Origin of the sequence: Nodosilinea sp. P-1105 (assembly GCF_012911975.1) — a bacterium.
Classification (GTDB): domain Bacteria; phylum Cyanobacteriota; class Cyanobacteriia; order Phormidesmidales; family Phormidesmidaceae; genus Nodosilinea.
In genome coordinates this window covers 1-46,793 of sequence record NZ_SMDQ01000045.1, presented here as the reverse complement: position 1 = coordinate 46,793, position 46,793 = coordinate 1, and the positions used below count along the sequence as shown (strand labels likewise).

Genomic DNA, 46,793 nt, shown 5'->3' with positions numbered 1-46,793 from the left:
TGACGTCGGCTATTCCTAGCGCTGTACTACCCGCCAAAATAGTTGTCGTCACCCGCCAAAGTAATTGTCATCTAATAGTTTTGCGGATTTCCACTGAGGGTTGCTACAGAGCCGATATTGGTGGCTCCGGCGATCGCCAGCAGGTAAGGAACCGGGTTGAGCTTCAGCGACCGAGTTAACTGTACTGTCAGAGGAGTGCTCACCAGCGCCAACGTGTCATTTAAGAAAAGTGCCGACAATATGCCTGTGCCCACGGTTAGCAACCCCAATAGGCCCAGGGGACTGCGCGTGAACCGTAGCAGGTACAGCAGTGCCAGCTTGAAGAACCCCGCATAGGACAGGTACGCATTGACCACCATCATGCTGAGTAAAAACACGATGGTATTAGCATCGATCGCCCGCCAGGCTTCATCCAGACTGAGGGTGCCTAGGGCGATCAACACCGCCGAGCTGACCAGCGCAATGGTGGCGCGATTCATCCGTAACCCAGGCACATAGCCGATCCCCAGAGCCAGATAGCTTACCCCCAAGACCGCGATTTGTATCCCCGTCAGCACATCGATCATCAGATGGTAATTTCCCGCTTTTGTACTTATCTCAGTAGCAATTATGCCTGTGTAGAAGACCTGACAGCGTCTACGCTGTGGCCCGTACCCCCTTATTAACAATGCCTAGATCAGATGCTGAAGGGTCGGCCACAAAAAATTGTCCTTGACACAAATCGGCATAACGTCCCTGTCGAGCAAGTAACGCTACATGGGTTCCCATTTCTACGATCTGCCCATGTTCTAGGACTACGATACAGTCAGCTTTTTGTACAGTGGATAGCCGATGGGCGATAACGAGGCAGGTGCGATCGCCGCCTGAGTTCGGCTCTCCATGCATCAGCCGATCTAGAGCTGCCTGAATCAGTGCCTCCGATTCGGTATCGAGGGACGAGGTAGCCTCGTCCAGGATCAGAAAGGCGGGATCTTTGACCAGGGCACGGGCGATCGCCAGGCGCTGTCGCTGGCCCCCAGACAGCTTTACTCCCCGTTCGCCAATCAGGGTGTCGTACCCCTGGGGCAGGGCCGTAATGAACTCGTGGGCATGGGCCGCCCGAGCGGCGACTTCGATGGTTTCGTCGGTGACGCCGGGTTTGCCATAGGCAATGTTGTCTCGCACGGTGCCGTAGATCAGCAGGGTTTCTTGGGAAACAATGCCCATCTGGCGACGGAGAGAATTAAAGGTCAGATCGCGTAAATCATAGCCATCCATCAAAATACGGCCCTTCTGGGGGTCATAGAATCGGGTGGCGAGACTGGCGATGGTGCTCTTGCCTGCCCCAGAGGGGCCAACCAGTGCCACCGTGGTGCCCGGCTGGATCTCTAGGCTGAACTGCTGGAGCACCGGCTGACCGGGGCTGTAGGCAAAGTCTACGGACTCAAACTTGAGGTTTCCCTGCACGGGGGGCAACTCCAGGGCGTCGGGTTTTTCCTGAATGTCGGGTTCGGTATCCAGCGTCTCAAACAGGCGCTCGCAGGCGGCAGCGGCCTTTTGTAGCGCGTGCATTAACTTGCTAAATTTTTTAGCGGGTTGGTTGACCTGGCCTAGATAGGCTAAAAACGCCGTCATTTCGCCAATGGTGAGCCGCCCCCGCATTACCTCCCAGGCGCCATAGACCAGCACAATCACATAACCCAGGTAGTTCATAAAATCAATCACCGGAGAAAACGCCGACCACAGCTTCACCACCCGCACGTTGGCCTCCAGGTTTTGCTGGTTGTAGTCAGAGAATCGATCGATTTCGTAGCCCTCGTTGGCGCAGGCTTTGATCACCTTCATATTAGTCAGGGTTTCTTGCAGGTGGTTGCTCACCTCAGCCCCCTGCTCCCGCGCCTGGCGGTAAGCCCCCCGCATGCGGGTGCCAAATAGCTGGGTCAGCCCCACCATTATGGGTAGGGTGGCCAAAATCATCAGGGTCAGCGACCAGTCGGCATAAAACAGGTAAGTAACGACCGCTGAGAAAGTCACGATCTCAGCAATCAGCTCAGCAGCGTCGGCGGTAATCAGGGTTTGCAGCGAATCGACATCCTGGGTGAGGCGGGCCATCAGTGCCCCGGTGCGCTGGTTCTCGAAGTAGCCCAGGGACAGTTTTTGCAAATGCTGGTACAGGTCATTGCGCAACTGGTAGATGGTGCGCTGCCCCACCAGGGCCAGGCTATAGCTTTTGAGGAAATTAAAGGTACCCAGGAGCAGGGCGATCGCTACAATGCTCAGCCCCACCCAAATCAGCAGATCAAACCGCTGGGCCGGAATCAAGGTATCGATCACATAGCGGGTGATCTGAGGAATCAGCACCTGCAAAAGCGACACCCCAACAATGCTGATAAACCCCATCACCAGCCCTCCCCGATGCTGAAACACATAGCCCAGCAGCCGTCCATAGAGCTGAAACACCGACGCCTCGGTCTGTAGCGTCACCGGGTCGCGCTCCGCTATCTTGCGAATCATGTTGGCTTGCATTAGTTCATCTTCTCCATACCTAAAGCGATCGCGCGATCGGGCTGCAAAACCCGCAGCAGGGCGGGGTAGGCTTCGCGGCCTTTGTTGTACACCTTGCCGATGTCGCCCATGGGCTTCGAGAGCAGATTGAGGTTAACGGCAAACAGGGCCAGATCGCCAGCGCGCACCTCTTCGGGCAGCAGGCCAATATCCCATAGGGAGGCGAGAAAAATCACCGCCAGCAGCCCGACCCAGGCCAGCAGGTCGATCAGCACCTCTGAGCCTTTCTTAAAAAACTCCAGTCGAATGGTGCGCTGAAAGAAGGTTTCCTGGTGGGCGAACAGCCGCAGGCGGTTAACTTCATCGGTGGAGGCGGCAATTTGCCCCTGGAGCCGCAGCATATCGAGGCTGAGGCGCTGAATCCAGTGGCCGAAGGCCAGCACAATCAGCACCGGGGGCAGGACGGCCAAGACCAGAGCGGGCAGCCATTCGGGGGCCAGGCTAAGCTGCCACACCAGCACAGAGACCACCCCGGCTACAATCTTCCAGGCGTCTTTGTAGAGAATATCCATGCCGCCCTTGGCCTGGTCGCAGTCGTAGAGCAGGCGGGCAATGTCCTGGGCTCCCCGTTCTTGGTGGCGGCGCTCTAGGTAGGTGCGCTGGAGGGCAATGATCAGACGCAGGTCATAGATTTTGTTGAGTACCTTATCGCCAAATTTAATCAGCCCCAGGCCCACTAGTACGCCGCCAAACACCAGTACGTAGCTAACCAGAGAGTCTTCTAGGGCGGTGCTGTCATCCTGGAGCTGGTTGACGAAGTTGCGGCCTAGCAAGGCCAGACTCGGCTCTAGGGAGACGCTGAGCACCGTGGAACCAATGGAAAGGCTGAGCCAGAGGGGGTGGCGCAGTAGTACCTGCACCATGTCTTTGAATAGAGACAAGAGCTGGCTCCATTGGGGGTGCTGTACCAGGCCCATAAAATTACCCATGAACACCTCCTTTGGGTAGGGGAGCCGCCTCAGGTTGAAGCACCCGCAGCACCGCCGGGTAGCTCTCTCGCCCTTTGTTGTAGACCTTGACGATTTCCCCTAAGGGCTTAGAAAGTAGATTCAGGTTGACGGCAAATAGGGCTAGATCTCCGGCGGTAATCTCCTGGGGCAAAATATTTAGATTGACCACCAACGCTAGGATGGCCAGCAGCAGGAGGCCAAACCAGGTGAGCAAATCCATCATCACCTCGGCTCCGGCCTTGAGGGCTTCGAGGCGCACGCCATAGCGAAAGAACGACTCCTGGTGGCGAAACAGCTGGAGCTGGCGATCGCGGCCTGTAGACCCGGCAATTTGTCCTTGCAAGCCCAAAATTTCCAGGCTGGCCTGCTGAATCCAGCGGCCAAACAGTAGCACCAGGGCCATGGGGGGCACCACCGTCAGCAGCAGGGCGGGCAGCCACTGGGGGGCCAGACTCAGCTGCCACACCACCACCGACAACGTTTGGGACACAATCTTCCAGGAGTCTTTATAGATAATGTCGAGGCCCCGTTTGGCTTGCTCGGTGTCATAGAGCAGCCGAGAGACATCTTCGGCCCCCCGAGATGCGCCCCGGCGCTCTAAATAGGCCCGCTGCAGCACAATAATCAGCCGACTTTCGTAGACCTTATTGAGAATTTGATTGCCGAACTTAATCACGGCCAAACCAGTAATCACCCCGCCAAACACCAGGGCATAATTCAAGAGCGAGCCTTGCAGGGCGGTGTCTTGCCCCTGTAAATCATCCACAAAGGATTTACCCATCCAGGCCAGGCTAGGCTCTAGGGCGGCGTGGACAATGGTGGAGGCAATGGAGAGCAGCAGCCACAGAGGCTGACTCAAAATCACCTGCATTACCTCCCGGCCTAAAACCAACCAGGGTTTTAGGCGGCGGCGCAGTCGTTGCCAACGGCGGGGCCAGATCATCGTAGTTTCCTAAAATTGCCAGGACAGGTTAAGGCCGATGATGCGATCGGCCCGCTGGAAGTCGGTTTGGGTGCTTTGCAGCACACCGTTTTCTAGCACCCGCCGAGGTCGGCTATTTTCAATGCCCAGCAGGTTCCGACCGTAGAGGGTCAGAGCTAGGGTGTCGATGGGGCGCCAGGTGAGGTAACCATCCAGGGTGCCCTCGGGTTCGACAAAGCGCTCTTGGAGAATGTCGCCACTCTGTTGGGTAAAGGCAATTTGAGGCACATAGCGGTAGTTGAGCCCAACGCTGAAGGCGTTGCTGGGCAAGGTGTAGTCGAACCCCAGGTTGAACAGGTAGGCGGGCTGTTCGTTGAAGGGGCGGGTTTCGCCGGTGGTGATGTCGTCTACCGCTGAGTTCAGCCAGGAGACATTGCCCAGCAAGGTTAATCCGGGTAGGCCGATGAAGTCTAGTTCGCTGCGGCCATCGAGTTCAACGCCGTAGGTACGGGCCGAACCAATGTTGACCGGACGCTGCAGGAACCGACCGCTGATTGGGTCTTGGCTGAGTTGACTTTCAATTAGGTTGTCGATGGTGCGCCAAAAACCGTTGAGGCCCAACAGGCCAGAGCCGTTGGCGATTTGTTGCTCGACGCCAATGTCAATGCCCCAGGCGGTTTGGGGGCGCAGGTCGGGGTTGCCCACCTGGTCGGGCTGGCCCAGATCACCCCGACCAGGTGGGCAAAGGGCACCAGGTCACCAAAGCTGGGTCGAGCCACCGTGCGCGCCACCCCAGCCCGCAGCACGGTATTGGGGGTGGCCTGAAAGCGGTAGCTGAGGGAGGGGTTAATCTGGGTGTTGCTCTGGCTGCCGCTGCGGTCGTCGCTGGCGATCGCGGTGGTATAGACCTGCTCTAGGCGCACCCCAGCCAGCAGGGTGTGGTTGGGGGCCAGGGTCCATTCGTCCTGGATAAAGGCATTGATCTGGGTTTCGTCGATGCCAAAGATGTTGTTGGGCACCGGCTCGTCGTTTTGAATGCGGTCGGCGTTGCGATCGCGAAAGCTGCCATTTACCCCCAGGGTGAGCCGGTGCTGGTCACTCACCTGCCAATCCAGCCGGGCACTGGCGATCCAGTCGGTTTCGGTGGTGCTGTCTCGCTGCTCTGTCCGAGATTCCTGAGGCGTGCCCACCGTACCGACCCCAGCATTGTTAAAATTGGTGTCCGTACGCACTTCCCGCTCTTCTTTGTTGGTTGTACTGTCCAGGCCTTGGACCAGCAGACCAACCTCTAGGGTGCTGTCGGCACCGAGTTCCCGCTGCCAGCGAGTTCCCACCCGCCAGTTAAGCACCCGGCTGTTTTCATCGTTTAGACGTATACGCTCTCGCTGGCGCTGGAGTGTGCCGTTGTTGCGAAAGGTGAACTGGGTAATATTGCGCTCCACATCCCGATACTCTTCGGTGGCCAGCAGCAGCCCTTCAAAATGCAAGGTGTCTTGGGGCGACACCTGCCACTCCAGGCGGGGGGAAAAGCTATAGTCAAAAAAGTCTTTGATGTCGTCTTCAACGTCGGTTTGGGTCAATACGCCATCGGCGTCCCGATCCTGCCGGTCTTTAAACTTGACCGAGCCCCGGCTGCCGATCGCTCCATTCAGCAAAAAGCTGAGGTTGCCATCGCGATCGCCGTAGAGAAACTCCAGGTTGCCGTAGGGACCCCGACTCTCTAGGGTGCTGCCGCCCACGTTAATTTGGCCCACTCGTTCCTGGGGCGATCGCAGCACCAAATTGACCGTACCACCAATGCCCGAGGCATCCTGGGCTGCGGTGGGGGTGCGGATAATTTCAACACTTTCAATCAGGTTAGTGGGGATAGTGTTGAGGGGCACCTGGCGATCGTTGCGATCGGGGGATAGGCGCTGGCCATCAATCAGCACCTGGGTAAAGCCGTTGGGCAACCCCCGCAAGCGAATGTCGCGGTTTTCGTCGAAGGGGCCACCAAAGGTGACACTGGGCTGCTGCCGCAGCACGTCGCCAATCATCGGAAATTGAAACCGCTCAATGGCATCGCGATCGAGGATCAACTGTTGGTTGGGGGATTCAAAGCGCAGTTGCTCAGGGCTCAACCCCTCCCCCGTAACCTGAATGCGCAGACCAGATCCATCCTCTGCAACTTGGGCGATGGACGCCCCGGCAGCACGTGTCTCTCTATCCTCAGGTACTAAATCAGTGGCCGCCGTGGATATGCCCTCAGTAGCCAGGGTTAAGGACGCCTCTGGCAGGGCGATCGCCTCTGGCTCCGCACTAACTGGGGCCACCAGGGCCAAACTAGCTACTCCTACACCCACTAACGTAATCATCAATTTCATCGTCATACCTCTATAGAAGACATCAACATCGGTGGTCTTCTCCTCTCGTGGAATGTTGGGGGGATGGGGCAAGGGAAAGACGGTAGACGGTAAAGGGTGCAAGGTTTACGGTGCACGGTGCACGGCCCGCACCGTAGACCGCAAACCGCAAACCGTAGACCGCAAACCGCAAACCGCAAACCGCATCTAAACCTGCTCTTTGACCCGAACCACCGCCGTATCAGGCGGCGTCAAACTACGGAAGTACAGTCCGCCCACGGTAGCCAAAAACAGGGCATAGGCCAGAACCTGAATGCCGTAGAGCCGCTCGCGGTAGCCAAACAGGGTTTTGAGCACAATGCCGGGAAACTGGCGATCGGGCAGCAGGTCGTGACCATTCCATACCAGCGGGCCGAGCAGACAGGATCTTCCGACTGACCAACATAGGCTGGCCATCTCAGGGTGCAGCTCGACCCAGGCCACCGCTGCCGCATCCAGATGGCGCAGGGCCGAAATCACCAGTCCCGCCACAATCAGCAGCAAAAATATGCCCATCACCTGAAAAAACCGCTTCAGGTCAATGCGCACGCCCCAGCGAAACAGCAGCAGGCCAATCAGCACCGCGCCGCCCAGCCCGGCCCCGGCCCCAGCAATGGGAATCCAGCCCTGCTGAAACTTGGCGGCCAAAAAAATGACGGTTTCAAAGCCTTCCCGCAACACAGCGGTGGCTACTAGGGTAAAGACCCCCCAGGCGGCGGCCCGGTTCTGGGTGAGGGCCGACTGTACAGTGCCCTCAATCTCAGCTTTGAGGGTGCGGGCCTGGCGGGTCATCCAAATGAGCATCCAGCTCAGCATGACGATCGCCACCACCCCAAGCCCCATTTCCAACAGCTGACGGCCCAACACCGCCTGGGGGCTAGAGCCTTGCCCTACCCGCTGAAGTAACCTTACCAACCCAATGCCTAAAATCACACTGCCCCCCAGGCCAGCACCAATGCCTAAATACACCGAAGACACCAGTTGGGGCTGCTTAGCCTGTCGCAAACAAGCCAACACAATTCCTACCACCAGGGCCGCTTCTACCCCCTCACGCAGGGTGACTAAAAATGTAGGAATGGCAGGACTCCAATCCATGACTTATCTCCTTAGGAAAATGGGAAACATACAAGGCAACCAGGCCCTAAGACCGGATGCTGTTAGAGCTATTCGCTGGTCCTTAGTGCTCTGCGACATCGCATGGTGAACTCTCCAATTTTTCAAGGTTTCTAGAGAGTTTGGCGGATGAATCTAACGAAAATCTAACAGGGGGCTGGTTAGGGGCAGGGCTAACTCAAAAAAGAGCATATTTTCAGCGGCACTGCAGGCTGTGATATCGCCGCCATGGGCTTGGGCAATTTGTTGGGCGATCGCTAGGCCCAGGCCATATCCTTCCTTAGACTGGGCCAAAGGATCGCGGTAAAACTGCTCAAACAGGTGGGGCAGCGAGTCTGGGGCTAGGGTACCGGTGTTGATCACTTGCATGTGTGCCCAGCCCCCCTGGGTCGCTAGAATAAGCTTGATTTTGCCACTGGCAGGGGTGTACTTGAGGGCGTTATCGGTCAAGTTCAACAGGGCCTGGTGCAGCAGATCCACATTGGCAGCCACCCAAACGGGCTGGTGCGGTAGCTCACAGGTCAAACCAATCCCTCGGTTCGCGGCTAGGGCTTCACAATCCCAGGCTAATTCCTGGATCAGCTCCCGCAAGTCTAAGGAACGGAGCTGATCTCGACTCAATTGTCCGGCCTGACGAGCTAAAAACAACAGATCGCTAACCATCTGGTCCATGGTTTTAATGATGGTGGCTACCCGCCCTAGCCGCCAGCGTTCGGTCGCCACCTCGTCGGTACCCAAGACCAGTTGTACATGGCTTAGGATCTGGGCTAAGGGGGTGCGAAGCTCGTGGGATGCATGACTGGTAAAGCGTTGTAGCCGCTGATGTGCCTGCTGCAATGGAGCCATAGCTAAGCCCCCCAGCCACCATCCCGCCAGGGCAATGGTCCCCAGGGCACAGGGCACCCCCAGGGTTAACCAAAACCGTTGCCGGGCTAGCTGCTGCTGCACTGGGGTTAATACAGCGGCCACCTGTAAGTAGCCAATTAAGGTGTCGTCCTGACGTACCGGTAGGGTAATCTGCCGATGCCGCAAGCTTGAATCAGTTGCTTCGTTGTCAATCTGGAGGGTTTCAAACCCCAGTCTCTGAACCTGGGGATGGGTGGGAGGGTGGCGGACGAAACGAACCAGGTTGCCCTGAGCATCGTACCAGCGAGCATAGGCAATGTCATGATCTAACGGCAGGGTATTGCTGCCCAGTACCGGGACATCGTCGAGCTTGATGCGCCGTTTGCCCCGGTGGATGCCGTAGTGAATGCCCGAGGCCATCATTCGAGCTTTACTTTCTAATTCGGCATCAAAGGCTAATAAATGATCGCGCGCACTCAGCCCATACATCGCTGCTGCAAAGAGTACCAAAATGCTGCCCATGGAGGCCGTGAACCCCCAGGCCAGCGTAAAGCGGCTACGGCCATAGAGATCTATCATTGCCGGCATTGCCGGGCCTCGATTAGGCGATATCCGGCTCCGTAGACCGTTTCAATCCACCCCTGTACACCAATACTTTGAAGTCGTTGCCGCAACCGCCGCACCTGCACCGTTACTGCGTTATGGCCCAGTTCTACCTCCCAGTTCCACAGGGCTTGCTCGATTTGATCACGACTGAGGATCTGACGGGGATGGCGGAGAAAGTACTCCAAGAGCTGTGCCTCACGGTTGGAGATCTGGCATTGCTGGCCTTGATAGCTAAGGGTTAGGGTGCCTAGATGCAACCGTAGATTTCCTAAGGATAGATAATCGTCCTGCCAATGACAGACCCGCCGCCCCAAGGCTCTCACCCGGGCCAACAGTTCTGGAAGATCAACCGGCTTAGTCACATAGTCATCTGCCCCGGCATCTAGCCCTGTCACTTTATCAGTGCTACTATCCCGTGCTGTCAGCATCAAAATCGGAGTTGTTTTGCCCCCACGACGATGCTGCTGGCATAGGCTCAGTCCACTGCCTTCGGGTAACATCCAGTCCAGCACTAGCAGGTCGTAGTTACGCTCCGACAGCAGCCAGGTCGCTGTAGCAAAGGTGTCGGCAGCGTCGACACTGTGACCCGCCCGTCCTAAGGCTGTATTGAGAATTTCTCTCAGCTCATGATTATCTTCAACGACTAGTATTTTCATTGCTATGCAGAATCAAAGCCCTCGTCTCAGAGAAAAGCAGGGAGAATCTAAGGATTATTATTTTATATTATTAGTTATCATTCTCGATAGAAGGCTTGTAATGATATCTCTATCCCCGCGACGGGTTCAAAGATTTGTCCGTTCTCTTGGCCTCAGTGCTCAGGTCCCAAGAGCCTTGAACCATCAGTTACAACGTCCTCAGGTCTACCGTTACCTGGCCCTAGGGTTACCGATTCCACTCGTTGCGCTAGTATTCTGGTTCGGGGGCCAGCTGCTGACTCAGCATTTACTGGGCTATGCCTATGAGCTAGATCACAGTCTAAATGCCGATACCCTGGCCAAAATTCAAGTGCAGGCGGCCGTACTCGCCCTTGAGGTTGAAATTAAGCCTCATGTAGATTTCACCCTGGTTAGGGCAAAAACCACAGATTCAGCTCTCAAGGTTCTGGAGTTAGAGTTTCCGACCACTGATATCTCTGAGATAGAAGCGGCGATCGCCCAAGAGCTGAGTCTCAGCCCTGACATAGTTCGGCAGTTGGCCCACTATCAGCTGGAGTAAATGCGCTGGCATCGAGGAAAAACGGGGGATTGGATGTGCTGATCCGAGATACTTCATGCTGGCAGTTTTAATCATCAGACCCAGGCCACAGTTAGCCTGACGTCGGTTGCATCGTTTGCGAGGTCATTGCCAGTTCCTATCGCCCTCGGTATTGTTTTGTGATCACTCCCTCGGTGGGTATGCCCTGCCTTCGGCCTACAGGATGGTAAGTCTTCTCTTAAGAATTATTACTCGATCGATTGATTTAGGTGGATCAGTCTGTCTTTGCTGCGCGAAGGGAACCCTAATCGGTACAATTCAGGCGGTGTTAGCCCGATGCCATCCACTGGGGTTAAAAACCCAAGGCGATGTGGGCTAACCTATTTCATCTGACCGAGTCGTTGATTGACCGCCATCGTCGTGTTGGCCCAAGGAGTGTACCGTTGAGCAAGTCGTCTACCTCTGCTGCTGCCACATCATTATCCACCCCCATTTTGGTTGGGGCTTGCATTGCCTGGGGCATCGTTACCCTGCTGTTTTTCTTGCTGTTCAGTTCTCCTGGGGACGATGGCACCCAGCCCACCTGGTTTTTAGCTGGCATCAACTTGCTAGAAATGGGAGCCTTTTTTCTGGCAGCGCTGTTGTGCTTTCGCAACTGGCGCAGTACTCAAATTGTCAGTGGCCGCAGCGTTTGGTTTTGGATTGGGGTGGGGCTGTTGCTCTACGCCATTGGCATTGCTTTATTCTTTATCTGGGGAACTGTTTGGGGGTTGGATCCCGCTGTTTCCCTGGGGGATTTCTTCTTCATTCTGAGTTATGTCTTTTTAGCGGTAGGCATGTTCAAAGCCGTGTTGCCCCGCCGCCTCAACCTAGATATTTCCCAGTGGCTGATTATTGTCGGTATTGGTTTGGCCGGAATCCTGCTCGCCATTTTCGTGAATTTGGGTGCCGCTGAAGCCGCCCCTGAACCAATAACTGGGGCCCTATCGAGCAACGTCTATCTCAGCCAGACTGACCCGGCTGTAGTACCAGAAGACCCGGCCCCCGATGTAGAGCAGCCGCCTGAACCGATTGTGGTGGCTGATGAGGTAACAGCACCCAGTTGGGTAATGGCCTTAGACCAGCGGCTAGAGCCTCTGTCCGATATTGTTGGCGTCCTGTATCTAATTGGGGATATGGTGCTGCTCGTGATTGCTGGTACTCTGCTGGTAGCGTTCTGGGGGGGGCGCTATTCCCAGTCCTGGAAGCTGATTGCGATCGCAGCGCTTTGCCTTTACGTGGCCGATATGTTCTTCGCCTACTCGGTTAACACCGACACCTACGTAGAAGGCCACCTGTGGGAGGTGTTTTGGACCTTTTCAGCGGTTTTCTTTGGCCTTGGAGCCGTGGTCGAACATTCCGTTTCTGTGAATTCTCGTCGGAGTTCCCGTCGTCGGAGGGGGTAAGGCGCTTTAAGATATTAAATGGCATTGTTGCGAGACCCACTGCATGGCACCGAAAAAGCTGACCGAGGCAGACAAAACGTCTATCTTGAGCCTATACCGCCAGCCCGAGGAAACCACCTCGACGCTGGCAGATCGCTATGGGGTTAGCAATAGCACCATTAGTCGGCTACTCAAAGCCAGTTTGCCAGAGGCAGAATACAGTGCCTTGATCCAGCAAAAACGAGGTGCTGGGGATAAGGGTGACAGTTCAGGGGGGCAGCCCAGTCAGGCGCAGCCTAAAGACAAAAAGTCCGCCAAGGCAAAATCTACCAAGCCAAAATCTACCAAGCCAAAATCTACCAAGCCAAAATCTACCAAGCGAGTCGATACCCCTCAGCCAGCCAGCCCAGCCCCAGAGCCTCAGGGGAGCGACTCTGATTCAATCGACCCGGTCGACAAGAAAGCTTCCCCTGTCCTGAAAAAGCAGGCGGCCGCAGCTCCTGAGGAAACAACGGAGAGTTCTACGGCAACAGCAGAAACCACGTCATCCCCATCAAATCGGCGGCGGCGATCGCGCTCGGCGACGGCCAAGGACGCCCAGGCAGAAGACGCCACCCAGTTGACCTTCCCCGAGACCGACCCAGCGACCACCGAGGAAACTCCGGCTGAATCATCCCCCCGTCCAGAACGCCCCATCTTGAAGTCAGCCTCGACCAAACGCGAGGAGGATGACACGCCAATAGATCCCGTCGATTCTGGCTGGGTCGATGACGATGGCCGCAGCCCAGTCCTGGATGACGACTACGATGATGACTACGATGATGACGAAGACGACACCGAAACCTGGGAGGGTGATGACACTGCTGCTACCCCCCACCTAGAGGCCCTAGAAATTAACCCCTTGACCACTCAGGTGCTCCCTTCCCTGTGCTACCTAGTGGTCGAGCGCTCCTCCTCTGAATTGGTGGCGTTACCCCTGCGCACCTTTGCCGATCTAGGCCAAATTCCTGAGGATGAAGGAGAATCCCGCACATTGCCCGTGTTTGACAATCATCGGGTTGCCCGGCGATTTTCCCGCCGTAACCAGCGGGTGATCAAGGTGCCTGATGGATCCCTGCTCCAGACCGCTAGTCCTTACTTACAGGCAAAAGGTATTACCCGCCTATTGATTGATGGACAGGTGTTTGCCTTAGAAAGTCAGAGCAACTAGTGGGTTGTCAAACCAGAGGTGACTGGTCAACAGGGTCTACGGTTCACGGTCTACGGTTCGCCTTAAACCACATACCGTAAATCGTGAACCCTAGTTCGCAGAACCCGCCATGATCAGAATAGATTGACTGAGCGATAGGGCTAGGATCGTGTTGACCGCTGCGATGCCCGATGTCATCGGGTATTCTTTGCAGGTTTCTCAGTAAGGTAATCTGAGCCCAGCCCAATTTTGTGGGGAAATCGCTAAGGGGAACAAACAATTTGGTAGCGTTGATGACGGCGGGGCTCTCATCCCCCTTGGAATCATGAATCAGCGAATGGGAGCAATGATCTATGACCGTATGTGAGTACAGACCTGGCCTGGAAGGCGTACCGGCCACCCAGTCAAGCATCAGCTTTGTGGATGGCCAGGCGGGCATCCTGGAATATCGCGGCATTAATATCGAAGAACTAGCCCAGCGCAGTACATTCCTAGAAACATCGTACCTATTGATTTGGGGAGGGCTACCCTCCAAGAGCGAACTGGCCGCCTTCGAGCATGAAATCCGCTATCATCGCCGCCTCAAGTATCGGATTCGGGACATGATGAAATGTTTTCCTGAAAGTGGCCATCCGATGGATGCGCTACAGGCCTGTGCAGCAGCCCTAGGTTTGTTCTATTCCCGTCGCGCCCTGGATAATCCAGTCTATATTCAGCAGGCCGTAGTGCGGCTGCTAGCCAAAATTCCCACCATGGTGGCCGCCTTTCAGCTGATGCGCAAAGGCAATGACCCCGTCCAGCCCCGGGATGATCTGGACTACGCCGCTAACTTTCTCTACATGTTAAACGAGCGGGAGCCCGATCCCCTGGCGGCTCGTATTTTTGATATTTGCCTCACCCTCCACGCTGAACACACCATTAACGCCTCCACTTTTTCAGCCATGGTGACCGCCTCTACCCTAACCGATCCCTATGCGGTGATCGCATCAGCGGTGGGCACCCTGGCTGGCCCCCTGCATGGTGGAGCTAACGAAGAGGTGATCGAGATGCTGCAACAGATTGGCTCGGTGGACAATGTCCGCCCCTTTGTGGAGCGGTGCATTGCCGAGAAGTCTAAAATTATGGGCTTTGGCCACCGGGTATACAAGGTGAAAGATCCCCGGGCCACCATTTTGCAGAAACTAGCTGAGCAGCTGTTTGAAAAATTTGGTCAGGATGAGTACTACGCCATTGCCTTAGAAATGGAGCAGGTGGTGTCTGAAAAGCTGGGCCATAAAGGGATTTACCCGAATGTCGACTTCTATTCCGGGCTGGTGTACCGCAAGCTAGGGATTCCTGTGGACCTGTTTACCCCTGTGTTTGCCATCTCCCGGGTGGCGGGTTGGTTGGCCCACTGGAAAGAGCAAATTGGCGAAAATCGCATCTTTAGGCCTACGCAAATTTACACAGGCCCCCGCAACCAAACCTACGTCGATATCGCCGATCGCCCCCAAATTTGGGACAAGCAGGGCTTTCAAATGGCCGTACCCTCCTGATGGGTCACACCCCCCTGGGCACTTATACGGAAAGGGGAGATCATAAGTCTAGTGACGATTTTCAGGAACTCCTGCCCCTCCAGTGTTTTACTGGGGGGCTTTTATTTGGGCCTGAAGTGGGAGCTTGAAGTAGGAGCCGCTCCAACAGTACCTAGATCATTGTTATGGTATCCGTTTTAACCTAGATGGGCAGTTCAATGGGCGATCGCGATCGGAATCTATCGCAAGTTTGCTGGGATACACCCTTTCCGCTCAGGACTTAGGTTAAAGTGAATAGCGATGCTGCGAAAGGCTGATAGATGAATCAAGGAATCGACCTACAGGGTAGCTTTATCAGGGCCATGGTTGACCTGGGGTTTTCCCCCGGCGTTGCCAAAACCCTCTGGTTGCCATTGCCCATGGGGGTAATTTTGGTGGCAGCCACCGTCAGTATTTTCGTCACCGTCTGGCTAGAGCGTAAAATTTCGGCCGCAGCGCAGCAGCGCATTGGCCCAGAGTATGCCGGCCCCTTAGGCACTCTGCAAGCCGCCGCTGACGGCATCAAGCTGATCTTTAAAGAAGACATCACCCCCGCCAAAGCCGATCCTTGGCTGTTCACCCTCGGTCCAGCGATTGTCGTTATCCCCGTGTTTCTGTCATTTCTGATTGTGCCTTTTGGCCAGAACATGGTGATCACCGACATTGGCGTCGGCATATTCCTCTGGATTGCCCTGTCCAGCATTGCCCCCATCGGCCTGTTGATGGCTGGCTACTCTTCCAACAACAAGTACTCGTTGTTAGGGGGGCTGCGGGCGGCGGCTCAATCGATTAGCTACGAGATCCCCATGGCTCTGGCGGTTCTGGCGGTGGTGTTGATGTCCAATAGTCTCAGCACCATTGACATTGTGAATCAGCAGTCTGGCTATGGCATCTTGGGATGGAATATTTGGCGGCAGCCCGCTGGCTTTTTAATTTTCTGGATCGCGGCCCTGGCTGAATGTGAGCGACTTCCCTTTGACTTGCCCGAAGCCGAAGAGGAACTCGTGGCAGGTTACCAGACCGAGTACACCGGCATGAAGTTTGGCCTGTTTTACGTGGGTTCCTATGTCAACCTTGTGCTATCAGCGCTAATTGTTTCTATCCTGTACTTAGGGGGTTGGGAGTTTCCGGTATCGGTGACCTGGATTTCGGGCCTGCTAGGCATCAGCGAAACGACCCCCTGGTTACAGGTGATCACAGCCGCGATTGGCATTATGATGACCGTCTTCAAGGCCTATGCCTTGGTGTTTATCGCCATCCTGCTGCGTTGGACGGTACCCCGGGTACGGATTGACCAACTGCTTGACTTCGGCTGGAAATTCCTGCTGCCTGTTTCATTGGTGAATCTACTGCTCACCGCTGCCCTCAAGCTTACCTTTCCCGTGGCCTTTGGCGGCTGACCCTCCCTGGTCGCGATCGCTTTCAACTACCCTAATGATTCTGTAGAACTCTGGAGGTTAACCCGATGCTGGGTTTTCTAAAACAAGTCGGCGACTATGCCAAAGAAAGCTTCCAGGCGGCTAAATACATTGGCCAGGGGCTATCGGTTACCTTCGACCATATGAGTCGTCGTCCAGTCACGGTTCAGTACCCCTACGAGAAGTTAATTCCCTCGGAGCGGTATCGGGGCCGGATTCACTTCGAATTTGACAAGTGTATTTCCTGTGAAGTCTGTGTGCGCGTCTGCCCGATCAACTTACCTGTGGTGGATTGGGAGTTTGACAAGGCCAGTAAGAAAAAGAACCTCAAGCACTACAGTATCGACTTTGGGGTCTGTATATTTTGTGGTAATTGTGTGGAATACTGCCCCACAAACTGCTTGTCGATGACAGAAGAGTATGAGCTAGCGTCTTACGATCGCCACGAACTAAATTATGACAACGTGGCTCTAGGCCGCTTACCCTACAAGGTCACCCAAGATCCGATGGTGACCCCCCTGCGGGAGCTAGCCTACTTACCCAAGGGTGTCCTGGATCCTCACGATCTACCGGCCAACTCTCGACGGGCTGGCCAGCTGCCCCAGGAAATTCTAGATGCCATGCCTCAGGAGCCCGAAGCGGCTGAGTCGAAAGAGGCAAAGGACTAGCTTGAAGGTGACGCTCAAACCGTGTCCTACTGAGTGGTGGGCATTGCCCACCCTACGAAAGCGAGGATCTGCTTGCTCGAAAATCACCTAAGGACTAATCTGAGTTGGTTCTGCCCGTTATTTAGATTGCACTGTTTGTGAACTAGGAGTCCAAGTTGTGACGTTATCGGAAGGGGTTCAGCTGGTTGCCTTCGGCTTGCTAGCGATCATGATGCTGGGAGGCGCCTTAGGGGTTGTCCTGCTTGAGAATATTGTTTATTCTGCCTTTTTGCTGGGGGGCGTGTTTCTCAGCATGTCTGGCATGTTCATTTTGCTCAATGCCGGATTCGTAGCTGCTGCCCAAGTACTGGTGTATGTAGGCGCAGTGAGCGTCCTAATTTTATTTGGGATCATGCTGGTAAATAAACAGCAACCTTTTTTGCCGGTTAAGTCCGCTTGGGTGGGTAAAGCCGCTACCGGAGCAGTCTGTGCCGGTTTGTTTGCCCTCCTAACGGCTACGGTATTCAAGACTTCCTGGGCCTTCTCCCCTGAAATGCCAGTGGGTGACCAGGCAATTGTGGAAATCGGCAAGCATTTCTTCACCGACTATCTATTAGCCTTCGAGCTAGCGTCGGTACTTCTGTTGATTGCCTTGATTGGGGCCATTGTCTTAGCCCGCCGCGAGCTGATCCCGGATACCCTACCCGGTGAAGATGAGTCAGAAGCTTTGCAATTGCCCGAGCGTCCCCGGCAGTTGGTCTCTTCAGTTGCCGCGAATACCTCAGATTCTGACGCATAGCCTTGGCACCGGCTATGCTGTAACGGCAGCCTGACTCCGACCCTTTGAGTGTTGCCCCTGGCTGACTCGCCACAGGCATCAGATTGATACCCGGTAGTTCTAGCTATTTTCCGGTTTGACCCATTAGCCCTGAATCCATCACCCCATGCAACTAGAGTATTTTTTACTAACCGCAGCGGCCCTCTTCTGTATTGGTGTCTATGGACTTGTCACCAGCCGTAATGTGATTCGGGTCCTGATGTCCATTGAGCTAATGCTGAATGCGGTCAACCTGAATCTCATGGCCTTCTCTAATTACCTAGACCCGGTGGGGGTCAATGGTCAGGTTTTTGCCGTGTTTGTAATTAGTATTGCCGCTGCCGAGTCGGCTGTGGGCTTGGCGATCGTTTTATCGATTTACCGCAACCGAGATACGGTAGATATGGAACAGTTCAATCTACTGAAGTGGTAGGGCTAATGTGCAGCTTAACCAAGTCATCATCGTCCATAAAGCCAGGAATCGCCTCAGTCAGCAGTGGGCTGAGACCTGTGCCCGTCAGTTAGAAACCCTGGGTATTAAGGTGTTACGTGGCCCCAGCGGCCCCAAGGACAACCCTTACCCTGTGTTTTTGGCCTCCGTTAGCCAGCCGATTGACCTGGCCGTGGTCTTTGGTGGCGATGGCACGGCCCTGACCGCAGCCCGCCACCTGGCTCCAGAAGGTATCCCCATTTTGGCGGTCAATATTGGGGGACATCTCGGGTTTTTGACCGAAAGTTCGGAGCAAATGGATGACACCGAGGCGGTGTGGCAGCGGTTGTTGAATGATCAATTCGCGGTGCAGCGGCGGATGATGCTGCAAGCTCAGATTTTTGAGGGCAACCGCATTAACCGAGAGCCTGTGAGTGATCCATTCATTGCCCTGAACGAGATGGCTGTGAAGCCCGCCTCGCCCGACCGCATGATCACCTCCATTCTCGAAATGGAAATCGATGGCGAGGTGGTGGATCAGTACCAGGGGGATGGGCTCTTAATCAGCACGCCCACTGGGTCTACGGGGTATACCGTGGCGGCGGGGGGGCCGATTATTCACCCCGGCATGGATGCGATTGTGGTCACGCCCATCTGTCCGTTGAGTCTGTCTAGCCGCCCGATTGTTTTGCCCCCGGGTTCGGTGGTGAGTGTGTGGCCCCTGGCAGACCCTGACCTGAGTACGAAGCTGTGGACCGACGGGATTATGGGTACCGCTATTTGGCCGGGGCAACGGGTGGATGTCAGCATTGCCGAACATATGACCCAGTTTATTATTTTGCGGCAAGATTACTCGTACTACGGCACCCTGCGCAATAAGCTCAACTGGGCCGGTACCCGGATTAGCTATGCTAATAATCATCGTAATTAAAAGGCATAGCGGTTGAACATCGATGTGATGGGTGGACTCACGCTAGTATTTGCTGCCTTAGGGGCGATTGGGGCTGTAGGGTTAGCATTCAAGGGATCATTCTCCTGGCTGACCGGAGGGCGATTGCTATTGAGTGTAGTCATCGGTTTAGGGGCAGTACCGCTATCTACCCTGTTTTGGTTACGGTGTTTGGCTCCTAAGACTTTACAGTCCCAGGAGGTCTTGGCCTATCTAAATCTGTATCTACCGTTATGGGTATGGATCGGTGGGATTACCGGAGCCTGGTCCATGGCTTTAGGCCGTAGCTCTTGTTCCTATAGAGTTCAGGCTGGCTGGATTCAGGCTCTCGCCTTAGGTGGTAGCTGTTTCCTGACAGGCCTAATTTCTTTGGGAGGGTTAGCGTTGCTAGGCCGTCCCATGTTTGGCGCAGTAGCGATCACCAGCGGTATACTCGGTCCTGGGCTGGTCCATGGGACCTTAGCTTGGGGCTTCAAGGAGAACATTTCCTAAGTTCGGCGATCGCGCTGAATGTCATAAATCGCCTTTTCCCAACACCACTGCTGACTGTGGTTGGGGTTGCGCAGTTGCACCTGTTCCACCAGTCGCTCGGCCACCGCTCGATTGCCCCCCACCAGGCGCAGCAGTTGACGCTGGGTCTGACTGCGCACCGACTGACTGGATCCGGTGGGGCTTAGCGATCGCGATCGCCAGCGTTTTGAGCCTTGATAGCGCCTGAGCCAGAAAAAAATACCGACAATCAGGGCGATCGCAAGTAGTAGCGCTAAATCCATTACACCGACTGGGCCGTATGACTCCCTAGAACAACACAACTCTATCTTCTGTTTTACCCAAAAAGCTGGGGGGCTAACAGCACGGACGACCGCCACAGAATGGCCGGTTTAATGACCGGTTTTCTGTTTTCGTTCTTTTATTTTCGTTCTTGAGCCATGCCTATGCCACCGCCTGCTGATAAAACTCCTTCATTTCGGCCTGCCACTGCTGCCGCGACGACTCCCAGGTGTAGAACATGTGGCCTCCCCTAAAGTGACGCAGGGTTAGGTTGGCGGCAATGGCCGGGTTGAGGTGCATCAAGTTGGCCAAGAAATTGGATGAAAAATAGGGCGTCACCAAGTCAAAAATACCGTGGGAAATGTACACCTGCATATGGGGGTTCAAGGTCATGCCAATCCGCAGATCATCTGCCGAGCCGACAAACCCCTGCTTAAAGGGACTGGTGTCGGCTAGAAACCGCCAGGCCCTAAACACGTCCATACTCAGCAGGTTGTAAGTTAAGGGAGTTTCAACCCCCAGGGTGGTGCGCAAATGGCTGTTGATCGCCCCGGTAAACAGCCGATCTAGCCCTTCCAGGGTGGGGTCTGTGCCTTCGCTTAGTAGCCGATCTGGGAAAGGGTCAATCGCCACCACTGAAGCATCGTAGAGACCCAGGATGCGTTCTTGATCCCGCAGGAGTTCGCGGGCAAAAATCGAGATATCAATCCGGCCCCGATGCCGTTGGACCACCTCCAGGGGCAACCCAACCAAGTCAGCCAGCTGACCATAGACCCGCTGGCGATCGGGCTCAGCCATCAGCGTCCCCATGGCCAAAAACGGCAGATAAGTCTCTCGGACAAACGTCTCCGCCTGGGCTGCCTGGGCCTCAGGAGAGGTGTCTTCAGCCAGTCGTCCGTGATGGGCCGCCGCCGCCGCCATGGAGGGTAGCGCTGTCGCCCAGCCACTGAGAGTGTAGTCGCTACCCCACAGCAACTCAAATTCCATCACCGGGGAAATTAAAATCGCACCACAGAGGCCAACACCATAATCCTGTTGTAGCTTGCGGGCCAGTTTCGCCACTCGAAAGCCGCCATAGCTCTCCCCAGCAATGAACACCGGGGACAACCAGCGGTGGTTACGGGACAGATAGCCCTGAATGAATTCCCCCAGGGCATTGAGATCCCGCTCCACCTCCCAAAATTTTTTCGCCTGCTCTGGGTCAGGCTTCTCCCCATTCTCGGCAGATTTATCCGTTTGATTACGGGTTTTCTCCCCTTTGTCTGATTTGTCCTGGTCTGATTTGTCCTGGTTAGGCTGGGTGCGGCTAAAGCCTGTGCCGAGAGGATCAATAAACACCAAATCAGTGAAACCCAGCCAGGTCTCACCGTTATCCACCACCGTGACTGGCGGCCTGGGTAGACTGCCGTCGGGGTTAAACGCCACTCGCTTAGGCCCTAAAGCCCCCATGTGCAGATAGGCAGAAGCCGCCCCAGGCCCGCCATTAAAGACAAAGGTAATTGGTCGCGTGGCTGGCTCCTGCCCAGAGACGGTGTAAGCCACATGAAAAAGCTGGGCAATGGGTTTATCGTTTTCGTAAAGGGGTTGCCATCCGGCGGTAGCGGTATAGGCCAGGTCTCCCTGGGGCGTACTTAAACTATGTTCAGTGGTTTGGCCGGGGCGAGGGAACGATGGTTGCGGAGTGTCTGGCATTGTGGAACATCTGGGACAGTATCTTTATCTTAGTGCCCTATTCCCAGCGCACCGCCTGGTCATCAGCATATGAAGTTTATGGAAACTGCCTTGAAGAGTTGTCCTGATTTTCAGGTTCAAGGTTTAGATTGGGTTAAGCCATGCGGCACAGTGTATTGTCTTAGGGTTTTGTCTTAGGGCTTATGGGTTCTCTACTCTCGCAGGTGTCTACTGCCTTTTCCAATGCCTACAGTGGTTGGATTCTGTGGAATCTGTTTTTGGCCTTTATTCCACTGCTGCTCAGTTTTTGGTTGTTTCGCCCCAAGGCCATTCCAAAACCAGGGTTATGGATCAGTTTGGTGGTGATGGCGGTGATTGGGGTTGTGGGCTTCTGGCCCAGAATACCTCGCACCGTGCGATCGCTGTCTAGCACCTTAGCCGACGCCGCCAACGGCAGTGGGGTGGCCCAACTCAGGCTGTTGGGCATCGTCGGTGTGATCGGCATGCTCTTAATCATCAGCGTATTAGTCATCAAAAATCCCCAGCTACCGAAAGGGTGGTTATGGTGGGTGGGCTTATTTGCCTTTATTGCTTTCTTGCCCAACGCCCCCTATGTGCTGACGGATATTGTTCATCTGATTCGCGGCATCAGCTCTGGGCGCATGCCCGCTTGGGTGATTGCCCTAGCCTTTGTCCCCGTTCACCTAACCGCTATTTTGCTGGGGTTCGAAGCCTACGTCATTTCCATTCTGAACCTGGGCCATTACCTAAAACAAATCGGGGCCAGAACGTTAATCTTGCCCGCAGAACTGGCGATTCATGCCCTGTCAGCCATAGGGATTTATCTAGGGCGCTTTCTCCGCTTTAACAGTTGGGATGTGGTAATTGAACCCACTAGCGTGTTAGTGGATACGCTAAATGTGCTAACCTCACGCCGTCCAGCAGCGGTGATCGTAGTCACATTTTTGGTCCTCACGGTGCTCTACTGGCTAATGAAACAGGTCACCCTGGGACTGAAGCTACGGATTGAGTATGCCCGTAAGGGTATAGATGCCTTTTCCTAAGTGGGTACATTTAAGTGGGCACATTAGCGTTATACCGGGTTCAACTCGGGACCTGAATGTTCCCCAGGCAAAACGCCAGGTCTGGACTCGGAGGTGGTTTAGATGATGAATGTTTATCCGTAAGCCCGATTAGCGCCTATGTCTTTAAAAGAAAGTGTGCAGCATTTCCAAACCCTGGTGGTATCATTTCACCCGGTGATTGTGATCGATACCCTCGAAGAAGAACGGGTACAGGGGTTGATTGGTGCCGCCTGCACTGACTTACAGATGGCTGTATTTGACTGGAGCATTGCTCAAGGGCTGATGCGATCGCCCGAAAGCCCCCAAAATCGCTGGCAAAATGAATACGCCCCCCCTGGGGCAAAACGGAGCCAGGCGCTGGATAAAACCACTGAGCCTCTGGATATGCTGCGCCATATCCAAGAGATCAGCTTTAAGGCGATTTACTGGCTGAAGGATTTCGCTCGCCACCTGAAAGATCCCGTGGTGGCTCGTCAGTTTCGGGAAGTGGCTAACCAGTTTTCCCACAACCGGTCCACCCTGGTGATTAGCGGTAGTGGCCACAGTTTGCCCCCTGAAGTGGCCCACGACAGTGTCTATTTTGATCTTAAACTGCCCCAGCCCGAGGAGTTGTATGGGGCGGTATCTGATGTGGTGCGTGCCCTCAAGGGACGGGTCAAAGTCGAGCTTACCCCCGAAGATATCCATGCCCTGGTTAAGGCCCTGCAAGGGATGACCCTGGCCCAAACCCGCAAAGTGGTCTCCTATGCCGCCCTCCACGATGGCAGACTAGGCCCTGAGGATGTGAAGCGAGTATTGGAGCGCAAGGCCCGGGTGATCCACGAGGAAGGCCTGTTAGACTACTTTCCCTCCGAAACCAACCTGGCTGAATTGGGAGGATTTGCCGGCCTCAAGCGCTGGCTCAACTGCGCTAAGGTTGGCTTTACCCCCCAGGCTCGTCAGTTTAACCTACCGGCCCCCAAGGGGATTTTGATTGTGGGCATCCAGGGGTGTGGCAAATCCCTAGCGGCTAAGACCATTGCCCGTCAATGGCAGCTGCCGTTGCTGAAGCTGGATGCCGGTCGGCTCTACGACAAGTACATTGGCGAGTCCGACAAGAATTTTCGCCGGGCCGTTACCCTGGCTGAAACCATGGCCCCCTGCATTCTGTGGATTGATGAAATTGAAAAAAGTATGGGCCAGTCCAGCAGCGATGCCGATGGAGGGCTGAGTCGGCGGTTATTTGGCTACTTCTTGACCTGGTTGCAGGAAAAATCCCACGAAATTTTTGTAGTGGCAACCGCCAATGACCTTTCTGCCATTCCCCCAGAACTGCTGCGCAAGGGCCGGTTTGACGAAATCTTTTTCGTCGACTTGCCCGAGGCCGATGAGCGAGAGAATATTTTGACGATTCACCTGGGGCGGCGTCAGCAGGGGCTAGCAGCCTACGATATGGCCGCCCTGGTGGCCGCCACCGAAGGGTTTAGTGGGGCAGAAATTGAGCAGGCGATTATTACCGCCCACTACCGGGCCTTGTACGAACGTCAACCGGCGAGTACAGCGTTACTGCTAGAGGAAATCAAACGGACAGTACCCTTGTCGATTACTCGCCGAGAAGACATTCAGCGGCTGCGGGCGGTAGCCCGCGAGCGGTTTGTGCCAGTGCGATGATTAGTTGCCGCTGACACCCCCTAGAGCAGCGTCAAGTCTTGAATTTAGGGTTAACAGATGTAGAAATTTGGTAGCGCCAAAGTCCGAAATCCCCTCCTTTGCAGGCCTGCGCTGAGCGTGTCGAAGTGGGTAGGGGTGGGTCAACGCAAGCCCGAAGGAACCCACCCCGCCCTCCGGGCACCCCTCCGTGGGAGGGGACGGTAAGTCCTGCTGTGCTGAGGCAACCTCTCGAAAGGACTCATGGTTCACGGTAAGCGGTTCAAGGGGAGCCGTGTACCGCTTACCGTAGACCGTGCACCACTAGCTTGACAGACCGCTAGAGGTGCTGTTCCAGCAATTCCGCGATCGCCCGATGTTCCACCGGGGGAGCCGTGGGAAATTCCTGGCGGGTATCGGTAATCAACCAATCGAGGGCAGCGGCCTTCATGTCGATGGACGTGCCAGACTTATCTACGCAGTAACGACCGAACACCAGCTTGTCCACCAAGCGCACCCCAGGGCCAATGCGAGAGTATTCAAAAATCACACTTTTATCGACAATCGCCCCACTACAGATGGCGCAGTTGTTGCCAATGGCGCTAGGGCCGATAATCGTGGCCCCATCTTCAATGTGGGTCATGCCGCCAATGTAGACCGGCCCTTCAATATGCACCTTGTCCCAGTTGGCTTTGACGTTCAGTCCGGCATAGACCCCCGGGCGAATCTCCTGGCCAGGAATATCCACCAGGTTGACGACCCCCGTCAACACGTCTTGGATGGCCCGCCAGTAGTCAGGTACCTTACCGATATCCACCCACTCAAACTCCATGGGAATGCCATAGAAAGGAGCATTGTTAGCCACCAGCCGGGGCAGCAGGTCACCACCGATGTCAAAAGAGACCCCTGACGGAATATAGTCAAACACCTCGGGTTCAAAGATATAAATGCCAGTGTTGATTTCGGTGCTCAGGGCTTCCTCCACGGCAGGCTTTTCCTGGAAAGACTTGACCCGCCCACTGTCGTCGGTGACCACAACCCCATAGCTGGGCACCTGCTTCAGCGGCACCGTTTTGGTGATGATGGTGGCGATAGACCCCTTCGCCTTGTGGCGGCGCACCGCCTCGGTCAGATCGAGATCAATCAAGGCGTCGCCGCAGAGCACCACAAACGTATCGTCAAAGAAGGGGTAAAAGTCTTGAATTTTGCGCATGCCACCGGCAGACCCCTTGGCATCGCCCAGTAATTCGCCAGTCTCGGTAATGCGGCCCTCGAAGGAATAGGCTAGTTCTACCCCAAAACGTTGGCCGTCCCGGAAATACCCTTCGATTTCGTTGGCCAGATGACTGACGTTGACCATGATCTGGTTAAACCCATGTTGGCGCAGAAGTTCTAGCAAAAACTCCATCACCGGCTTTTGCATGATTGGAATCATGGGCTTGGGGATGGTGTAGGTAATGGGGCGCACCCGGGTACCTTTACCGGCGGCCAAGATCATGGCTTTCATAACAACACTTTCCTTAACTAAGCGATGAAGATGAGTAGAAGTAGATACAAGTTTGAATAGCGGGGTATAGCGGGGAGACCCACTGGGAGCGAGTTATCAGGGCATATAACTCGACCATGCTAGCAAGGCTAGGGCGGGATGGCTGTAGCCAGGGTCTGGACTTCAACGAGTCCTTACATTCTTTGGTGGCGGATAAATCCAGCAAGTCGGGATCGCAGGGGGTGCTTCCGCTTCAAAGCCATAGTGCTCAGTCAGGTCTAATCGGGCAGCACAAAGGAGGATAGGGGATCTTCCTCGGCGGTCAGGGGCGATCGCTTCAAGTTGCGCACCTTTAGATCACGGTAAAACTGCTCCTGGGATAGCTCAACTTTGGATTGAGCTGACAGAAACAGCAACCCCCAAAAGATGCCCACTCGCTCATGCACCTGAGCCTCGTGGTCGGTGTCAAAGTGGTGGGCGGCTTTCAGTTCTGGGGGCTGAAATTTAGGCCACTCTTGCAGCAGTTCTTCAAAGTCTAGCCACACCAGTGCCGCTTCTAATTCGTCCCAATACTGGTCGAGAAAGGTTTCTAATGCGGCAGCAATTTCAGAGAGGTTTTCCTGGTGGGCCAGTTGGGCAATGGCACGCACCGCTTGCCGCTTTGCCTGGGGGCGGGCCCGGCGCGTACGGACCCGTGGCCCCTGCTCGGCCATCACCTCCGCCATGGTTTCCAGCTGCTGGATCAGTTCTTGCAGGGTAACTTTGCGGCGCTTGGGGGGCGTCGCCACCGCCCGGCGGTGTAGGTGACGCTCTAGGTTGCGCGGCAGGGGAGCCACCTCCAGCTCTTCCATCTCCCAGGGAAGGTCTTCTTCTAGATCTGCGGCCTCAGCTTCGACTTCAGCCCGCACCATGGTGTCGGCCTTCAATAGCACCAGCATGGAGGCATAGAGAAATGCCTGGCCTGACTCGGACAGATTCGCTTCGTAGGGGGTACGTCCCTGATGGGCCAGGGATTCGGCCTGGGCTTTCAGGCTGTGCAGGAAGCGATCGATCACGTCGATTACTTTGACATCCCAGGGGTCAATTTCCCCCCGTTCAGCCATGTCGATCAAAAAGGCGATCGCAGTTTGCGCTAAAGATGACGACATAGGCAGAGCCCTCCCAGGGTAGCCTCTAGTCTACTGGGCATAAGCCCCACTGGCATCCCCATCCTCAGTTTCTCGCTGGGCCGCTGGTAGTAACAGGCTTTGTTCCTCCAGTTCTACTCGGTAGCGCTGCACATCTTCTTCCAGTTGCTGAATCCGCAGTTCCCGCTGCTGCACTTGCTTACCCACCGAAAAGTAGCCCTGTACCTGAGCCCAGACACTAAATACCCAGGCAAACACAGCGCCAATGCCCATGGCCATAATCAGCTCGACACACAGGGGGGCTTCCACATCTAGCCCCGGGGCGATGTGAATAATCACCGGCTCAGTATTTTCAATGCCGAATAGCACCAGGGCCAGGGCAATCACAAAAATGACGACAAAGTTGATCTGTTTCATAGCGTTAGGCCTTTATTTGCTAGGTCGGCGCCCTGATCATCCCCTGCAGGAAAGCGGTTCCCGAGGTGACAGCCATGGCTTAGAGGCTTCCAGCTCGCCTCTGACCCAACTTTTGGGTCAGTTCGTCCCGCTCGGCTTGGTGCAGCCTACCTAGCGGGACGGTTCAATCGCTGGGAGACTCTAGGTTTATTTAACCAGGCCAACTTTAATTTTGGCCAAAGGTTTTTAAGTCAGGCTGGTGCCATTTTATGTCAGACAATACTAAGGGCTGGGAGGTTTGGGAGGCATAGGCCGAAACCGCCTGCCATAGCGCAGGCTGTAACCCAATAGGACCAGCACGGCAATACCGAGGCCGCCCAGGGCGACAGTATTCGGTAGCCAAAAGGTCACCTCTATATGATTTTGTTGCCCAGGTTGAACCATCCAGGTGGCCCCTTGGCGGTCCAGAGTTTGAGGGGCCACAGACCCTGGCAGCACCTCCCGGATGCCCCAGGGAACCTGCAACCGAAACCGGAGATCGGCCCAGGGGGCTATCTGGCGATCGCCATCGCCATTGGCGGGCAGAGAACGGAGATCAAGGTCATAGGTTAAGTGGATACGACTGGCCAGTAGCCAATCGGTTTGCTGGATGGTTAAGGCCAACGGTAACGAGCCAAGGCCGGGTAAGGTCAGGGCGGGTTGGTCTGCAACAGCATGATCTGGGGGAGCAGGGCGATCGCCCAGCAGTTGGCTATAGCGGTTGACCAGATCGGCTGGGGTACTGAAGGGGACCGTCAGGGCGATGGTTTGGGGGGCTCGCTGCAGCTGACCGCCCAGGGGGCGAATGCGATCGCGCAAATCCTCCAGCCAGGGTTGCCATGTCGGGTTCGCCAGGGCCGCCCCCCGTTGGTTGAGGTCAATCACCTGCCTGATCTGCCCATGGTGTTGATGGTCGAAGCTCAGGGTGAGGTCGTACTGCACACAGCCACTGAGCAAGAGGACGGAGAGGAGAACAGCGAGACGGAAGAGGGGGGTGAGAGGGGGGTGGGGCATGGGGGGTGGGGAGGTGGGGTGATGGGGTGGCGGGGTGATTTCTTTATACCAGATGGGTTGGAGCTTGGTGGTGAGGGGTTGGTTAGGGCTTTACCATGAGAAATACTCAACCAAATTCAAGTCGAGATCTGGAGTTTTGCCTGTGGGAACACTCCAGATCTCAAGCTGGACTTGGTAGCGGTGAAAACCATTAAGTCTTGCAGGATTACCCCAGTTGACAAGCGATCGTTTGCCATGAAGACAACTCAGCCTCCGGAGGCTCAGCTTTGGTACTCGGCTGAGGTCGACGATGTATTGGCCCAGCTAGAGAGCGACGCCGATGGCGGCCTAAGCCGTCAAACGGTGGCTGACCGTCAAACCCTATATGGCCCCAACCAGATCGAGACCGCTGAGGGGCGGCCCCCCTGGCAGATTTTGCTGGATCAGTTCACCAATATCATGCTGTTGATGCTGATTGCGGTGGCCATGGTATCGGCGGTGTTATCCCTAAGGCACCAGGAGTTCCCTCGGGATGCGATCGCCATTTTCGCCATTGTGATTCTCAACGGTGTGTTGGGCTATCTACAAGAGAGTCGGGCCGAAAAGGCTCTGGCGGCCCTGAAGCAGTTGGCGACGCCCACCGTGCGGGTGCAGCGGGATGGACACTCTCAAGATGTGCCAGCCCAGACCTTGGTACCCGGTGACATTATCCTGCTGGGGGCTGGGGACCAGGTACCCGCCGATGGTCGTCTGGTGGAGTCGGCCAACCTACAGGTGCGGGAGTCGGCCTTAACTGGCGAAGCCCAAGGGGTGAATAAGCAAGCGCAGATGGTGCTGGACCCAGAGACCCCCCTGGCCGATCGCAAAAATCTGGTGTTCCAAGGCACTGAGGTGGTCCAGGGGCGGGGGCGGGCGGTGGTGACCCACACTGGCATGGCCACAGAACTGGGTCGCATCGCCAACCTGTTGCAGTCGGTGGAAAACGACCCTACCCCACTGCAAAAGCGGATGGACCAACTGGGCCATGTACTGGTCAGCGGATCACTGACGTTGGTGGCGATTGTGGTGGTCAGTGGGGTGGCCGTGGGGGGCTGGGCTGCCTTTGAGCGACTGCTGGAAATTGCCCTGAGTATGGCAGTGGCGGTAGTACCGGAAGGGCTGCCAGCGGTGATCACGGTTACCCTGGCCATTGGCACCCAGCGCATGGTGCGCCGCAATGCCTTAATTCGTCGGCTGCCAGCGGTAGAGACCCTGGGCTCGGTGACCACGATTTGCTCCGACAAAACCGGCACCCTGACCCAAAACAAAATGGTGGTGCAGCAGCTCCGCTCCCCTGGGCAGTCTCTGCATGTGACTGGGGAGGGCTACTGCCCCGAGGGGGAGTTTTTGCACCAGGGCCAACCCATGGCCCCCAGGCAATCCCCTGAACTCACCCTGCTGTTGCTGGTAGGGCTACTGTGTAACGATGCCGTCCTGCAAAAGGAAGCCAGCCGATGGAGCGTTTTGGGGGATCCAACGGAAGGGGCTCTGGTGGTGATGGCCTGCAAGGGAGGGCTGGATCGTGATCATCTGGGCCATACCCTGAAGCGAGTGGCCGAGTTTCCGTTTTCCTCCGAGCGCAAGCGCATGAGTGTGGTGTTGCAGGGGCTCCACCCCACGGTAAGCGATCTGGCCTTACCAACGGATCTATGCCAGGCCCCCTACTGGCTACTGACCAAAGGCTCCCCAGAGCTGCTGCTCAGGCAATGCAGCGGATATTTAGCGGGGGATCAGGTGATGGCCCTGGGAGAGAAGGCGCGATCGCAGATCCTGGCTGACAACGCCGACATGGCCTCCCGGGGACTGCGAGTCCTCGGTTTTGCCTACCGTTCCCTAGAGACAATTCCGGCTGAAACCAACCCCGACGAGGCAGAACAGGGCCTGGTGTGGTTGGGCCTGGGGGGAATGATTGACGCCCTGCGCCCCGAGGTATATCAAGCGGTGCAGCGCTGCCGCGAAGCTGGCATTCGCCCGATGATGATTACTGGAGATCACCCCCTGACCGCCCTGGCGATCGCCCAGGATTTAGGGATTGCCGATGGCCAAACCAGCGTGGTTACGGGCACCGAGCTAGAGACTATGGCCCAGGTCAGCCTAGAAACAGTAGTCAAGCAAGCGAATGTCTATGCCCGGGTTTCGCCGGAACACAAGTTGCGGATTGTGCGAGCCTTGCAAAAGCACCACCAAATCGTGGCCATGACCGGGGACGGCGTCAACGATGCCCCGGCCCTGAAACAGGCAGAAATCGGCATCGCTATGGGCATCACAGGCACCGATGTCAGCAAAGAGGCCAGCGACATGGTGCTGCTGGATGACAACTTTGCCACCATCGTCGCTGCCACCGAAGAGGGACGGGTGGTCTACACTAACATCCGCCGGTTTGTGAAATACATCCTGGGCAGCAACATCGGCGAGCTGCTGACCATTGCCCTATCGCCGCTGATTTTGCCAATTTTGGACGTGCCCCTCACCCCCCTACAAATTCTGTGGATGAATCTGGTCACCGATGGCTTCCCGGCTTTGGCCCTGGCGGTCGAGCCGGCCGAACCAGACGTGATGCATCAGCCCCCCCACGACCCCCAGGAGAGCATTTTTGCCCGGGGATTAGGCGCCTATATGGTGCGGATTGGGCTGGTGTTTACGGTGATTTCGGTGACTATGATGGTTTGGGCCTTTTACGACGCTCAGCAAAGCGGTGACCCGGAACGCTGGAAGACCATGGTGTTTACCACCCTCTGTTTGGCCCAGATGGGCCACGCGATCGCCGTGCGATCCGACACCCGCCTAACCCTCAACTTATCCCCCTGGTCCAATCCGTTTGTGCTGGCGTCGGTGCTGCTGACCTTTGTCCTACAGCTGATGCTGATTTATGTAGCTCCCCTGCGCGACTTCTTCGGCACCCACTTGATTAGTGGCGAGGAACTGCTGATTTGTATGGGCTTTAGCACCCTACTGTTTGTCTGGGTCGAGTTGGAGAAGGTGTATCGGCGCATCAGGGTAAAGGGTTCAAGAGTAAGCTAGAACGCTATCTCGCCACGCAAAGGTGGGCCGGTCATTCTATGATCACCCTTTATCGTGCTTGGCATTGCATGGGATCAGGTAAATGACGTGAAACAGTTGACGATTGATCAAGCGCGGCTGCGGTTATTGCCCGATAGGGCCATCTACCTTGAAGATCTAGGGGCACTGCTGGTGTCCGATGTGCATTTGGGTAAAGCCGAGACCTTTCAGCGCCATGGCTTTCCCGTTCCGAGTCAGGTGAATCAGGCCACTCTAGACCGCCTGCAACACCTGTGTCGTCAGGTGCAGGCCGACTCCCTCTGGATTTTGGGGGATCTGGTTCACAGTCAGGCGGGGCTCACCGATGGGGTGATTGACCAGTGGCTGCGGTTTTTGGCCGCGACCCAGGTCACGGCGCACCTAATTGTGGGCAATCACGATCGCCCCCTGAACGACAGCCTCAGCCAGCTCTCCCTCACCTGTTGGGTGGAGGCCGTGGCAATGGATACGGTGCTGTTGAGCCACGAGCCCGTTCCTAACCCCGATCAGCTCAACATCTGTGGCCACATCCATCCTTGCCTACGGCTGAATCTGGGCTGCGATCGCCTGCGCCTGCCCTGTTTTCACTGGCAAGCTGGCCAAAATCGCCTTACCCTGCCTGCCTTCGGCGAGTTTACTGGCGGCCATGACATTCGTCTAGGGCCTGGGGATGTGGCCTACGGCGTGGCTGAGGGGGAAATTGTATCCTTCTCGGGTTGATAGGGTGTTGCTCTAACGCGGATAGCTCAGGTTTCCCTGCTATCGGTAACTTCTGACCCGTTTATCAAGGCGCTGTTTGCGGATCCAACCTAAAAACTTTTGCAGTTGGGGTTCGGCCTGCAGTTGTTCTAGGGTATTTAACTCTCGGGCCAGACGCTGATTGTCGAACAGGGTGTGAATCTGCTTGTGGCAAGGATGACACAGGAGCACCGTCGCTCCAGGCTCCTGGTTGCGACGTTTTGTATATTGCTTGGGGATTAAGTGGTGCTCGGTTAGATCGGCGACGGCGCGATCGCACAGTTGACAGGGCATAGGTTAGGCTAGAACTGACGATATTCTTAGCCTAAGACCTGAAACGCAATCATGGCCAACCTCGACCCCTCTGTCACCCCAAATCTGCAGCGCCCCAAAGTCGGGTTCAACCATTATGCAGAGCGGCTCAATGGTCGAGCCGCTATGATTGGCTTTATCACCATCGTGTTGATTGAGTTGGTGACCGGTCAGGGGGTTTTGACCTGGTTGGGGTTGCGCTAGGCTAGACCCATCATGGGCCAAGACTGGTGATGAATCAGCTGATTGACCTGGGGCCAGTTGTTAATCTGGTCTGTGACCTTGGGGTACTGGCTCAGTCCTGAGTTTGCATAGAATGGCATAGAAAGTATATTGCTGCGTTCTGGGTGTTGTCCCATTCAGTCTCTGTTCAAAAAACAACCCCTACTGACAACGGCGCTGACCATGGGTGCCGTTGACGGCCTGATTGGTGCCACCGAGGGAAAAGTCTCCCTCGCCCTGCTTGGTTTGGCCCTGGCTGGTGGCGCTATTTCCCTGCGTTGGCGGCAGATTCAGCGGGCCGCCCCTAGTTTGTCGCGCCCCGCTGTGGTGCTGTACCTGCCCGATGCGATCGCCTCACCACTCACCATCTGGAGTGATGCCGAATCCGCCCCTCCTCTGCCCCCGGAAGCTCCTTCCTCGCCACTGAAGAACTCCGACCAGTCCCCTCAATGAGCGGGTAAACTAACGGACCACCGTTCGAAGCCAGGTTGCCTAAATCGCGATCGCCCCTTTGTTAGCCTCCATTTGGGACCCCACCGTCCTGGGTGCAGGAGGAGTGCCCGGCGGGTGAGATGGGTCCCAGCAACCTGCAATGGTATACCCCCTGCCCTCAGATCTCTGGCCCCTGCCCTCAGATCTCTGGGCAGAGTTATAGTGTCCAACAGAGAATGAATTTCGTTACTTTAAGTTGGGGGCACGGTTGAATTCGGCCCACCCAGTCCAGACTTATGTTCAAGCACAAAACAACCAGCACAAAGCAATCAGTCGGGTATGAAAAAACCAATTTTAATTACCGGGGCGTCCAGTGGCATCGGCTATGAACTCGCTAAGGTTTGCGCTGCCCACGGCCATGATCTGATTTTGGTAGCCCGGCGGGAAGAGCCGATGAAAGCCCTGAAAGCTCAGCTGGAATCAGCTCCCCCCCCGGTGCAAGTGCTGACCTACCGAGCCGACCTCACCTGCGCCGCCACTCGTCAGCAATTGTTTGACTGGACTCAGACTCAAACCCAGGGGAAGCCTCTCTATGGGTTGATTAACAATGCCGGGTTTGGCGATCTATCGGAATTTGCCAAAGCCGACTGGGACAAAATCGATGCCATGTTACAGCTCAACATCGTGGCCCTGACCCACCTGACCCGGCTATATTTACCCGGCCTGATCGAACAACAGCAGGGCCGCATTATGAATGTGGCCTCCACCGCCGCGTTTTTGCCCGGTACCTACATGGCCGTATACTACGCCTCTAAAGCCTACGTTCTCTCATTCACCGAAGCCTTGGCCACAGAACTAAAAGACACTGGGGTGACCGCCACCACCCTCTGCCCTGGTCCCACCTACTCCGAGTTTCAAGACCGAGCGAACTTGGGAGACATTCCCTGGTTTAATGACAGCACACTGCCCACGGCCGCAGATGTGGCCACTTTTGGCTACAGCGCCATGGAAAAGGGGCAACGTACAGCCGTGCATGGTACCCCTAACAAAGTCCTAACCTTTGCCACTCGGTTGCTGCCCCGCAAGCAGCTGGCCAACATTATCGGTCAGATGCAGAAGGATGGCCTGGACACTAAAATCACCTCTGAGGCCTAAGCGCCATACCCTGCCAGGGCGGACACACAGGTCCGCCCCTACGCATCTGAAAAACGAAAACCCTCTCTCTTATCTTCTGCTGCGCACGGGCTACGCCCTACCTTCTTCCTACTTCCTACTTCCTACTTCGTTCTTCCTTGCTTTCCCTATCTCCCCTTCCTTGGTCGGTGCATTGCGGCCCCAGGTTGACCACCAAGGCCCAGACCCTGACCGCTAATGCACCCTACGATTTCAATCCAAAATCCAAAATCCAAAACCACCCCACTCTGCATCTCCACCTCCCCATCTCCCCCATCCTCCCCACTCCCCACTCCCCACAGCCACCCCCCAACCGCTAAAATGCCTTTCATTCCCTATCGGTGTTCCCCTGCCCTGGTCAATCACCCGCAGGAATAGATAGGGGGCAGCGGTATCTAAGGTTGAAACACACACTGATGAAACAAGGTTCCTGGACACGATTTGGGCTACTGACCCTGGTGGGGTTGCTGTTGAGCTGGCTGGTGGCCTGTGGTGATGGGCAACCGGGTCCCTCTACCCAGGACGGTCGCCAGGAAATCGAGTTCTGGACCATGCAGCTACAGCCCGACTTTACAGACTATTTCAATGACTTGATTGCTGAGTATGAGGCTGAGCACCCCGACCAATCAGTGCGTTGGGTGGATGTGCCCTGGGGCGACATGCAGAGCAAAATTTTGACGGCGGTGGCAGCAGGTACAGCCCCAGATGTGGTCAACCTGAATCCTGATTTTGCCGCCCAGTTGGCTGGGCGCAACGCCTGGCTACCGCTGAATGACTACATCAGCGACATCGACCAACAGGTCTATTTGCCCAACATTTGGCAGGCTAATACCCTCAATGGTCAGAGCTTTGGTCTGCCCTGGTACCTGACCACCAATATCATCTTCTATAACCAGGACTTGTTAGGGGCAGCTGAGGTTGACCCCCCGACCACCTTTGAGGAACTGGCGCAGGTCGCCCGCCAGGTGAAAGAGGCTACGGGTAAATACGCCTACTTCACCACCTTTGTGCCCGAGGATGCGGCTGATGTGCTGCAATCCTTTGTGCAAATGGGGGTCGATCTGGTGGATGATCAGGGGCAAGCGGCCTTTAATACTCCGGAAGGACAGGCAGTTTTCCAGTACTGGACCGATCTTTACCAGCAGGACCTTCTACCCAGGGAGGTGCTCACCCAAGGACATCGTCGGGCCATTGAACTGTTCCAGGCAGGCGAAGTAGCGTTGCTCTCCATTGGGGCAGAATTTTTCCCGACCATTGAGACCAATGCTCCAGATATTGCCCAGGTCACCCGCAGTGCCCCTCAAATTACCGGGGAAACAGGCAAGAAAAATGTAGCCGTGATGAACTTAGTGATACCTGCGGCCACGGATATTCCAGAGGCTGCCGTAGACTTCGCCCTGTTTGTGACCAATGATGTGAACCAACTGGCCTTTGCCCAATCTGCCAATGTGCTGCCCTCTACGGCTGCCGCCCTGGCAGATGACTACTTTGAGGCTGACGAGAATGCCGCCGGGGGAGTAGAACTGGCCCGATCAATCAGTGCCAGTCAAATGAACCAGGCAGAGGTGCTGATTCCAGCCATGGATGACATTAACCTGTTGCAGGGGATCGTTTATGACAACTTGCAGGCCGCTATGCTAGGGCAGAAAACCGTGGAACAGGCGATCGCAGACGCCGCCGCCGAGTGGGATGGGCGCTAAGGGGCGATCGCCTCATCGCCAGGGGTTACTGGAAATGGTATTTGCCATCAGACTAGCGGCCCCTGGCTTTATCTTGTACTTATATATCGAATTATCAGTAATCTTGAACCCAATCCAAGGGGTAATTTGAACCGTTAAAGCCCGTGACGTCAGTATTTCCGCTGATATGACCTGACCACCTAGCCATTTGGACGATTGATGTGTCCTATGCCACATTAAGTTATCGATGCATGACCATGGAACTGCTTTATCTAACCTGATCTGGCTTGCCTATTTTGACTGGTCTGATCTGACTTGTCTGATCTGATTTGACTGCTAAATCCCCACATTTTTTGGCCTAATTCCGCTCTAAAGGAATTAGGGAGTGGGTGTGGTGCCTACCTGCGATCGCCTCTTCTTTCTCACTTGCACTTGATAGCAAGTCGGGACTCGCTAAGGAAGGGAAATGTCGTTGGCTCCCCACAGGGTGGGGGAGCAAGATTTGATCAGTCAATCAACTGTTTAGCGGTGGTCAGGATTTTTAATGCTTAAACTGTTTACGGAGAGATGACATGGCACTTCGTCATTCGCAACGGCTAGCGGTTATGGTGCTGCTTGCTGGAATGCTCGGTATAGCCCCAAGGCCAGTGGCCGCCACAGACGCCAATACACCCAGGGTAGCCGCCGCAAACCCTGATGCCACGGGAAATATTAACGATCAATTTGCTCAAGTGGCAACCATGATCCCCGATTTCGGCGGCTTCTTTTTTGATCGTAGAGGAAATTTACAGGTTTATTTACTCGACCCAGAACCTGGGCGGGGCAGAGAGGTACAAGCCGCCCTCACCCGCATTTTTGGTGATGACCTATTCACCCGGGGTACTGTCGATCGTCGGGCTGCAGAGCAAGGAACACCGCAGCGTTCAAGGGTGCAGCTCAGGCAAGCAGACTATACCATTGAGCAACTTCTGACCTGGTTTAGGGAAATTGAGCCGGTGCTCGATCTGGAGGGGGTCTGGTTTATCGATCTGGATGAGCAAAGAAACCGATTGACGGTGGGGATCGATCGCAGCACCAGTGAGCGAGAAATCCAAGCACTACTACAAGACAGACTACGGGTGCCAGTGGAGGCTGTGAATATTAAGCCAACCGAACCGATTCGGTTGGCTAGTCATACCCTAACCAGTCCACGGTTACGCCCCACCCAGGGCGGCATTCGCGTTAGAAGTCAAGCCGGCACATGCACCTTCGGCTTTAATGCCAACCGAGCTGGGGTGAGGGGGTTCCTCACTAACTCCCACTGCACAGCCACCCAAGGTCAAATGACCGGCACTAACTTTTTTAATCACACGACAACGACGAATAATTTGCTGGGCAGTGAAACCGTCGACCCAACCTATTGGGCTTGTGGTGGATTTCTAGGATTTGGCCAGCGCTCTTGCCGCTGGAGTGATAGCGCTTTTGTCCGCTATAACCAGGGGGTAACCAGTGACCTTGGCCAGATAGTTCGCACCACCAGTTGGGCCGCTCCGGGCCAAGGCCAGGGGTCTTTAACCATTAACCACAACAACGCCTCCATGAGGATTGCCAACACGGTCTCATTTCCGATCGGCGGGGAAATGGTCGACAAAATGGGACAAACGACAGGGTGGACCTACGGGTTTGTAAACCGCACCTGCATGACCGCCAATGTCAGTACAGAATGGACGGTAGATGGACGGCCCATCCGTTTCCAATGCCAGGATCGGGCAAACTACTTTGGGGATAGTGGGGATAGTGGTTCTCCGGTTTTCGTTTGGTATGGAAATACCGTGCACCTGATGGGCATCCATTGGGGTGGATCTAGCAGCCACAGTATGTTTAGCGCTCTCTGGAATATTCAGGCGGACCTAGGCAACATCACCACCCGCTAAAGGGTAGACATGCACTGCCATAGTGACACTTTATATCAAACCATCGGTTATGGGACTAGGGGAACAGGCTACGATGGATCTCGACCATCGTGTCTAACCATCCATGAAGGCGGCCTATGGAATATTTCCTCGCCCAAGTAGGCATTGCCGTATTTGCGGTTTCAGGAGTGCTATCGGCGGTGCGGCAGCGGTTAGACATTTTCAGCATTGTGGTAGTGGGTCTGCTGACCGCCATTGGCGGCGGCACCCTGCGCGATCTGATTTTAAATGTGCCGGTCTTTTGGATTGAGGATTTGACCGGTTTTTGGGTGGCGGTTGGCGCCTCATTTATGACCTTTGTGGGTATTCGCTTCATTCTGAAGCTACCCCTGCGCCTGTTGGCCTATTTGGATGCCGTTGGCATCGCCCTCTTTTCCGTGCAGGCCATCGATAAAACCCTGGCCCTAGGACATCCAGCGGCGGTAGCCATCGTCATGGGCCTGATTACCAGCATTGCCGGGGGGATTGCCCGAGACGTGGTCACCCATCGGCCGACCATGCTGTTATCCCGGGAGCTTTATGCCACCCCAATTTTACTGGGGGCTATGCTCTATGTCCTGTTGTCGCCGTACCCAGGCAGTCGCCCGGTGGCCATGGCCGCCATTTTTACCATTCGGGCGGCCGCTATTCGATGGCAACTATTTTTACCCCTGCGGCTCACCCTCCAGGTGGACATAGACGATACTCCCTAAGTTCGCCAAGTCAGCACTCCCTACCGCTCCCATCCTGGCTAAGACCGGCTCGATCTGCCATAGAGTAACGAGTGCGTATTTGCATAACTTCGGGCTCTTGGCCGCTTTTGGTAATGCTCAAAACTAGCTCCCTTAGCAGTCCTCAAATTACAGCCGTTTAGCTAGTCAAAATGAACCGCTTCTCCAGCAACTCCAAGTTGGCTCGCCCAAACATTTGTCGTTTCAGCATTTTAAGTCGATTATTCTGCCCTTCAACCGGTCCGTTGCTAACCGCTAACGTCATCCCAGCTTTGACCGCGTCATAATCCTCCTCTAGCCCTTTGGCAAAACTTTGAAATGCTTTGATTGAGCTGGTTTTAGCGGTCTGTAGCCAATCATCCAACTAACTGGGAAGCCGTTGCCGAACCAGGTCAATAAAGCTCAGAGCCAGGGTGACGGCTCCAGATAATTCAGGCTGCTGAGCCAGTCGCTCTATCAACGTGTCTTCTTCGGTCGTTCGGGTTTCGGTTCGCTGCAAGATCAACCATGCGGCTTGTTGAGCACTCATGCAAATGCGCAACTTGTCGGAGACGTACTTCATAAACAGCAGGGTCAGCACATAGTCTTTGTACTGGCTGGCATCCATGCCGCCGCGCAGTTCGTCGCATCTGGCCCACAGGGAGCTATAGAGAGCAGTCTTCTTAACGGCCATGGAGCATCTTATTTAAGCGTTTATATCGGATGAAGGTGGGTAACTGAAGACAGCAAAGCCCCTGAAAAACTTGATGCTCCAGGGGCTTTAGGAAAGCTGGTGACAAGACTCGAACTTGCGACCGGCTGATTACAAATCAGCTGCTCTACCAACTGAGCTACACCAGCAAAAGCATACTCAGTATAGCAACGTTCTTGCCTTACTTCACAGGGTTTAAGACGCCCCAGGCGAGGATTCCACCTCCTCTGGGGTCTCCATTTCAGGGGGCGTAGCCAGCGGGGGTGCCACCGACTCATCCTGATCAAAGACAACCCGCAGCAACGGTGGCGCCAGAAACGTGGTGAAGATCACCATCACAATAATGGCCGCATCCAGGGATTCACTCAGCACACCACTGGCCGCGCCTACCCCGGCGAACACCAGCCCGACTTCACCCCGAGGAATCATCCCTACCCCGACGGCTAAGCGGTTGGTACCCGGTTGACCAAATATGGCGAATCCAGCAATTACTTTACCAATAATGGCCACTACTACTAAAAAGGAAGCAATCACCAACCCAGCCCGGTTGGCTGGATCTAGGGGATTCAGCACGCTCAAATCGGTGCGGGCACCGACGGTAATGAAGAAAACTGGCACAAGGATATCGGCGATCGGGCTGATTTGCGCTTCGATCTCCTTATGCTTCGAGGTTTCAGCCAGAATTAACCCCGCCGCAAAGGCCCCTAAGATGGCCTCTAGTTGAATGGCGGCTGCGATGTAGGCCAGTAAAAAGGCAAAAATCAGGGCGCTGATGATCACCTGGCCTCGGGTCTGCATGCGATCGACAATAGCCACAAAGTAAGGGCTGAGTAGTCGACCAATAAAAATGGACCCGACTAAAAAGGCGGCGGCACCGGCTACCAAATAGACCACATTGAGAATTTCAATTTCACCGGTTTTAGCCAGACTAGCCACCACCGCTAGCACAATGATGCCGAGCACATCATCAAGGACGGCGGCCCCAATAATAATTTGACCCTCTTTAGAGCTGAGCTTTTGCATTTCTGCCAGCACCTTAGCCGTAATCCCAATGCTGGTGGCGGTTAGGGCGGCCCCGGCAAAGACCGCTGGAATCGTGCCGATGCCAAACAGGGCAATCAGACCAATGGTGCCCGCAGCAAAGGGGGCAACGACCCCAATGATGGCGACAACCGCCGCCTGGGGACCCACCCGAATCAGCTCCTTTAGATCCGATTCCAGGCCAATCTCGAACAGCAGGATGATTACCCCTAGCTCTGCCAGGACCGAAATTACCTCACTTTCCCCTTGAAACACTCGCAGCAACGCCTCGGGACTGAGGCTGGTGGTCATATCCACCAATTGCATCAGCACCGACTGAACTTCGCCCCCACCTTCAGGAAAGACGATGAGATGAAAGGCGGATACCCCAACCACAACGCCGCCAATCAGTTCCCCTAGCACAGCTGGTAAATTAATCCGAGCACACAGCTCGCCGCCAATTTTGGCTGCCAGGTAAATCACAATCAGGCTGAGCAATACGCTGGCTAATATCACCGGCTCAACTTCAGCTTCGGAAACCTCAGCCAGCCAGGGCGAGGTATTCACCCCCCCCTGAGGCAAAACCATTGGGCTACTGCCGATCAGGGCGCTCATCCAGTCAACCATGCCAACCGCTACAACTCGTCCTATACAATCTACATGAGATTACTCTCTCTGTAGAGTTCAGGATGATCGGTTAAAAAGAAAAGATCGTTATACCCAGGGTAGGAGCGCTACAAAAACATTCGATGGGCTAAGGATGGCATTTGGCGTCTGACCTGGGCTAGGCGATTCGGGTTAATTTCGGCGATCGCGACTCCTTTGTCCACCCCGGCATCGGCGAGCACCATACCCCAAGGGTCAATAATCATGGCATGACCGTGGGACTGTCGCCGGGCATTATGGAAGCCGGTTTGGGCTGGGGCAATCACGTAGCAGGTATTTTCGATGGCGCGAGCTTGCAATAGCACCTGCCAATGATCTTTACCGGTAAATTCGGTAAAGGCTGCGGGGACCACCAACACCTCTGCCCCCTGCTGGGATAAATGGCGATACAGCTCTGGAAACCGCACGTCGTAGCAGACCGACAGGCCCAACATGCCAAAGTGTTTTGAGGGAAATACACCCGGCAGCAGATGCCCAGAAATGACTGTGCCAGATTCCTGGTAAGTATTGCCGTCGGGCAAATTGACATCAAATAAATGCACCTTCTCGTAGCGCAATAGCTCCTGGCCATCGGGGGAGACCAGCAGGGCGGTGTTAAAGACCTTGCCTTCTTTGGCGGGCACTGGATACCCGCCCCCGATCACGGTCACCTGGTAGCGCTGGGCCATCGTTTTGAGGAATGCCTCACTGGCCTGGTAGATGGTTTCCGCCTGGGCAATTTTGGCCTCTTCATCGCCTAAAAACGAGAAGTTCTCGGGTAGCGTCACTAGTTCTGCCCCCTGGCGCACGGCCAGATCAATCAGCTCTTCCGCTTGGGCCAAATTATGGTTAAGGTCTGGCACGCTAGTCATTTGTAAGGCGGCTGCCCGGTAGGCTCTCATAGATCAATCAACTGGAAGAATGGATTAACAAGTTCTAAACCCAGGTCAGCCTAACCAGCGGTTCTAGCTAACCTAGACATAGACTCTCAATTTTATGCGCTTAAGGGATCTTGTTGTTAGCCCGGTAGCGGCTAGCCTACCTAGTTCGGTATCTCTACGGAAACTAGGACTGTTTTTGTACGAGGTTCAGTACTGAAGGTCACCTGCTGGGTGCCATGGACGGCGATCGCGGTAGGTTGAGGGGCACCTTCTAAAGTTTGGAGACGATCGGCCAGAACTCTTGCCCCTGGAACTTCCCCAGGCATAATCACGGTCAAGAAATGATGGGCATAGACTACGCCTGCCATAGATACCCCTTGCTCGGTCAGGGCCTGAGGCAAAGCCAACGTCGCCCGAGTCAGAGTATCAGCCGGACCTACCAATTCTAGGGACGCTAACCCGTCTAAGGATTTTCCGACCACCACCTGGTGCGGACCTTGGGTCCGGGCTGAGGCAAACGTAAACTCCATCGGCCCATCGGCAAATAAGCGTTGTACCGCTTCCCGACCCAGGGGCACCGCCGTAGGTGCTGCTGGCGCTTCTGCTTTGCGAGCCTCTGCCGCCTCGAAGTTAGCCAGATATTCCTGCATCTTTTCCTGGGCTTTTGGGTAGTTCTCCGCCTCAGGTGGCATCGCCTTGAGGCTGACCACCGCCGCCAACCACAGGTCCCCCACCTGTTGCCAGTCCTCAGCAGTGTGGGCTGTTTGAGCAGCGACAGCGGCCTGCCAACCCAGGTCCATGGCCTGTTGCCAGGGGTCTGTGGCCCCTGGTCCGGTTACGTCTATCCCCGAGGATACCTCAGAGCCAAGCTGGGGCTGGGGTAAATGGGCGATCGCCACCAAACCCAGGGCCACCAACCCTACCCCGCCTATGCTCCACAGCAAGGGAGATGTCTTGAGATGATGCACCAGCCAAACCTCCACCGATCACAGCATAATTGCTATAGTTTTCAGCAGTAGCCGGGGCTGAACCGGGAACTTTTTAGCCAGGTTTTGGGGGGTAGGGATGAGGGGTAGGAATAGCCAGTTACCCATTCCCCGACATCGCCTACATCAAACAGGTCAAGTCTCCGGTTTTTTGACTAAACAGCAGGTTCTCCCGATAGTCCACCGGGCAGTCAATCACCGCCGGTACATTGTCCTCTAGGGCCGTTTTCAGGGTGGGAATAAAGTCTTCCGTCGATTCAATCCGATACCCCTTCAGCCCCATGGCTTCGGCCAGCTTCACAAAGTCGGGATTGCTGAAATGGATGTAGGTGGATTCGCCATATTGGTTGATTTGCTTCCACTCAATCAACCCGTAACCGCCGTCATTAAAGATGATGGTGACGAAGGGGGTACCCACCCGCAGGGCCGTCTCCAGCTCTTGGCAGTTCATCATAAAACCACCATCGCCGGTCACGGCCACCACCTTGCGGCTGGGGTGTACTAGTTTGGCCGCCAAGGCCCCTGGCAGCGCAATCCCCATGGCTGCAAACCCGTTGGAAATCAGGCAAGTATTGGGGCGCAAGCAATGGTAGTTGCGGGCCATCCACATTTTGTGGGCCCCCACATCCGAAATCACAATGTCTTCTGGACCCAGTACCTGGCGCAGGTCGTAAATCAGCTTTTGGGGCTTAATCGGAAAGCCATAGTCGCCAGCGTACTGATCATAATCAGCCCGAATGTCATCCCGCACCTTAGTAAGAGTAGATTCGGGCCGCCCTGCGCGTTTCACCCGCTTCAGGATTTCCTCTAAGGCATCAGAAATATCGCCAATCACCTCCACCTTAGGAATGTAGCTGCTGTCGATTTCAGCGTGGGTCAAGTTGATATGGAGGATGGGCAAGTTACCATCTGGGTTCCAGCGTTTGGGGGAATATTCCACCAGGTCGTACCCTACCGCAATGATTAAATCCGCCTGCTCCATGGCACAGCTAATGTAGTCTCGCTGCTGCAAACCCAGGGTCCATAGGGCCAGGGGGTGAGTATAGGGAATCACCCCTTTGCCCATAAAGGTGTTCGTCACCGGAATGTCGAGTTTGGTGGCAAATTCGGTGAGGGCTTCGCTGGCTCTGGCCCGAATTGCCCCATTGCCCACCAAAATCATCGGGTTACTGGCTTGGGAAATGGCCACCGCTGCCTGCTGAATGCTCTGCATGGAGGCATAGGTCTTTTCTTGGCTGTCTTTGCGCAGGCAGGTACCGGCCACCTCCATTTCGGCAATGTTTTCCGGCAGGTCAATGTGTACGGCTCCCGGCTTTTCCGATTGGGCCAGCTTAAAGGCTTTGCGCACAATTTCTGGGGTGTTACTGGGGCGCACAATCTGGGCGTTCCATTTAGTGACAGGGGAAAACATCGACACCAGATCCAGGTACTGGTGAGATTCAATGTGCATGCGATCGGTGCCCACCTGACCGGTAATGGCCACCAGGGGAGCCCGATCGAGGGTGGCGTCGGCCACGCCAGTCATTAAGTTGGTGGCCCCTGGCCCCAGGGTAGATAGGCAGACCCCCGCCTTGCCGGTCAGCCGACCATAGACATCGGCCATAAAGGCGGCCCCCTGCTCGTGGCGGGTGGTAATAAATTGGATGGAAGAACGTTTTAGGGCCTGTAGTAGTTGTAGGTTTTCTTCTCCGGGTAAACCAAAGATGTATTCAACCCCTTCGTTTTCCAGACACTGGACAAGCAATTCAGCGGTATTCATGGCAGTAGGGTACAGGTGTGATTTAGGTAATGTGGACAGATGGGTAACTGGGACGGACTCGGAGAACGGGACAGGGTTACTTAACCCAGACGGTTTTAACGTTGACGAATTCATACATACCCTGAATTCCCAACTCCCTGCCATAGCCAGACCGCTTGATGCCGCCAAAGGGTAGGCGGGGGTCTGATTTGACCAGGCCATTAATAAACACGGCACCCGCGTCCAGTTCGGTGATTAGGCGGTCTTGCTCGGTGGGGTCTTGGCTCCAGCCGCTGGCCCCCAACCCCAGGGGAGTGCTGTTAGCCACCTGGATGGCGTGATCCAGGCTGGTGACCTGAAATACAAGGGCCACAGGGCCAAAGAACTCGTCTTGATCGGCGGGGGTGCCGGGGGGAATTTGGGTCAAGATGGTGGGTGGAAACCAGTTGCCCTGACGCAGTTCAGCCGGTAACTGGGCCTTTAGGGCGGCCACATCCCCGCCAATTAGGGCGGTGGCACCCTGGGCCAGGCAGGCGTTGACTTGGGCTTCCAGTTCGGTGCAGATGCTGGGGGTGGCTAAGGGGCCAACGGTGACCCCCGCTTGCAGCGGGTCACCGACTACTAGGGCGGCAAATTTCTCTCGCAGCCCCGCTTCAAACCGGTCAGCGATCGATTCGTGCACAATAAACCGCTTGGCGGCAATGCAGGACTGGCCGTTGTTCAGCATCCGGGCGGTAGCCGCTGTAGCGATCGCGGCCTCTAGATCGGCACTGGGCATGACCACAAAGGGATCGGTACCCCCCAGTTCTAGCACGGTCTTTTTAATTTGCCGACCACAGGCGGCGGCCAAACTGGCTCCAGCAGGCTCGCTGCCGGTTAGGGTGGCGGCTTTAATCCGGTCATCGGCTACTAGGTCTGCAATCCGACTGGCGCCAATCAGTAAGGTCTGGAAAGCCCCCTGGGGCAGGCCTGCTTTGCGGAAAATGTCTTCGATGGCCAGGGCGCACTGGGGCACATTCGAGGCATGCTTCAGTAGGCCCACATTGCCCGCCATCAGGGCCGGGGCCGCAAACCGAAACACTTGCCAAAAGGGAAAGTTCCAGGGCATCACCGCCAAAATTACCCCCAAGGGTTGGTAGCGCACAAAGCTGCGGCTGGCGTCGGTGGTGACGGGTACATCAGCTAAAAACTCGGCCCCATGGTCGGCATAGAAGCGGCAGACCCAGGCACTTTTTTCTACCTCAGCGATCGCCCCGGCTAGGGGCTTCCCCATTTCCAGGGTCATTAGCTGGGCATAGGCCTGCTTATTTTGCTCCAACACATCAGCGGCTTGCCTTAGCCAACTGGCCCGCTGGGCAAAACTGGTCCAACGATAATCGCCAAAGGTGGCGGCGGCCTGGGCCAGTTTTTGCTCTAGGACCTCCTCTGTTAGTGCTTCGAACTCCTGTAGTGTCAGCCCTGTGGCTGGATTAATACTTGCAATTCCCATGATTTGACCTCCTATTCAGCCGGTTGAGGTCATCCGCCTTGGGACTCAATTGTTCCGGACCAAACCATGGTGACGATGATGACCAGCGAAGTACCTGGGGACCAGGGTCTGGTCAGTGAACTGGGTCAGGAAACTGGGGCAGTCCACTGACCACCACGGGGCATGCCGACATCGTCCGGCTATATCGGAACAAATTCGTCTTTGGCCGTCAACCCCTACACTGTCACGTTTAAACTGTCACGTTCTATCTCTATCTACAACTGTGCCTTGCAGCACAAAAATCCCCACACCCATCGTATACTTCCTGCACAAAAGGTAGTGTTACGTAACGATGACTCAGGCCCCCTGGTTTAGCCCGAAATTCCCCCAGTTGGGGCCTCGGGTACGGGGCTCAATCAGGCCTGACACAAGCCCTTGAGCCCCAGCTTAGAGATCTGGGGTCACCGATAAACTTAAGAATTTCTGGTGTCTCTGGCCTTGCCTAGAACGCTGGTACAAATCCCAGGGGTCTGCCCTGGGGTGCCCCGAAATTGATACTCAGCCTAGAACCCTCCTAAGAAACACGGCTCCGATCGTAGGGTGGGCTCTGCCCACCAGCCCCAAGCCCCAAGAAACGCCCTCACCGGGTTTCTTCCTGCTCTATCGAAGGGCACCGCCGTTAGTCAACCGCTGGGAACTTGATCAATACTGTTCGGATAAGGTTCAGGTTGGTATTAGGATCGAGAAATTAAGTTGGGGTCGAACCGTTCCCCTCCCCCGATGGGAGGGTTTTCGGGCGGGGAATTTTGCCCGAGGCTTTTTCACGACCCGTGGATTACTGCGCCCCGCTCGGGGCGGAATGCGTTGTTCTGCCAACTCCGTCATGAGCCA

General features: G+C 55.4%; 39 protein-coding genes, 1 tRNA gene and 2 pseudogenes. 19 read left to right on the top strand and 23 right to left on the bottom strand.

The annotated features are described in order from the left end of the window. Positions 1–77 precede the first annotated feature (77 nt). The 9 genes and pseudogenes from E1H13_RS17695 to E1H13_RS17660 form a co-directional block, all read right to left on the bottom strand. A pseudogene (locus E1H13_RS17695) lies at positions 78–566 on the bottom strand (SLC13 family permease); the annotation flags it as partial. A 70-nt stretch (positions 567–636) separates the two neighbouring features. Beyond that, on the bottom strand, positions 637–2,505 hold the full coding sequence (locus E1H13_RS17690; protein WP_169615093.1) for an ABC transporter ATP-binding protein: 1,869 nt from the start codon (positions 2,503–2,505) through the stop codon (positions 637–639). Continuing rightward, a complete protein-coding gene (locus E1H13_RS17685) occupies positions 2,505–3,473 on the bottom strand; it encodes an ABC transporter ATP-binding protein (RefSeq protein WP_206070646.1) in 969 nt (322 codons plus the stop codon). Before E1H13_RS17685 ends, E1H13_RS17690 begins: the two co-directional genes overlap by 1 nt. Beyond that, on the bottom strand, positions 3,466–4,437 hold the full coding sequence (locus E1H13_RS17680) for an ABC transporter ATP-binding protein (protein WP_169615091.1): 972 nt from the start codon (positions 4,435–4,437) through the stop codon (positions 3,466–3,468). The genes E1H13_RS17685 and E1H13_RS17680 overlap by 8 nt, the downstream gene beginning before the upstream one ends. A 9-nt stretch (positions 4,438–4,446) precedes the next feature. Then, a complete protein-coding gene (locus E1H13_RS27725; RefSeq protein ID WP_347404181.1) occupies positions 4,447–5,076 on the bottom strand; it encodes a TonB-dependent receptor in 630 nt (209 codons plus the stop codon). Then, positions 4,998–6,779 (bottom strand): TonB-dependent receptor, encoded by a 1,782-nt coding sequence (locus tag E1H13_RS27720; RefSeq protein ID WP_169615089.1) that lies wholly within the window; start codon positions 6,777–6,779, stop codon positions 4,998–5,000. The genes E1H13_RS27725 and E1H13_RS27720 overlap by 79 nt, the downstream gene beginning before the upstream one ends. A 186-nt stretch (positions 6,780–6,965) precedes the next feature. Continuing rightward, positions 6,966–7,892, bottom strand: a complete 927-nt coding sequence (locus E1H13_RS17670) for an FTR1 family protein (RefSeq protein WP_169615087.1) — start codon at positions 7,890–7,892, stop codon at positions 6,966–6,968. A gap of 153 nt (positions 7,893–8,045) precedes the next feature. Continuing rightward, complete coding sequence (locus E1H13_RS17665; protein WP_169615085.1) at positions 8,046–9,344, bottom strand: HAMP domain-containing sensor histidine kinase; 1,299 nt, start codon at positions 9,342–9,344, stop codon at positions 8,046–8,048. Next, on the bottom strand, positions 9,332–10,018 hold the full coding sequence (locus E1H13_RS17660) for a response regulator transcription factor (RefSeq protein ID WP_169615083.1): 687 nt from the start codon (positions 10,016–10,018) through the stop codon (positions 9,332–9,334). Before E1H13_RS17660 ends, E1H13_RS17665 begins: the two co-directional genes overlap by 13 nt. A 175-nt stretch (positions 10,019–10,193) precedes the next feature. On the opposite strand from E1H13_RS17660, the gene E1H13_RS17655 reads away from it, so the two are divergent. The 9 genes from E1H13_RS17655 (at position 10,194) to E1H13_RS17615 (ending at position 18,965) form a co-directional block, all read left to right on the top strand. After that, positions 10,194–10,577, top strand: a complete 384-nt coding sequence (locus E1H13_RS17655) for a hypothetical protein (RefSeq protein WP_169615081.1) — start codon at positions 10,194–10,196, stop codon at positions 10,575–10,577. Between the two features lie 422 nt (positions 10,578–10,999). Beyond that, positions 11,000–12,001: a hypothetical protein gene (locus E1H13_RS17650; RefSeq protein WP_169615079.1), complete on the top strand. Its 1,002-nt coding sequence runs from the start codon at positions 11,000–11,002 to the stop codon at positions 11,999–12,001. 43 nt (positions 12,002–12,044) lie between these two features. Then, positions 12,045–13,190: a hypothetical protein gene (locus E1H13_RS17645; protein ID WP_169615077.1), complete on the top strand. Its 1,146-nt coding sequence runs from the start codon at positions 12,045–12,047 to the stop codon at positions 13,188–13,190. A 332-nt stretch (positions 13,191–13,522) separates the two neighbouring features. Beyond that, the gene (locus tag E1H13_RS17640) at positions 13,523–14,704 is read left to right on the top strand and encodes a citrate synthase (protein WP_169615075.1); all 1,182 of its coding nucleotides are present in this window, start codon (positions 13,523–13,525) and stop codon (positions 14,702–14,704) included. A gap of 299 nt (positions 14,705–15,003) precedes the next feature. Further along, the gene (gene nuoH / locus E1H13_RS17635) at positions 15,004–16,122 is read left to right on the top strand and encodes an NADH-quinone oxidoreductase subunit NuoH (RefSeq protein ID WP_169615073.1); all 1,119 of its coding nucleotides are present in this window, start codon (positions 15,004–15,006) and stop codon (positions 16,120–16,122) included. Positions 16,123–16,190: 68 nt separating this feature from the next. After that, a complete protein-coding gene (ndhI, locus tag E1H13_RS17630; protein WP_240966706.1) occupies positions 16,191–16,808 on the top strand; it encodes an NAD(P)H-quinone oxidoreductase subunit I in 618 nt (205 codons plus the stop codon). 157 nt (positions 16,809–16,965) lie between these two features. Continuing rightward, entirely contained in the window at positions 16,966–17,586 is a 621-nt protein-coding gene (locus E1H13_RS17625) for an NADH-quinone oxidoreductase subunit J (protein ID WP_169615069.1), read from the top strand. Between the two features lie 145 nt (positions 17,587–17,731). Next, the gene (gene nuoK, locus E1H13_RS17620) at positions 17,732–18,037 is read left to right on the top strand and encodes an NADH-quinone oxidoreductase subunit NuoK (protein ID WP_169615067.1); all 306 of its coding nucleotides are present in this window, start codon (positions 17,732–17,734) and stop codon (positions 18,035–18,037) included. A 7-nt stretch (positions 18,038–18,044) separates the two neighbouring features. Beyond that, positions 18,045–18,965: an NAD(+) kinase gene (locus E1H13_RS17615; RefSeq protein WP_169615065.1), complete on the top strand. Its 921-nt coding sequence runs from the start codon at positions 18,045–18,047 to the stop codon at positions 18,963–18,965. Positions 18,966–19,471: 506 nt separating this feature from the next. Here E1H13_RS17615 and E1H13_RS17610 read toward each other — a convergent pair. Beyond that, positions 19,472–19,756, bottom strand: coding sequence for a hypothetical protein (locus tag E1H13_RS17610; protein WP_169615063.1), 285 nt, complete (start codon positions 19,754–19,756; stop codon positions 19,472–19,474). Between the two features lie 160 nt (positions 19,757–19,916). Beyond that, a complete protein-coding gene (locus E1H13_RS17605) occupies positions 19,917–21,446 on the bottom strand; it encodes a peptidase S10 (RefSeq protein ID WP_169615061.1) in 1,530 nt (509 codons plus the stop codon). Positions 21,447–21,628: 182 nt separating this feature from the next. Between E1H13_RS17605 and E1H13_RS17600 the strand changes: the two genes are divergently transcribed. Together E1H13_RS17600 and E1H13_RS17595 are read left to right on the top strand one after the other, a co-directional pair. Then, positions 21,629–22,489, top strand: coding sequence for a DUF1361 domain-containing protein (locus E1H13_RS17600; protein WP_169615058.1), 861 nt, complete (start codon positions 21,629–21,631; stop codon positions 22,487–22,489). A gap of 138 nt (positions 22,490–22,627) precedes the next feature. Next, positions 22,628–24,160, top strand: coding sequence for an AAA family ATPase (locus tag E1H13_RS17595; RefSeq protein ID WP_169615056.1), 1,533 nt, complete (start codon positions 22,628–22,630; stop codon positions 24,158–24,160). A 316-nt stretch (positions 24,161–24,476) separates the two neighbouring features. On the opposite strand, the gene E1H13_RS17590 is transcribed toward E1H13_RS17595, so the two are convergent. The 4 genes from E1H13_RS17590 to E1H13_RS17575 form a co-directional block, all read right to left on the bottom strand. Then, positions 24,477–25,643 (bottom strand): NDP-sugar synthase, encoded by a 1,167-nt coding sequence (locus tag E1H13_RS17590; RefSeq protein WP_169615054.1) that lies wholly within the window; start codon positions 25,641–25,643, stop codon positions 24,477–24,479. Positions 25,644–25,900: 257 nt separating this feature from the next. Next, entirely contained in the window at positions 25,901–26,770 is an 870-nt protein-coding gene (locus E1H13_RS17585; RefSeq protein WP_169615052.1) for a segregation/condensation protein A, read from the bottom strand. A 30-nt stretch (positions 26,771–26,800) separates the two neighbouring features. Continuing rightward, positions 26,801–27,166, bottom strand: coding sequence for a LapA family protein (locus tag E1H13_RS17580; protein WP_169615050.1), 366 nt, complete (start codon positions 27,164–27,166; stop codon positions 26,801–26,803). A gap of 261 nt (positions 27,167–27,427) precedes the next feature. Then, positions 27,428–28,198, bottom strand: coding sequence for a DUF3153 domain-containing protein (locus E1H13_RS17575; RefSeq protein WP_169615048.1), 771 nt, complete (start codon positions 28,196–28,198; stop codon positions 27,428–27,430). A gap of 234 nt (positions 28,199–28,432) precedes the next feature. Here E1H13_RS17575 and E1H13_RS17570 point away from each other — a divergent pair, with 234 nt between their 5' ends. Continuing rightward, positions 28,433–31,237 carry a cation-translocating P-type ATPase gene (locus tag E1H13_RS17570; protein WP_169615046.1) on the top strand — a complete coding sequence of 935 codons (2,805 nt, stop codon included), beginning with the start codon at positions 28,433–28,435 and terminating at the stop codon, positions 31,235–31,237. 87 nt (positions 31,238–31,324) lie between these two features. Beyond that, positions 31,325–31,975, top strand: coding sequence for a ligase-associated DNA damage response endonuclease PdeM (gene pdeM / locus E1H13_RS17565; RefSeq protein WP_169615044.1), 651 nt, complete (start codon positions 31,325–31,327; stop codon positions 31,973–31,975). Between the two features lie 39 nt (positions 31,976–32,014). Here the strand turns inward: pdeM and E1H13_RS17560 are convergent, their stop codons facing one another. Beyond that, positions 32,015–32,287 carry a hypothetical protein gene (locus E1H13_RS17560; protein ID WP_169615042.1) on the bottom strand — a complete coding sequence of 91 codons (273 nt, stop codon included), beginning with the start codon at positions 32,285–32,287 and terminating at the stop codon, positions 32,015–32,017. A gap of 51 nt (positions 32,288–32,338) precedes the next feature. On the opposite strand from E1H13_RS17560, the gene E1H13_RS17555 reads away from it, so the two are divergent. The 6 genes from E1H13_RS17555 (at position 32,339) to E1H13_RS17530 (ending at position 38,455) form a co-directional block, all read left to right on the top strand. Continuing rightward, positions 32,339–32,509: a chlorophyll a/b-binding protein gene (locus E1H13_RS17555; protein ID WP_169615040.1), complete on the top strand. Its 171-nt coding sequence runs from the start codon at positions 32,339–32,341 to the stop codon at positions 32,507–32,509. Between the two features lie 201 nt (positions 32,510–32,710). After that, positions 32,711–32,980: a hypothetical protein gene (locus E1H13_RS17550; protein ID WP_169615038.1), complete on the top strand. Its 270-nt coding sequence runs from the start codon at positions 32,711–32,713 to the stop codon at positions 32,978–32,980. 318 nt (positions 32,981–33,298) lie between these two features. Then, positions 33,299–34,114: an SDR family oxidoreductase gene (locus E1H13_RS17545; RefSeq protein WP_169615036.1), complete on the top strand. Its 816-nt coding sequence runs from the start codon at positions 33,299–33,301 to the stop codon at positions 34,112–34,114. A 434-nt stretch (positions 34,115–34,548) separates the two neighbouring features. Further along, complete coding sequence (locus E1H13_RS17540; protein WP_169615034.1) at positions 34,549–35,832, top strand: sugar ABC transporter substrate-binding protein; 1,284 nt, start codon at positions 34,549–34,551, stop codon at positions 35,830–35,832. 551 nt (positions 35,833–36,383) lie between these two features. Beyond that, positions 36,384–37,724: a hypothetical protein gene (locus tag E1H13_RS17535; RefSeq protein WP_169615032.1), complete on the top strand. Its 1,341-nt coding sequence runs from the start codon at positions 36,384–36,386 to the stop codon at positions 37,722–37,724. A 116-nt stretch (positions 37,725–37,840) separates the two neighbouring features. After that, positions 37,841–38,455, top strand: coding sequence for a trimeric intracellular cation channel family protein (locus tag E1H13_RS17530; RefSeq protein WP_169615030.1), 615 nt, complete (start codon positions 37,841–37,843; stop codon positions 38,453–38,455). 157 nt (positions 38,456–38,612) lie between these two features. Here the strand turns inward: E1H13_RS17530 and E1H13_RS28320 are convergent. From E1H13_RS28320 to E1H13_RS17490, 7 genes and pseudogenes are all read right to left on the bottom strand, one after another. Beyond that, positions 38,613–39,146, bottom strand: a pseudogene (locus E1H13_RS28320) (transposase). A 94-nt stretch (positions 39,147–39,240) separates the two neighbouring features. After that, positions 39,241–39,313: transfer RNA gene (locus E1H13_RS17515), tRNA-Thr, on the bottom strand. Positions 39,314–39,359: 46 nt separating this feature from the next. Then, positions 39,360–40,811, bottom strand: coding sequence for a cation:proton antiporter (locus E1H13_RS17510; RefSeq protein WP_169615028.1), 1,452 nt, complete (start codon positions 40,809–40,811; stop codon positions 39,360–39,362). A 107-nt stretch (positions 40,812–40,918) separates the two neighbouring features. Then, positions 40,919–41,731 carry a carbon-nitrogen hydrolase family protein gene (locus tag E1H13_RS17505; RefSeq protein WP_169615026.1) on the bottom strand — a complete coding sequence of 271 codons (813 nt, stop codon included), beginning with the start codon at positions 41,729–41,731 and terminating at the stop codon, positions 40,919–40,921. Positions 41,732–41,871: 140 nt separating this feature from the next. Beyond that, positions 41,872–42,678: a hypothetical protein gene (locus tag E1H13_RS17500; RefSeq protein ID WP_169615024.1), complete on the bottom strand. Its 807-nt coding sequence runs from the start codon at positions 42,676–42,678 to the stop codon at positions 41,872–41,874. 139 nt (positions 42,679–42,817) lie between these two features. Beyond that, positions 42,818–44,455 (bottom strand): acetolactate synthase large subunit, encoded by a 1,638-nt coding sequence (locus E1H13_RS17495; RefSeq protein ID WP_169615022.1) that lies wholly within the window; start codon positions 44,453–44,455, stop codon positions 42,818–42,820. A gap of 76 nt (positions 44,456–44,531) precedes the next feature. Then, positions 44,532–45,923: an NAD-dependent succinate-semialdehyde dehydrogenase gene (locus E1H13_RS17490; protein ID WP_169615020.1), complete on the bottom strand. Its 1,392-nt coding sequence runs from the start codon at positions 45,921–45,923 to the stop codon at positions 44,532–44,534. Positions 45,924–46,793: the final 870 nt, after the last annotated feature.

Excerpts from the sequence above, each read along its gene's own strand:
- E1H13_RS17490 (WP_169615020.1), bottom strand. The coding sequence starts at position 45,923 with ATGGGAATTGCAAGTATTAATCCAGCCACAGGGCTGACACTACAGGAG.
- E1H13_RS17665 (WP_169615085.1), bottom strand. The coding sequence starts at position 9,344 with ATGCCGGCAATGATAGATCTCTATGGCCGTAGCCGCTTTACGCTGGCC.
- E1H13_RS17660 (WP_169615083.1), bottom strand. The coding sequence starts at position 10,018 with ATGAAAATACTAGTCGTTGAAGATAATCATGAGCTGAGAGAAATTCTC.
- E1H13_RS17600 (WP_169615058.1), top strand. The coding sequence starts at position 21,629 with ATGGGTTCTCTACTCTCGCAGGTGTCTACTGCCTTTTCCAATGCCTAC.
- E1H13_RS17530 (WP_169615030.1), top strand. The coding sequence starts at position 37,841 with ATGGAATATTTCCTCGCCCAAGTAGGCATTGCCGTATTTGCGGTTTCA.
- E1H13_RS17545 (WP_169615036.1), top strand. The coding sequence starts at position 33,299 with ATGAAAAAACCAATTTTAATTACCGGGGCGTCCAGTGGCATCGGCTAT.
- nuoH (WP_169615073.1), top strand. The coding sequence starts at position 15,004 with ATGAATCAAGGAATCGACCTACAGGGTAGCTTTATCAGGGCCATGGTT.
- E1H13_RS17645 (WP_169615077.1), top strand. The coding sequence starts at position 12,045 with ATGGCACCGAAAAAGCTGACCGAGGCAGACAAAACGTCTATCTTGAGC.
- E1H13_RS17505 (WP_169615026.1), bottom strand. The coding sequence starts at position 41,731 with ATGAGAGCCTACCGGGCAGCCGCCTTACAAATGACTAGCGTGCCAGAC.
- E1H13_RS17605 (WP_169615061.1), bottom strand. The coding sequence starts at position 21,446 with ATGCCAGACACTCCGCAACCATCGTTCCCTCGCCCCGGCCAAACCACT.
- E1H13_RS17690 (WP_169615093.1), bottom strand. The coding sequence starts at position 2,505 with ATGCAAGCCAACATGATTCGCAAGATAGCGGAGCGCGACCCGGTGACG.
- E1H13_RS17590 (WP_169615054.1), bottom strand. The coding sequence starts at position 25,643 with ATGAAAGCCATGATCTTGGCCGCCGGTAAAGGTACCCGGGTGCGCCCC.
- E1H13_RS17540 (WP_169615034.1), top strand. The coding sequence starts at position 34,549 with ATGAAACAAGGTTCCTGGACACGATTTGGGCTACTGACCCTGGTGGGG.
- E1H13_RS17685 (WP_206070646.1), bottom strand. The coding sequence starts at position 3,473 with ATGGGTAATTTTATGGGCCTGGTACAGCACCCCCAATGGAGCCAGCTC.
- E1H13_RS17640 (WP_169615075.1), top strand. The coding sequence starts at position 13,523 with ATGACCGTATGTGAGTACAGACCTGGCCTGGAAGGCGTACCGGCCACC.
- E1H13_RS17555 (WP_169615040.1), top strand. The coding sequence starts at position 32,339 with ATGGCCAACCTCGACCCCTCTGTCACCCCAAATCTGCAGCGCCCCAAA.
- E1H13_RS17580 (WP_169615050.1), bottom strand. The coding sequence starts at position 27,166 with ATGAAACAGATCAACTTTGTCGTCATTTTTGTGATTGCCCTGGCCCTG.
- E1H13_RS17680 (WP_169615091.1), bottom strand. The coding sequence starts at position 4,437 with ATGATCTGGCCCCGCCGTTGGCAACGACTGCGCCGCCGCCTAAAACCC.
- E1H13_RS17510 (WP_169615028.1), bottom strand. The coding sequence starts at position 40,811 with ATGGTTGACTGGATGAGCGCCCTGATCGGCAGTAGCCCAATGGTTTTG.
- E1H13_RS17495 (WP_169615022.1), bottom strand. The coding sequence starts at position 44,455 with ATGAATACCGCTGAATTGCTTGTCCAGTGTCTGGAAAACGAAGGGGTT.
- nuoK (WP_169615067.1), top strand. The coding sequence starts at position 17,732 with ATGCAACTAGAGTATTTTTTACTAACCGCAGCGGCCCTCTTCTGTATT.
- E1H13_RS17595 (WP_169615056.1), top strand. The coding sequence starts at position 22,628 with ATGTCTTTAAAAGAAAGTGTGCAGCATTTCCAAACCCTGGTGGTATCA.
- E1H13_RS17585 (WP_169615052.1), bottom strand. The coding sequence starts at position 26,770 with ATGTCGTCATCTTTAGCGCAAACTGCGATCGCCTTTTTGATCGACATG.
- E1H13_RS17550 (WP_169615038.1), top strand. The coding sequence starts at position 32,711 with ATGGGTGCCGTTGACGGCCTGATTGGTGCCACCGAGGGAAAAGTCTCC.
- E1H13_RS27720 (WP_169615089.1), bottom strand. The coding sequence starts at position 6,779 with ATGAAATTGATGATTACGTTAGTGGGTGTAGGAGTAGCTAGTTTGGCC.
- E1H13_RS17575 (WP_169615048.1), bottom strand. The coding sequence starts at position 28,198 with ATGCCCCACCCCCCTCTCACCCCCCTCTTCCGTCTCGCTGTTCTCCTC.
- E1H13_RS17670 (WP_169615087.1), bottom strand. The coding sequence starts at position 7,892 with ATGGATTGGAGTCCTGCCATTCCTACATTTTTAGTCACCCTGCGTGAG.
- E1H13_RS17560 (WP_169615042.1), bottom strand. The coding sequence starts at position 32,287 with ATGCCCTGTCAACTGTGCGATCGCGCCGTCGCCGATCTAACCGAGCAC.
- E1H13_RS17610 (WP_169615063.1), bottom strand. The coding sequence starts at position 19,756 with ATGGATTTAGCGCTACTACTTGCGATCGCCCTGATTGTCGGTATTTTT.
- E1H13_RS17570 (WP_169615046.1), top strand. The coding sequence starts at position 28,433 with ATGAAGACAACTCAGCCTCCGGAGGCTCAGCTTTGGTACTCGGCTGAG.
- E1H13_RS17535 (WP_169615032.1), top strand. The coding sequence starts at position 36,384 with ATGGCACTTCGTCATTCGCAACGGCTAGCGGTTATGGTGCTGCTTGCT.